Raw genomic sequence first — 43,782 nt, forward strand, 5'->3', positions numbered from 1 at the left:
GGAAAGAAAAATCTACTTATTAATCAAGCTAAAAAAGCTAAAATTTTGACTTAAAAACCAAAATTATGAAATTTTTAAACTACTTTTTTAGTTTAAAACACTAACAAAAATCACAAAAAAAAACAACTACTGTTTAAACTCAATGCAAATAGAAAACTCGTTTTTACTTACATCGAGCCTAAAAAAATATATGAAGTTTTGAAAGAACAATAATTAAAAGCCATAAATTTGTAGATTTCTAAACGGTCAAATTTAAGGTATTCCATCATATTTAAAAATATAATGGAAAATTCACATTTTCTGATTTTTTTATGACAAAAACATAACTAATTCCTCCTTAATTCAATATCAAAATTTATTAATTTATTCTTAAGTGAGACTTATTATAACCTAAAATTTTTTTAAACCAAGCATTTTTTTTTTTTTTTTTTACAAAATCTTTATTTTAAAATAATAAAAATTAAGATTTTAGGTCAAAAAACACGGGTGTAGCGGTATTTTTGCATTCGCTAAAAAGTGAATTTTCGCCATCAAACTGGAAACTTAGGAAAATAGATAATTATTTTATTTCAGTTAATAAAAAAAGGCAAATGAGAATTTGCCTTTTTTTATAGAGATTTTTTTATTGAGATTTACGACGAGAGACTAAAATAATGAATTTCGCTTTTACGCAAAAATAAATGTAATTTACAAATAACAATAAAGAAAGGAGATTTTAAACATGCATGAAAAACATAAAATTATGAATTTTGTTTTTACACAAAAATAAATATAACTTATAAAATAAAATTTAGAAAGGAGGGCTAAACACGATTGATGACATAAAAAAATAATTTAATATATAAATTTAGAAGACAAAATATAAGAGCAAGAACAAAAAAGGAGGCAATAAAAATAAAGTATTTTTTAATGTATCATGGTTTAAAACAAACGAAAGTATATTGGCGGGCCAGACAGGATTTGAACCTGCGCGGGATTTCACTCCCCTAACGCGTTAGCAGTGCGTCCTCTTCAGCCTCTTGAGTACTGGCCCATTTTTCTATAATTATACCACAAAATATTATATAATAAAATAAAAAAATAAAAGGCAGAAAAATGAAAATTTTAGGTATTGAAACCTCTCATGATGATGCATCTGTTGCTCTTTTATGCGATGAAAAAGTTGAAATAATTTTAACAATTAGCCAAATTGAATTTCACCAAAAATTTGGTGGTACAATTCCAGAACTTGCTGCTCGCGAGCATTCGCGAAATTTGGCAATAATTTTAGAAAAATTATTGCAAAAAGGCGTTGATTTTTCCTCGATTGATGCTATTGCCTACACAAATAATCCCGGATTATTGGGGCCTTTGAAAATAGGATTTTTATTTGCTAGTGCGTTAAGTCTTTATTTTAATAAGCCTTTAATTCCAGTTAACCACCTTTTAGGACATTTTTGGTCGGCAAATATTGATGATGAAATTGTTTTTCCAGCACTTTCACTATTAATTTCTGGGGGTCATAGTCAATGAATTTTGGCTAAAAACGAGAGTGAACTCGAAATTATTGGCTCAACAGTTGATGATGCTCTGGGTGAAATTTATGATAAAATTGGCAGAAATTTAGGCTTAGGATTGCCAGGCGGGCCTAAAATTGACCAAATTTGACAACAAAATCGGGAAAATTTTGGTGAGTTAATTAATTTCAGTTTGCCAAAAAGGCTTACAAATCCGTTGGATTTTTCTTTTAGCGGACTAAAAACTCAAGTTATAAATTTTACTAACCAAATAAAGCAACAAAATGAACTTGATTTAAAAAATGTCCAAAAAATTGCTGTTTCTTTTCAAGAAACAATAATAAAATATTTAAAAAGACAGCTTGATTTTGTTTTAAATAACAATAAAAATATAAAAACCCTAACTTTAGTTGGCGGCGTTGCAGCTAATTCTGGAATCAGAGCATTATTTAAAGAATATGAAAAAAATTATAAAATTGTTATTCCAAAAAGGGAATTTTGCACTGATAATGGGGCTATGATAGCAAAAGCTGCACAAATTGAGCTAAAACTTAAATCGCAAAAACAAAAATTACAATCCCGATAGAAACAAATGCTCAAAAAAATAAAGCATAAAAAAAGAAATGACTATCTTGTTTTTTTAGTTTGTAACTTAAAACTACGTTTTCTTGCATCGTATTTTGGATTTCTTTGTAGCGATCAACTCTTTTTTCGCCTACTCAAACAGTCAAAATTCCAATCGCCGATAATAAATAAGGTAAAAATCAAGTATAAATTCTATTAGTAAAGTTAAAAATATCTAAATTTAAAGAGTTTGCTTCGTCAAAGAAACTTCTGAAAATTAATTTTGTTATTAAATCAGCCGAACCTACGCCACCTGGAGAAGGAGAGAGGTTGTTTGAAATTTGTAAGAGTGTAAATCCTGATATAAATTTGAGATAATCGTGAAAATTAATAGTACTTAGATCTAAACCTTGTTCTTTTAAAGTGATAATTAAAATTACAAAAGAGAAATTTATGAAAAAAACTGGGAATTTGTAAAATAAAAGTATTTTTGTAAGCAGTTTTTTATTAGACAAAACTTGCATAAAATGGTTTTTGAAATTATCAATTAGAAATTGAAAACGATATTCTAATCGTTGTCTATCCTCAATTTTTTTTAAAAAATTGAGATTTAAAAGTGAAACAAATAATTTAATCAACAAATATTGCAATTTTTTTCAAACAGAAATAATTATAATTATTAATAAAACTAAAACATTTAAAAAAATATTAGCAACAAGTCAAGCAAAGAAAATAATTTTTTCCCACGAATCTAGAATAAAAAGATCACGATAGTAAATAAAGCCAACTGGAATTAAAATCAAACTGACAAATAAATTAAAAACCTGATGAATTAGGGCATTATATGTCAGGGTTGCGCTGATATTTTTCAATGGATATTTCTTTTTTTGCAAATATCAATAATAACTTATTTCACCACCAAATGAAAAAGGCGTAGAAAATTGCATAAAAGTGGCAATAAAGCTGGCAACAAAAAGGTGTCTAAATCTCGTTTCTACCTTCTGATGTTTAAAAATTCGCCGTAATTGTAGGGTTGAGGTTAAATTTCAAAATAAAAAATGAGCAATTGCACCAATAAGAACTAATCTGTTTACCCGAGATTCGAAAAAAAATTGATAAAATTTAACAAAAATTTTTGTAGGCGAGCCGTCTGCAAAACTAGAGTTGTAAAAATTATAAAATAAAATAACTAAAATTACGACAATAGTTGTTATAAAAATCCCAAATTTAAGAAAATTTTTCGTTTTATTGTTTTTTGATGACACTAGATTTTTATTTGCAAGTTTAATTTTATCAATAAGAAGGTTTTCCAAAAAAACTGCTTCTTTTTCGGTGTGATTTTTTGATAAAAAATTTGTGTAGAGTGTTAATTCTTGTTTTGGTTTAAAGTAAATTAATGTGTAAAAATCGTTATTTTGTAAATTAACTTTTAATTTTATCGAATGTTTTCCTGAATCTGAATTTGAAATGTTGTATCCTTGTGGACGAAATTGAGCATCAGTTTCATTTACAAGCAAGTTTACAATTTTATCAAAAGTTGATGGAGTTGCCTTCATTCGGTACTTATATTGGAAAACAAAATTCAACTCATTTTTCATCTTTTGGATAATTTCAAATATATTTAAATTTTTTTGGGTGTAAAATTCAAAAATTTTGACATACCAAAGAATAGAAAATTGAGTGCTAATTCCATATTTAATTGAATTTTCAGAAACTTTAGGGACAAAATGAACGCTTTTTGATGTTATAACAACAACTTCATCACTAGTTTTTTCTCGAATTTTAAGTAATTCAGTTTCTGAATTCTCATTATATTCACAAAATTTTGCGATTTTAGCACCAAATTTCTGCTCAATAAACTCAGAAATGTAGTTATTAGCTTGATGACTTATCAAAAAATATTTGCCATTTTTTCAATTTCTTTCAAGAAAATCAAGTACTAACAACTGAAAATCATTATCTTTTATAATATTAAAGTTAAAATTTTTACGAACTGCGGCTATAATTTTGTTTTTTTTGACTCAGAAAATTACATTTGTCTTAAATTTAGCGCTTGTTGTGATCTTTTTTCAAATTATTGAATTATCACTAACTTGTCTTGTAATTTTTTCAATCGGAAAACTCTTTTTTATTGGTAAAAATTTACTTTTTTCAGTATCAAAATGATCTTTTAAAAAATTAGTTAAAAAAATCGACTCTGAATCATAAAACTGGTAGAAATTTTCTAATTTGTAAAAATTTAAATCAAAATAATTGTAAAATTTCAAAATATGATCTGAATTAATTTGAAATTTTGGGGTTAAATAAATTTCTGAATTTCTATAAAAAAATGGTTTTTGCTCAGTTTTGTTTATTTTTTTTTCTTCTTCCGGTGTTAAAAGTGTTAAGTTTTTTTTATAAAAGGTTAAAACTGTTAGATTTAAATTTTTATTTGACAAATTAACTTCAATATTTATGAAAAAATCAAAATCATTATTTATAAAATAATGACGCGCTAAACTTTGGGAGTACCCAAATTTTTCTTCAAAAATTAAAATTTTTTTGTTAGGATCAGAGGCTAAAGCATTGTAAAAAATTGATGCAAAAGCTATTCCAAAATTGTTGGAACTACTATTAATTAAAATTTTTTGATAGTTTTTTTCTTTAACAAGATCAGAAATAGTTGATGCTAAACTAAAAATATAGTTTTCATTTATTGAATTAGGTTTATTTCCAACAAAGCCGATAATTTTAGAATTACTTAATTCAAGAGGAGAATCATAATTAAAAAAAATCAACTTTTGGTCTTCTAGGTTAACATCGCGATTAATTGCTAAATATTTCATAAAATTTTATTCAGTTTCTCGTTGAGAAGAAAAAAGATCAAAATTTTCACTTTGGCCTGGATCTTCAATAATGTCTAATAAATCAAATTCTTTAAATTTAGGCAAATCCTTGGCCGATCTTAGTTTGAAATAGTCAAAAAACCTCGAAGTTACACCATAAAGTGTAGGATTTCCAGGGCTTGGAGCAGTCCCTAACTCCTCAATTATTCCTTTTGCTAACAGTGAGCCTACAATATAATCAGAATTAATTCCGCCACGAATTTGGGCAATAACGCTTCTTGTTACAGGTTGTTTATAAGCAATTATAGCGGCAACCTCGATTGCAGCATTACTTAGACGGTATTTTTTTTCATTTCCGACAAAGTCAATAATAAAAGGTTTTAAATCTTTTGCGGTAACAAATTTGAAAATATCAGCAAATTCAACAACAATTATACCCCTTTTTTGCCGGTTAAATTCGACTGAAAAATCTTTTAAAAGTTTGCGTGCCTCGTTAATTTTTGATAATTTAAGTGCGCTTTGAAGTTGCTGAGAAGAAACTCCTTTTTCGCCTTGAAGATACAAAATTGCCTCAATAATTCTAGTTTTCATCATAACCCCCACGGAAAATTGATATTTTTGAGAACTGTTGTTCCTGTTTTAAATGTAGAAGTTGTTTTTTTGCCATTTCGAGCATTGAAATCATGGTGATAACAAAATGCTTCATTGTCGGAAGTGAAAATAAGTATTCAAAATCAATTTCATTTTCATTTTTTAACAGATTTTTCAATCATAAACTTTGCTCATCAGCTGTCACTTGGACTTGTTGGGTTTTAATTTTAATAAGATTTTTAGCTTTTGTTCTGTCAAACATTAATTTTAACACTTTATATAAATTATGCACTGACGAGTGTCCATCAAGCTGACTTGGATCCGGAGGTCTGCGAAAATCACTATAATCTGAGGTATTTTTTTCAAAATAATCATTACGGTGCTCTTGCTGTTCTTTTAACATATTTGCAATATTTTTGATTTGTTGATAGTCATATAGTAAAGCTAAAAATTCAAGCCGATCTTTTTCATCTTCAGGTTTTAATTTTTCTTCTTTACTTGGTAAAAGCAAAATTTTTGATTTTAAATGAACCAAAGTAGAAGCAATAACTAAATATTCACCTGCAATTTGAATATTTTTTTCTTTTAAAATTTGAATTATTTTTACATATTGAGTTGCTAAATCAACAAGGTCAATATCTAAAATATTAATGTTTTTTGATTTTACTAAATCTAAAAGTAATTCTAAAGGTCCCGAAAAATTAGCTAGTTTTATATCGTAATCCATTATTTTCCACCTTTGTAGAAATCAATAATAGTTTTTTTTGTGGCTAAACTCAAGGATTTACTTGTTTGCGAAATAACAGCACCCGGTTTTATTGGCTTATGAATAAAAATTTCGATATTTTTAAATTTTTTAGTCTGATTTTTGTCTATATTTTTTTTAACTACCTTAATTGAAACAGGAATAATTGCAAGACCTGATTCTTTTATAGTTTCAAAAATTTCAATTGGAAAATTTAACTCTGTGTCGTGCAGGTTCTCTTTTGCAAAAATAACTCCATAAGCACGTTTTTCACGGATTGATTTTAAAAAATTTTGAAACTTTTTTAAATTTTCTTGCTCATTTTCAGCTAAAAACTGTGAGTCAAGTGAGCCAAAAATTCATTTATTTTTACGGGAATAACGCTTTTTTTCAAGAAAAAAACTAACAATTGGGTTAAAATCTTCTTCAGCTTTTGATGGGTTTTCAAGTGCTGAAAATAATGCAAAATGGTCAGAAAACTGATTTTGATTAGAAATTAAGATCGATGCATTTTTGGATAAATTTTCATAACCAAAAACTTTAATTTTTATGCCAAATAATTTTAAAATAAACTTTGAGTAACTTAAAACCAAATCGCTTCTATATTGAGGAGAAAGTTCGACTTTTTTTTTATAATATTTTTTCCAAACAGAGCGTATTTTACGTATTTTAAATAGTCAGATTATTGAAAAAATAGCAATTCGCAATTTTATTATCATTTCATTTTTGCTTTTTCTTTTTAAATTTAGTTAATTAAAATTTATAGAAATTTAATTATAATTATATAATTATACCAAAAAATCTAAAATTTTAATTAAAAACAGTTAAAATCTATTTTAATGGAAATTAAAAAAATAAAATGTTTTATTTTGATTGAAGAAAAAGTGATTTAGATGCAAATTCATATTTTTTTATAGTTTATATTGGGCTAATTTTAGGTCTTATAAGCGTTCTTGTGTTGTATTTTTTCCGTAAAAATTTGGAAACATGGTACGTTCACAAGAGCCAAATTCAATTTAAGGTTAGTTTATTTTATAGAGTAAAAAATTGGTTTGTTTTCATTGGTGTTTTGATTTGATTTTTTTCATATATTAGTCGAACAATTTTACTGGAAATTAATGATTATATCTATAAATGAGAATATCTGCCGCTACATTTGTGTCGACTTATTGTTTTAATTTGTGCCTCTTTAATGATTTTTAATAGGACAAATTGGGCAAAATACATGGTAATTCCCGGTTTTTTGGGCTCAATTTTAGCTTTATCTTTTCCACAAATTGGCTTTGATGCAGGAATTGTTATGGATGACATTGAATTTCAAGGAATAAAAGTTGACCAAAATGTTAGTGGATCTGAACTAATGAATTTGGCAAAAACTATGAATTTAGGTATAAATTGAGCGCCTGATAATTACTTTTTTTGAGAGTTTATTTTTAGCCATCTTTTAAGTTTGGTTTTACCATTTTTTTTAGCATTTATTAATGGTAAAAATTCAAAATTAGATATAAAAAGTTTCTGAAAATCGATATTATTTACTTTTTTAATGGCAAGTTTTACTTTTTTTCTAAGTTGAATAATTGAAAAAGTAATTGAAAACCAAGGCGATAATCGACTAAAAATAGCCTGAAACGGAAATTGATTTTATATGGGGAAAGATGGACAACCAACCATTGGCGAACTAGGAAAATGACCTTGAAATTTCCCATTTTTAACAATTATTTTTCTTTTTGCATTTTTTATTGTCTTTTTGACAAAAATGTCCCTTGAAAAAATAAATTTTTACTTTTTAATTGTTAATTCAAAAATTGAAATTAAGCTCAAACCTAAAAGTTGAAAACAGGTTTTAAGCCAAAATAACCTTAGCCAAAAGTGAATTAAATTATTAACAAAAAGCTAAAATTTTAACTTAAAAAGCAAAATTATGAAATTTTTAAACTGCTTTTTTAACTTAAAACACTGGCAAAAATCAATTTATGGATAAAACAACAAAAATCATAAAAAAAATACAACTACTATTTAAACTCAATGTAAATAGAAAACTCGTTTTTACTTACATTGAGCCTAAAAAAATATATGAAGTTTTGAAAGAACAATAACTAAAAGCCCTAAATTTATATAGATTTTTAAACGGTTAAATTTAAGGCATTCCATTATATTTAAAAACATAATGGAAAATTCGCGCTATCTAATTTTTTGTAGCAAAAAACATAACTAATTCCTCCCTTAATTCAATATCAAAATTTATTAATTATTCTTAGTGTGGTTCATTATAACATAATATTTTTCTTAGACCAAACATTTTTTTTTTTTTTTTTTGCAAAACGTTAATTTCAAAACTATAAAAATTAACGTTTTAGTGTCAAAAAACCCGAATTTACCGGTATTTTTGCATATTTAATTCACTAAAAAGTTAATTTTTGCCATCAAACTGTCAAATTCAGGAAAAGTAAGTTAAATTATTGACAAAAAATTAAAAAAACCTATAAATTTATAGGCTTTTTTGTTTTAGTTTCAGCAAAATTTAATTTTTCTTGAATCTGCGTCAATTATCTCAAAATTAATTAAAATTGAGTTTTGAGAAAATTCTTCAAGTTTGTTTGCTCATTCAATTACAACAAAATTTTGCTCAAAATAATCCTGAAATTCATCCAATTTTGACGAGAAATTATCAAGATCAATATGAACTAAATTCTCGTAGGCAAACATAAAATTAAATGACGGGGAAATAATTTTGTCTTTTATTCCAATTTTTCGTGCAAATTTTTTTGTAAAATCAGTTTTTCCTGAGCCATACGGGCCAACTAAATAGATAAATTGAATTTTTTTACTAATAATTAAATTAAAAATAATCTCCAAATCAGAGCAAGTTTTGGAGATTATTTGTTGGCAAAAGTGGTAATTTTTAGCTATATCTTCAGTGTTCATAAACTTTTAGCGTGAAGTTTTCATGAAAAAACTGAATGGATCACGAATGTCAAATTTGGACTTAGGTTCATAATTTGAATTAGTTCCAGCAGGAATTTTGTGGCCGACAATTATGTTTTCTTTAAGTCCTTCTAATTTGTCAGCTTGTGATGAAATGACTGAATGAACAAGAATTTTGGATGTTTCTTGATAACTTGCTGCGGCTAAAAATGAGTTTGAAAGTAACGGAATTTGTTTAGCACCTTTGACAATTATGTTTCCAAAAGCAGGATTTTTTCCTTCAGAAATTAGCTGACCATTAACATCTTGATAGTCACAAATATCAACAATTGATCCAATAAAGAAATTTGAGTCTCCACTGTCAGTAATTTGAATTTTTGACAACATTTGGCGAATAATAATTTCAATATATTTATCAGAAATAGTTATTCCTTGCATACGGTAAATTCTTTGAATTTCTTTTAGTAGATAATTTTGTAGTGTTCTAGCATCTGAAATTGCCAATAATTCCTTTAGAATAATTGGCCCTTCAACTAGTTTTTGGCCTGGAATAACTTTGTCGCCAACTTGAACTCGAAGTTTCTGATTTTGCTCAACACGGACCATATGTTCAGCTTTTTCACCTTGGGCATTTTTATAGTCAATTGTAATTAAAAGTCCTTTGCTTGTGGCGTTTTTTTCTGACAGATCAGAAATTTTGGTGATTGTTCCATAATAAGGTGAAATTTTTGCTGGACGTCCTCAAGGATGCTCGTGAGAGTCAATTAGTTCAATTAGGCGGGTAAATCCACCTGTAATGTCTTCAACGTTAGCAACCCCTCCGGTGTGGAAAGTTCTCATCGTTAATTGAGTTCCCGGTTCACCGATTGACTGAGCAGCAATAATTCCGACAGCTTCACCAATTGAAACTAAACGGTTTGTTGCCAAATCTTTTCCGTAACATTTTTTGCAGACACTATTTTTGATATGACAGGACAAAATTGAACGAATTTCGACTTTTTTAACACCAGCATTTGCAATTTGTTTTGCAATTTGGAGATTAACAAGTTGTCCGCCACTAGCAATTTTATTTCCTTTTGAATCATAGACATCTTTATTTAAAAAGCGACCTTCGATTCTTTCAATTAAAGGAACTATTATTGTATTAGTTTTAGTGTCAATTATATCTTTAACTACAAAGCCAAAATCTGAAAAACAGTCATCCGCTGCAACAACAATATTTTGGGCAACATCGACGAGTCTTCGGGTTAGGTAACCTGATTTTGCAGTGTTAAGCGCTGTATCGGTTAGACCTTTTCTAGCTCCGTGAGTTGAAGAGTAAAATTCAAATGAAGTTAGACCCTCAACAAATGATGACTTAACTGGAACTTCAACAATTGAACGAACAACACGTTCATTTTCAGCATCGACCTTCAAGGCTTTAACGTTGTTAGCCATCAAACCACGCATTCCGGCAAGTTGAACGAAGTTAGAAATATTACCTCTAGCTCCAGATTTCATCATCATTACCAGCGAGTTGTGAGCTTCATTTACGATTGACTCATTAAGGTCGTCTTGAATTTCGTTCTTAATTTGGGTTCATTTTGCAATCGCTAGAACATATCTTTCATCATCAGTGATTAGACCTTGATTGAAAAAATTATTGAGTTGACTAATATATTTTTCACCTTCAGCGATAAAGTTGTGTTTTTTAGGTGCGACTTTAATGTCACTAATTGCAATTGAGGTTCCTGAAATTGTTGAATAGTGAAATCCAAGATCTTTAATTTTATCAAGAATTGAAGAAACCATGTTGTTGTACTTAAACCAAATTTTTTCTAGAAGGTCAACTTTTTCGTGATCTTCAAAAACACGGTAAATTTCGGCTCTTCCGGCTTGTTGTTGACGTTTAAATAACTGACTAAACTCAAAAATTGTAAATTCAGAAAGTTTTGCAAGGTGAGAAATTGGTAATTTTTCCCCTTTGTAATCACGAAGTTTTTCGTAAATTAAAATGCAGTCATGGTAATTTTCAAAGTCTAACTGGTCAATAACATTGGCAATATCTTCTTTTGCAAGAACTCCGTCATATGTGTCAAAAATTTGTCGAACAATTTTTGCAATTGCCTTTTTATTTAAAGGTTCATTAATTTCTAAATTTTGAATGTACTGACGGAAATTTGTACCATAAGGCAAGACATATTTTTTAATTTGCCTAGGATAATTTAGTTCTAATTCATCAACATTGTGGTCAAAAATAAATGGGAAATTTTCAGGGAAAATATTATTTAAAATAAATTTACCAACTGTTGAAATTATGTGCCCACGTGAATTTTTTCCAACCAAAGGTTTGACTGACTCAAAAGGTAAAACAACTCTTGCATGAAGCTCTACAGATCGAAATTCATAGGCTTTTAGCATTTCATCATAGGATGAAAAGAATGAACCTTCACCTTTTGCGCCAGCTTTTTCTTGAGATAAATAATAAAGTCCAAGCACCATGTCTTGCGAAGGATTAACGATTGGCTCACCATCTTTTGGACCTAAAATGTTTTTATCAGCAAACATTAGTTCTCTAGTTTCACGAACAGCTTCAGGTGAAATTGGAATGTGTACGGCCATTTGGTCACCGTCAAAGTCAGCGTTAAACCCGGCAGTAACTAAGGGATGAAGTTGGATTGCTTTTGCTCGAACTAAAACTGGTTCAAAAGCTTGAATTGAAAGTCGGTGCAAGGTTGGGGCACGGTTAAGAATTATCGGTCTAGTTTTAATAACCTTTGCAACATGAGGTCAAATAATTGGATTTTCTTCTTCAATCATTTTACGGGCTGACTTAATTGAGCCAACTTTTTTTTCTTGAATTAAATTACGGATAATTCAAGGTTCAAAAAGAACAGCGGCCATTTTTCGAGGCAGACCAGCTTGGTGCATTTTTAGTTTTGGACCAACAACAATAACAGAACGACCTGAATAGTCAACACGTTTTCCAAGTAAGTTTTGACGAAATCTTCCTTTTTTTCCGGTAAGTGAATCAGAAATTGACTTCAAGGGACGGTTTTCTTTTGTTGTTACTTGGTTAGTTGTTTTTTTCTGATTGTCAATTAAGGCATCAATTGCTTCTTGAAGCATTCTCATCTCATTTTGAATGATAATTACGGGTGCTTCGGCTTCTTTTCATCTTTTTAGACGGTTGTTTCGAATTATAATTCGACGATAAAGTTCATTGCAATCACTTGTTGAATGACGAGAACCATCAAGTTGAACCAGCGGTCTTAAATCGGCCGGAATTACCGGAAGATTTTTAATAATCATTGATTTAGGATCTTGACCTGAATTAATAAAAGCGTTAATTACTTGCAATCTTTTATAGAGTTTATCGCGTTTTTGGTTTTTTATAACAACTTTTTTGTTTTGGTGAGATTGTTTTTGTAAAACTGCAAGTTCAGCTTCAACTTGTTTTTTTTCAGCTTGTAAGTCTAATTTATCAAGCAAATACTCAATTGCTTCAGTTCCGGTTGCAATTCGGGCATCTGAAAATTCTTGAATTACTTCATTAAGCTCATAATAATCTATCCCGTATTCACGACCTATTTTGCTTGAGGCAAGATCAGTTAATTCTGAAAGAGCTTCGGCAACCGCTTCATATTCATCAGTGCCAGGTTGATAAGTTTCAAGAATTTCTACAAGTGCATTTTTGTAAATTAAACCAGCTTCGGAAATGTCGATTATTTTATTTTTTTGCAATGATTTTAGACCACCAGTTTCAAGAACGATGTGTGATTTGTAATAAATAAGTTGTTCTAAGGCTGTTTTTGAAATATTGGAAGTTAATTTATCGCCTTCATAAACTTTTAGTCCTAAAAGTTTTGCAACAATCGAGTGGTCGATTTTGAAAAATCAAAAGTGCAAAATCGGTGTATTAAGCGCAATATGACCCATTGCATAACGACGGGACAATTTGGACATTATTTGTGATTTTGAAATTTGACACTCTTTTGTGGCAATACATAGTTGATTTTCGTTAGCTTTACGGTATTTTCGCCCACAAATTGAACATTTAAAATCAACAAGTGGACCAAAAATTAACTCATCAAAAAGTCCACCTCTTTCAGGTTTGAAAGTTTTATAATTTATTGTCTCAGGACGGGTTACTTCACCGCGAGATCAGTCAAGGACATCTTGAGGGGTTGCAAGTGCAAGGGAAATTTTTTCGATTGAATTTTCGTAAATTTTTGCATACTGGCGAGAAACCTTTGTGTTCATTTTTTAAATTCTCCTTTAAAAATAGGCATAATTAGCTTTTAGTTAAAAAAGTAAATTATTCCCTCAATTAGTCAAAATCGATGTTTTCTTCATCAAAGTCATACTGATCGTCGCTATAATCAATTTGACGACGTCCTTCACCGGGAAATTCATCATTATATTCGTCAATAATTTCAGATGGAATTTCGGCAAATTCAAGATTATTTGTTGTCTCAACTTCTGGTTCATCAAATAGATCTCGTTTGTGAACTTCTAATTTAATTAAAAGTCCACGAAGTTCGTAAGCCAAAACATTGAATGACTCAGGTGTTCCTGGCCGCGGAATTTGTCCACCGGAAATTATATTATTATAAAGTAAATTTCGACCTTGAATATTATCAGATTTATAGGTTAAAAGTTCTGATAAAACAGAGGCAGCTCCAAATGATTCAAGAGCTCAAGTTTCCATTTCCCCGAATCTTTGTCCACCGTTTTGTGATTTTCCACCTAAGGGCTGTTGAGTTGTTAAAGAATAAGGACCAATTGATCTTGCATGCATTTTATCATCAACCATGTGTTGCAATTTAAGCATGTACATGTAGCCAACTGAAACTGGATTTTCAAAAGGTTGACCTGTAATTCCGTCAATTAATTTAAATTTTCCTGACTGAGGAATGTTAGCTTCTTTGAATAAATCTTGAATGGTGTCAATTTTGATACCATCAAAAACTGGGGTAACAAATTTTGTATCAAGTTTTTTGGCCGCCATACCAAGATGAAGTTCTAAAACTTGACCGATATTCATACGTGATGGCACACCTTGGGGATTTAAAACAATGTCAATTGGTGTTCCGTCCTCTAAAAATGGCATGTCTTCAACTGGAAGAACAACAGAAACAACACCTTTATTTCCGTGGCGCCCAGCCATTTTGTCGCCCACTTTGATTTTTCTTTTTTGGGCGATCAAAATTTTGACCAGCATTCCAACACCTTCTTCGAGATTATCGCCTTGATCTCGTGAAAGAATTTGGACATCAATTACAGTTCCACCTTCACCGTTTTTTACTCGAAGTGAAGTATCTTTTTGTGCTAATGCTTTTTTACCTCAAATTGCAGCCATTAATTTTTCTTCGGCTGTTGGGTTGTCTTCTCCTTTTGGCGAAGTTCTTCCGACTAAAATATCTCCAGTATCAACCTCTGAACCAACAATTACAATCCCGTTTGCATCAAGATGAGCGCGTGATCTGGCCGAAGCATTTGGCACTTCAGCGGTTAGAATGTCATTTCCTGCCTTAGATGAACGAAACTTTATTGTCTGTTCTTGAATGTGAATTGAAGTAAAAACGTCGTCTTTTACGAGCTTTTCACTAATAATGATCGCATCTTCGTAGTTGTATCCATATCAAGTACTAAAAGCAACAAGCACATTTTTACCAAGGGCAAGTTCACCATTTTCGGTTGATGGACCATCACAAATTAGTTGACCTTTTTTAACAAAGTCACCGACTTTTACAGTTGGTTTTTGTAAAATTAATGTTTCTTGGTTTGATTTTTCAAAAGCCCGTAAAAAATAGGTTTTTGTCGAATTTTCGGAATTAACAACGATTTTTTTTGCATCAACAAAAATAACTTTTCCATCTTCAAGGGCGCGAATATTTGTTGCTGAAAAACGGGCAATATCTGCTTCAATTCCTGTTGCAACTAGTGGTGCCTCTGGTTTAATTAATGGAACGGCTTGACGTTGCATGTTTGAACCCATAAGCGCACGGTTAGCATCATTATTTTCCAAGAAAGGAATTGCTGAAGCCGAAATTGATGTCATTTGCATTGAAGAAACGTCGATATAATCGACTTGATTTGCATCAAGAACAAGATATGTCTGATTTTTACGAACAGTTAATTTGTCAGCAATAATTTTGTTATTTTCATCAATTTCGATTGAAGACTGAGCAAAACTAAGACCAAATTCTTCGGCTGCAGTGAGTCAATGAACTTTGCTAAAATCAACAACACGGTTTGTGACTTTATAATAAGGAGTCATTATAAAACCGTATTTATTTGTGCGTGAAAAAACTGAAAAGTTAAGAATTAGACCGATATTTTGCCCTTCAGGAGTCTCAACAGGACAAATACGACCATAATGAGTTGCATGAACATCCCGAACCTCAAATTGGGCGGTATCACGATTTAAACCACCTGGACCAAGTGAAGTTACCCGTCTTTTGTTGGCTGTTTCTCCTAAAGGATTAATTTGATCCATAAATTGTGATAACTTTGAGGAGTTAAAGAAATTTTTAAACTGATTATAAATTGGTTTGTTGTTGATAATTGACTTTACAGTTAATTGAGACAAATCAGATTTTGAAGAAATTCTCTCCTTACTGTTTTTTTCAATTTTAGTAAGGGCAATTAAAAACTGATTTTGTAAAAGTTCACCAACACTAACGATTCTTTTATTAATTAATGAATCAGGATCGTCATTTTTCCCTAAATTGTGTAGTAAATTAAAGTAATATGAAACAATCGCGATTATATCTGATAAAACTAAAGTAGTTTCGGTCAAACTTGGATCTGTTGCAATTACGCTTACAGGTTCAGTTTCTTGAATCATCGCTTTTTTGTTTGGTCAAACTTTTACAATTGCAACATAAATTCTCTCACCTAGACGTTCATTACGGCTAATTTGTAATTGACGAGCATAAATAGTTGAATCTACACCTTCAATTGTGGAAAGTTCAAACTCAGAATTATTAAATTTTTCCTGAATTTCAATAGCAATTGAACGACTAATGTAAAGTCCTTTTTGGTATAAAATTTCGCCTTCTTTATTTACTAAATCTTCTGCAAGATAAGTCTGAGAGATTCGATCAATTAAATTCAATTTTGAATTTAACATGTAACGACCTGTTGCTGAAAGATTATAACGTCTTTCATTGAAAATAATTGACGGAATTAGGTTTTTTAGACCATCTTCAGTAACACGGTCATCTTTACGAATAATGCGATAAATTGACTCAAGATTTTCGTCAATTGAGTCGATTTTGTGACGGCGAATTGATTCTTGTAATTCTGGTGAATTTCCAAAATATTTACGAATTGTTTCGTTTGTAAAACCAAGACTTTTTAAAAACGCCATTAAAGGGATGTTTTTATGTTTGTCAACACGAAACTTAACTGTGTCAACTTGGTTTCCAGTAACTTTGTGGAAAATTTCCATTCATGAACCAAGTTGCGGAATAATTTCGACCTTGTTAAAAAGGTCATCCGCTTGACGATTTCGAACATTTTCACGAAAACAAACACCTGGAGAACGAATTAATTGTGAAACAATAACTTTTTCAAAGCCATTTATAATAAAAGTTCCGCCTTGGGTCATAAATGGAAATTCAGAAAGTAAAATTTCTTGCTCTTCCATTTCACCATCTTCAACTTGAATTTTAACTAGAGTAACATAAACTCTAGCAGCATAAGTTTTACCTTTAATTTTAGCTTCACGGATTGCTAAATATTCATTTTCAGGTTTTTCAACTCTAATTGAATCAGGACGAAATTTAATTTCCAATTTACCGTTTGAGGAAACAATTGGAAAAATTTTATCAAATGCTTGTGCAATTCCAGTGCTTAAAAACCAGTCAAAAGATTCACGCAAGGAATCTAAGAAATCTGGTGTTTCTAGTGTATTATTTGTCTTTCCGTAAAAACGGCGCTGGGTTCCTATGCCATAAGATTTTAATTTAAATAATTGGTTCATGACTCACCCCTTTTTCCCCTTTTTTGTTTAGGTTATATATTATATTTAAAAAGCAAAAAAATCAAAGCGTTTTTATACTTAATTTCAAAAAAATTAATAAAATATTAAAAAAATATTTTATTTTAGTAAAGTAAAAATAACAAAAAAGGCGTTTAGAACACCATTTTTGCTTTTTAAAATTAATTTTTTGAAATATTAATCAATAGAAACTTCAGCTCCGGCTTCTACTAATTTAGCTTTGTATTCCTCAGCTTCTTCAGGTTTTATTGCTTCTTTTATGACAGAAGGTGCTGCATCAACAAGTTTTTTAGCATCCATCAAACTTAATCCAAGCATATCTTTAATAACTTTTATAACAGCAACTTTTTGTTGTCCGGCTGCTTTTAAAGTTAATTTAACTTCTGATTTTACTTCAGCGGCAGCTTCTGGAGCAGCTGCAACAGCAACAGCAGAAGGATCTACCCCAAATTCTTCTTTAAGAGCATCAACAAATTCCATTACTTCTTTAATTGTCATTTCTTTCAATGACTCGATGAATTGTTCTTTAGTAATTTTAGCCATTTTTTTCCTTTTTTATGCGGTTATTTTTTGTTCATCTATTAATAATTTAAGTCCAAAAGCCAATTGTTTCAGTGGGCTTTGAAGAGAAGAAGCAAGCATTGTAATTGCTTCAGTGTAATTTGGAAGTGAAGCAATAGCGGTATTTTCCTGCGCTGTAACAACACTTTTTTCATAAATCCCACCTTTTAATATTAATAAAGGTTGATCTTTTGCGACTTTTGTAATAATTTTAGCGGGTGCAATTGGGTCTTCTAGACCAAAAGCAAATAAATTTGGTCCCACTAATTCTGATTTTAGATTAGAAAAACCGAGTTCATCTGCTGCAATTTTGAAAAGTCGATTTTTATAAATTCTAGTGAAAACACCTGATTTCTTTAGCTCATGACGCAAACTTTCTAGTTCTGCAACTGAAAGTCCGCGATATTCAGCAATTGCTAAAGAAGAAGATTTCTCGAGCAAATCTCTAATTTCAGTAATTATTTCTGCCTTTTTTTGGCGAAAAGCGTTCAAATCTAGACTCCTTTCTGTTTTAGGAGCAATACTTTGAAAATACATTCAAACAACAAATTAAGTCATTCTGACAGTTATTATCTCTATGTATTGCCTTTAAAATTATACCAGAAAGAAAAAAATTTCCAAGTAAATTAGTAAAAAAAATTAATAATGGGATTTTTGACTTTAAAACAGCCACTATTTCAAACTAATACCAAACACTAAAGCCGCCATAAAAACGTTTTAATGTTTGGTATTGATTTCTTAAATAAGCGTAATTTCTAATTTTTTAAACTATTAATGTGACTTATGCAATTTTTGGAGCGGCATTGTCTAGTGATTCTTTTTTCTCGTTGTGGGCAAAAACTAAGAACATTACCATTGAAAATACATCAAACAATGGTAAGAAAAAGCCAACAATTGCAGTAACTTTAATTACTGAAAGTTTTTGTAATTTTGCTGAATTTTGCTCTATGCCCATAAAAATTTTGTTAGGGAAACTTACTTTTACGATATAAGTAATCGTTAAAACTCGGTTTACAAGAGTAACAAAAATTCAAACAATCATAGTTGCTAAAAATTCAGAACCAACAATAATTGATTCGCGATTTGAAAATACTTTTCTTAAGGCAGGGATGGCAAATAAGAAAAATAAAGTAACGCCTAATATAAATTTAATAAGGCGTGTTGCTAGTGACAAAAAAACTAAATTTTTCAAATTATCCATAGGTTTTCTTGTTTTACTAATTGTCATAATATAATAAATTATAGTCTATTCTTGTTTAAAACCTACAAATTTATTTTTAAATTTTGAGTTCCTGGTGTTCTGTAATTTAGACTTTAAAAACAATGTAAATTTTGAGTCGCGAACGTTTGATGGTACAAATAAAACATAAAATAAAAATTTAAAAAGTGCAATTTTTTAAATTTTTCGATATAAAAGTACATTTTTTTAGTAAATTTCCCCTTATTTTATAAGTAATGTTATAATTAATTATATAATTCACAAAATAAAAACAATTTCTTGAGGTGGTATAGCTTATGTCAAAAAATAGTAAAAGAAATTTTTGAACTTTTTTCTCCCTTGGAACTTGGTTTTGAATTCAAAGCTCAATTTTAGTTGTTGTCGGTGGGTATTTGATTTATATTTATGATGTTCAAAATCAACAACAGTTGGCAAAAATAAGTGAATATCAATTTTGAAATGATAAAAATAATGTCTTAACATTTGAAGGTGACTATCCTCCTTTTTTTATAGATAACATTCATAAATTAACTGATGAAGAATTAAAAACAAAAATAGACTCTAAAAACTCATTGAGTTTCAATGATTTTAGAGATGAGTATGTATTTATTGATGAAGATGATCTTAATAAAAAAGAGTTTTTGTTTAAAAGCAAAAGCAAGAAAAGTGAAAATAATAAGCAATTAGATAACAGTTATTTAATTAAAAATACACAAGATCTTGTTGACTTAATTATACCTAATAAGCAAAAATTATTCTCAACATCTCAAAAAGATGTTGTTGGATTTCTTGATGAAAAAGAGATTAATGATCTAAGTAAAACAATTGGTTTATCAAATAAAGATGCAATTATTTTGAATAATTATGTTAGTGAACTTTTTGGTTCTTGAGGTGACCGAAGAGCAAAAGGTCTAAATCTTGTTGATTTTAATTTTAATGAAAATACAAAAACAATAGAACTAAAATGGAAATTCGAAGACTACCGCAAAAGATCTGCAATTGTTCAAGCAATTGGTTACTATGATTGGTTTAAAAGTTATGTTCTTTTAATTGACAAAAATAAAATTGATAGTCTTGATAATATAAAGTTTACATCTACCTTTTCTTAAAATTTTGGATAAGTTTTTTAAATCTTCAACTTTTTAACATGGAGATTTTGATAAAAAAGCTCTAGTATTTGCAACTTTGCTTTATTAGATTGGACTTTTGGTGTTGCTTAGTTGGACATATTTTGCTGCTTTGTGTTTCAGTCCTGATAGTCTCAATTTACTCCAGAAATTTATAATTACAACTAATAATTGGACCAGCAAAATATCTATTTATTTAATTAAAATATCTAAATTTTATTCTTGTTCTGCCAGTTCATATAATCTGTCTTAATTAAAAAAACCACCATAATATGATAAAAATTGGCGGTTTTTTAATGATTTTGTCCAAACTCAAATTAAGCTGTTGTTATTTGATTATGCAATGAGTTAAATTCCTCTAATGTTTTGATTTTTATGTACTCTATCTTTTTAATATCAGTATTTCCAATATCTATTTTTTCAAATTTTTGGAGATCATTTATTATAAATTTATATGGTTCAACGGCAAAATTAGGAAACAAGTCTTTATAATTAAAGGTATAAATTTTAATTGTATCTTTGTCTATCTTTCAATATAAAATCTGATCGTCAAAAATAATTTTTGGATCTTGTTTTTTAAGTATGAATTTATTAAATTCTTCAGAATTGTTATCCTTATAAGTGAACAAATTTGAAGGGTGAAAAGCATCGCCCCAATGCCAGCTTTTTAATTGTAAATTATTAGTAATGAATTTTTTTGTTTGATCTAATGTAGAAAAAATTTGGTCTTCATCAGTACTTTGGTTTGATGGATTTAACTCCTGCATAGCATATAAACGAGTGAGTTGAAAAGGGTTTTTATTAAAAATTTCTTGCTTTTTTAAAAGAAATTTTCTAAACTCATTTGATTCTTTATGGCGAATAATTTTATTGTAAAGCACAAGATCTTCAATATTTTTAATATGAATATCTAAACTACGGTCAAAAACATGTTTGCTTGACTTATCGATAATTTTATAAAAAATATCAAAATCTGTAGTTGTTGTATTTGGACGCTCAGAGGGTCTAGGAACAATTACTATTGGTTTCTTTATTCCTGTTATTACTTTTGGTCTCCTTACTCTTTGTGGACCGGTGTATCTGTACTCTATTCCTGAGTGAAAAAAATTCTTAAATTTTGAGTCAAAAGAAATAATACTTGTTTTTCCATCATTTTGGTTATTTTGGAAAATATGATTAGGGTTTAATGATACTATTTTTGATTTTGAATTAAACCATGAGTCATCAACAATATCATCAGGACGTATAAAAATAATAACTGATTTTTTCTCAAAAAAATTAGGTGTTGACAAAATTCTTTTACTTAGTTTTTCAATTTTTAACTTTGAAATAAAGGATAAGAAATCATTTTTATTATCTAAGACAACGAAATTATCTGCAATTTTCTTGTCTTTTAGTTGTCTTTGATCCCAAATAACATCAAATTCCATTGTGTCTTCGTTTTTGGCACTCTCAGAATAAAAGAAGCCTGACAATCTTCTTAAAGCGATATTGACATCTAAATCATCAAATAAATAGTCTTCAAATAGGGGGTATTTTTGAATTAATAAATCCAATTTTTGGGGCTGTTTTTTCAAAATGTTATGTCAATATGGGTTGTTGAGTCATAAAAGTTTATTAAGGTCAGTTATTTTTTTAGTGTCTGAAATACTAAAAAATTTATTATTATTATTATTATTATTATTATTAAGAAGCAAAGCAAACAAAACCGCGGTAGCGGCACCTAAGTTAGTTAATATAAATCCTAATAGAAAAATTTTTTTATATTTTTTTAAATCCATGCTATCCTTGTATTTTTTTATATATATTATTAAATTCTTCGAGTGAATTTACTATTTTTAACTCAACATTTTTAATATTTATATCGCCAAAATTAATTTTTTCAAACATGAGTAAATTTTTAAAATTTAAATTTTCAATGTTTTTTAAGGTTTCTGGAAAAATTGATTTGTAATTTAAAGAATACAGCGTAATTTTGCCTGAGTTTTTGTCAACTTCTGAATAAAAAACTTCATCAAGAAAAATTTCATCTACATTTTGAGACTTGAGAATGAATTTATTAAATTTTTCAGGTTCATGAATATTTTTGCCAGGAATAAATAAATTGGAGAGGTGAAATGCTTCTTCTCATTCAAGGTTTTTAGATAAATTTTTATTATAAATAAATTGCTTTACATCGCCAAAATTTGAAAAAATTTCTGTTTTGGGTTCATTTTTTGAATATTGTTCATTTTTGGACCCGTATAATGTGGTTATCTTCAAATTATTATGGGCTAAAATTTTCTCTTTTTTGTTCATTACATCTAAAAAAGTCTCAAATTCTGGCGATGTTTTATCTAGCGAGTTATAAAAATATAAATCCTGAATTTTATTTAATTTTATAGTTGATAATTCGTTTGTTTTTTGAAAATTGTCTTTTGGATAAAATTTAAAATAAACCTCAAATCAATCATCTGATTCTGGAATTCCCCTCCTATTTTTACTTACATCTTCATAATTAAAAAGTTTTTCTGGTAGTGAAATAATAAAATTATGATTTTTATAAGTCAAAAATTTAATGGGGAACAAATTAGTGGGCAAATAGTTTTCATTTATAAGTAACGGGTTAGCTAATCTTTTCCCGGCAATGTATGTAAAAAATAAATTTTTAGCAAAAAATTCATTATCGTTTTCGTATTTTAAAAAGGGTTCTTTGAGATCGGATTCTTTAAAAAATTCCTTATACTGATTAAGACCATCGATAATAAAAAATTTTTTAGTAAATATTTTTTCGTAATCAACAAAACGTCAATTTGCTGTTAATTTTTGGAAGTTATCACCTTCAGTAGTAGCTTTGTCATACTCTTTGGAGAAAAAGGTGGACAATTTATCGAATTCTTTGTCGTTGTAAGTTTTAAAATTGTCACTTTCAAAATATAGATATTTTTTGATTATTTCTTGAATTTTTTCATGGTTGTTCAAAAAAATCGGTATTCAGTCACTATTTTTAAGCCAAATAGTCTTTTTTTTATCAATCCGTACTAAATCACTATAGGAAAAAATGTTAGATTTTAAAGCTTCAGTATCCTTTAAGCTTATAGTGAACAAATTATTATTGGGAGAAATTTTAGATTTTAAATTTTCATTATCGTTTATGTTTATAGTGAATAAATTATTTTTTTTAGGGGGTGAAATTTTTGCTTCAAAATTGTTATTTTTATTTTGAAGCGCAAAAATTATAGCTAGAAAAATCCACGGTAAAACAATTAAAGGTGCTAAAAATAAATATTTTCTCTTATTGAATGACATGTGAAACCGCCAAATCATCATCTATTGAATCTTCAAACAAAGAGGATTTATTTTTTTAAACAACTAACCGATAAATTCCTGTTTTTTCAGCTGTATATCTTATTAATTCTGCATTTGATTTTTTTGAATTTCCAGAGTTTAATTTAATGTGTTGTCAAAATCCTCCCTCTTTTCTTTTCAAAATTAAATTTTAGTGGTTAAATAATGTATTTTTCTTAAGATGCAAAGAAGCAAAAGAATAAGCTGGTTAAGAATAAATATCTATATTTTCACTAAAAACTGAACTATGAATGGGAAATAAACTATCTATAATATAAATTATAGCAATTTTAAATGGCTTTTAGCAGAAAAACTAAAATTAAAATACAAAATTATAGTTTTAATAGAAAAACTTAGATTTATGATAAATAAATATAAAAACACTTTTACAACAAAAATTTTTGCAAAAGTGTTTTATTTATATCTTGAGTTTCCCAGTTTGATGGTAAAAATTTAGTTTTTAGCCAAATAAATAGGTAAAAATACCCGTAAATCCTTGTTTTTTGACCTAAAGTCTTAATTTTTATAGTTTCGAAATTAACCCTTTGCAAAAAAAAAAAAAAATGCTTGGATTAAAATAAAGTTATGTTATAATTAGCATCACTTAAGAATAATTAATAAATTTAGAAATCAGAATTAAGGGGGAATTAATTATGTTTTTATCATAAAAAAATCAGAAAATGCGAATTTTCTATTATATTTTTTAATATAATGGAATGCCTTAAATTTGACCGTTTAGAAATCTACAAATTTATGGCTTTTAATTATTGTTCTTTCAAAACTTCATATATTTCTTTAGGCTCGATGTAAGTAAAAACGAGTTTTCTATTTACATTGAGTTTAAATAGTAGTTATATTTTTTCTTTCATTATGGTTAGATTTAAAATTTAGTATTTTTGCTTTGATAGTTATTTTTCGTGTGTTTGCCAAAAAGTTAAAAAAGCACCCAAAAACTAAACCAGGACACTTTTTTAAGATTATCTCATCAAACTGTGAAACTCAGGAATAACAATTATTTATGTATTTTAGCAAGTTGTTCTACAGTATTTTCACTTGCTAAAAGACATTTTGCAAAAAATATTAAGTTTCTTGCTTCTAAATTTAGTTTATTATTCTTTATTGTTTGTGAAATTCTATCTTTTTAAATCAAATAACAGAGAATAACAACTAAAAAATATAAAATTTTGGATTAATTTAAAGTTAAATTCTTACTTTTTGTAGTTTTTGTACTTTTAAGAGTGCTTTTAGCACTTTTTGTAGTTTTTGTACTTTTAGCAGTCTTTGCAATTTTTGTACTTTTTCCGCTTTTTGTGCTTTTTGCAGTTTTTGTGCCTTTTGCGTTTTTTGTACTTTTTGCGCTTTTAAGAGCGCTTTTCTTGTTCAAACTTGCTTTTGTCAAATTAATTTTTTTTGGACTAGTTGTTTTTTCTTTATTATTATCTGGATTTAGAAATGTTTCAATATCTAAACCTAATAATTCCATAATTCGTAATTCGTCCATTGCATCAAGCAAAGCATTATGTGTTTCAATATAACTTTGATCTTTGGTTAACATTCTATATATATTTTGTGCGTTTCATCCACTTTTTAAATCGCCCTTTTTAGTTAGTTCTGCATTTAATGGGATATGTTTGTTAAATTGCTTGCTTTTAGCGAATATAGAAATATCGTTATGCTCGAATGATTTGTGCAATTCAGGCAAATGTCTAAAATCAAATTTTGTATATGAAAACCAATTTTTTACTTTATAAGATTTCAAGAAATGAATTAGTTGAGCAATCATTTCTTGGTGTGTTTTAACAACATTAATTTCTTCTCTAAATTCAACGGGAAGAGGAACTCAAATGTTATGAGCATACATTCCGCCTACTTTTCAATTGTTTTTTATTATTCAATATTGTTTATCAAATCATTGAAAATCAGCACTATCAGCAATTACAACTCCAACAGAAAAAACTTCATTTTCATAGTTTGTTTCTACATCAATTACAGCAATGTTTTTATTCATGTCAGTAATTTTTTGTTCTTTAATTGCTTCCATCTGATTCCTCAAATTCTTTTTGACTTTTAGGTTTATAAGCTCCTTTTGAAATTGTTTGTGCAAGTTTTTCGCTAAATTCTTCCCGATTTTTGATTCTAATTTCGTGCATTTCGTTATTTCGAATATTTCACAATATACCTTTTTCCTTTTTTAAGGCCAACATATATGAAGCAGTTTGTAAAAAATGAGCAGTTGTTAAATCGCTAACAAATTTAAGTTCATAAACTATATCATTTTTGATAACATCAGCAATTCCCTGAGCTTTTAATGTGAGATTATTATCGCTAAAGTCCATTCAACATTCTTGTTGAATTATCTCGTCTTTTTCAAGCACTTTTGATAATCTTTTATGCATTTGATCAACAGCATTATCATCAACAAAATCGGGCTGCGTTTGTTTAATGTATCTTTCTTGTTGTGTTTTCAAATAAACAAAAAAGAGTGTTAAATCTTTTATTGAATTTCTTTCTTTGATGTAATTTTCATACTCAAGTATTAACTTTTTTTGCATGTTTGGTGAATCTCAATATCTAGTTGCGATAAAAAACTCAATTTCTTTATCTAAATCCCAATCATCGAAATAAGATGCTTCAAGATAGATCCCTATACATGGTGTAAGATCAATTAAATCATCGTGTGTTTGTACTTTTATTTCGGTTGTATCTTCAGTTTTAATTTTTTTTACTTCAAGCATTTTTAACATATCTTGAAGATCAATATCAAACTTGTGATCAAACATTTCAGACATTAAAAATAAATCACTGTCTCTTTTTGTAAAATTTTTGTATTGTTTGATGATTTCTTCATTTAATAATGGGACTGACTCCTTTGGATTTAAAAAGATGATTTTTTCTTTCCCCCTACTTGCCGCTACACAAAATATGTTTTTTACAATTTCATAATTTGCAGTAATTTTATCTAAGCGGTTTTCTCAATAATTTATGGTAAAATTAAAAATAACACAAATAGGTTTTTCCAATCCTTTTGAGCTATCATATGTTGTAAAAATAGCTGAATTTTTTTTGGGAGACAAATTTGCATCTTTTTCTCTTATAGAAGCAAAAACGGTTTTTTTATTAAAAATATCACTATGATTTTCTTCAAGATAGTTTAATACTTCTGCCATTTCTTCACTAAATCCGGGTCCTAAACATAAGATATCAGCAGGTTTTTGTGTAGCCAAAAATTCCTTAATTTCTTCTAGTTCCATATATTGGATTTGACAATTTTCGTTGACTCCATTAATTGTTTTATCTCAAATTCTGCCCAGCATATTAGCATGTTCTTTTGGCATTCTAAAGGAAAATGTTAAGCTAATTTTCTTATATGATTCTAAAAATTTATTAATAAAATCAGTAACATTTAATTTTGTATTATCGTAAATTTTCTGACTCATATCTCCAACAGCAACAATTTGTATATTAGGATTTTCTTGTTTTATTCTTTCCAATAACTGAGATATTTCTTCAGTAATATCTTGATATTCATCAATTAGTAGAACATCATAAGTGCCAACAGAAATATTATTTCTTAAAAATATTCTAATTGAATCTGCGGAGGAAGAATTAATACCATTTCTTCACAAAAGTCCGTATGCAAATCCGTGATAATTTTGTACCTTAACATTTTTGTTTTTAATTTTGTTTTTAGCTTCAATTTTCAATAGCTTATTGTAAGTTAAGTATAAAATTTTTTTATCAATAGGAAATTTGTCACAGAGAACCTGAATTACTGATGTTTTTCCACTTCCAATACAAGCATCAACTAGGATATTTTCACCTTTTAATGCTAAATTAACAACATTTTGTTGTTCTTCTGTAAGTTTTTCTGCAATATTTTTTGCTTTTTGTTTTTCTTTTTTTCTAGTCATAATTCCCTTAGTTATTGAATCTAATTATAAATAATATCAATTTAAGTTTTTTTATAGAATAAAACAATAGAAAAACCGTGTCTAGTTTTTTCTATTGTTTTTCATTCTAGCAACCCTATAAATTTTAGGGCTGTTTGTAAAAATTATCCTAAGAAAATTATAGCATAAATTTTTAACAATTAAAACTGACAATAAATGATTTTTATATTATTTTTAACTATTTTAGTCGCCAACCTGAGTTTGGTAGTTTGATGGCAAAAATTCACTTTTTTAGTGAATATAAATATGCAAAAATACCGGTAAATCAGTATTTTTTGACGCTAAAACCTTAATTTTTATAGTTTTGAAATTAACCCTTTGTAAAAAAATGTTTGGACTAAAATAAAATTATGTTATAATAATTCACACTAGGAATGAATTAATAAATTTTAATATTGAATTAGGGAGGAATTAAGGATGTTTTTGTCATAAAAAAATCAGACAGCTCGAATTTTCCATTATGTTTTTAAACATGATGGAATGCCTTAAATTTACCCGTTTAGAAATCTTCAAATTTATGGCTTTTAATTATTGTTCTTTCAAAACTTCATATATTTTTTTAGGCTCAATGTAAGTAAAAACGAGTTTTCTATTTACATTAAGTTTAAATAGTAGTTGTATTTTTATCCATAAATTGATTTTTGTTAGTGTTTTAAAGTAGGTAATTAACTTTTGCCAAAAAAGTTAAAAAGCACGAAAAACTAAACCGGACAATTTTTTAAGATTATCTTATCAGACTAGGAAACTCGGGTTTAACAATTAAAATTGTGAATAAATGCTTTTTTTATATTATTTTTAACTAATTTCAGTCGCCAAAAACATCAACTTTTTGCGAGTCATCAAAACCATTTGGGAAGAGATAAGTTTTAATTCCTTTATCTTTATAAAGTTGTTGCATTGCTTGAAAATATGATTTTCGTTGATGTTTTGAACCATAAATTAGGTCATATTTTGGTAAATTATAACTTCCATAATAACCTTTATAGTCATTACCATATGATCTTAAATTTAAACTAACAGCAGTTGAAGCCCGCGGATCAGTTGCAAAAACTAATGAATATAGTTTATTATCTTTATATATTCCAGTTCCTGACATTCCTCCTCCGCCGGTGAAATTATCAAGTAAAGTACCTAAACCTCAAAATAAATAAGGAGTATGACTAAATTCATTTTTTGATGAATCAAATTTAGTAATTTTAATAAAACCGTTACTTACATAAGGCATTGCAATGAAAATATCAGTGAGACCAGGCTTATTCATAAATGAACGATAAGATCTTGATCAAGAAAGATCACCACCATTTTGTAATTGTTGGTTAGTTGGATCTTGATTAAAATAGAGAGCATTATCTTTATTTACATAAGGACTAACGCTATGTTTTCTTGTTTCTCAAGCATTTTTATTTTTAAATTCATTTAAAGTTTGACTTGTCTCTGCTTCTGTGAGTGGAAAACCTAGACCATAAAATTGATTTGCTGGTAGTTTTTCATATTGTTCATCTTTTAAAAAGTCAGCATCAGAGGTAATTGCTGTTGATTTGTCGTTAGTTTTTTGGTCTTGATGTTCATCATACCAGTCTTTTGTGATTGTTTTTGCTTGCTCTTCGTTGTCAAAGGTGACTTCCATAATTGCAAAATCAAGCAATTCTTCCATATTTTTGTATTTTTCTTGATTTGTAAAGTCGCCTAGTTTTTTGTCAAAAACATTAGAGCCAAAGACAATTGTTCTAACATTTAGTTCAGCATCTTTTGGAATTTCTTGGTTATTGTTAAGTTTTTCATCATTTACAGCAAAATTATTTGAAGTATCAAGTGTTTTTCCGGCATTATGAATGTTTGAATTTTTTGTTCGCACGGTAAGATTGACTGTATCATAGTAATTTTGGTAGCGAGGTTCGCCGGTTGTTGGCATTATATTATTTAGACTAACAGAATCTTTAATTTTTGTAAAAACCAAACTTCATGTATTATATTGACGGTTATGAGTGTTATAAGCATCATCATCACGGCCATAAATTTTACCTTCATGATAATCATTTGCAACTTGAAGTCGATTTAAAACGTGCGCATTTGTAATAAAATACCAAGTTAAGGGATATTTATTACCATCTTCTTTTTTATAGTCAATAATATTTAGGGTTCCTCTGTGCAAATTATTGAAATGAACTATTTCATTAGGTGGCAAATAATCAGGCTCACCCTCTTTTCCGTTGTGAGTTCTTAAAAATTGACCATTTCTAAAAGCAACAGAAATTGCACTTTTTGTCAATTTTTTATATTCTTGGTTTGGCAAAATCCGTGGCAAGCCAACTCTTCCAGGTCCACCTCTTAAAACTTGTCCAGTCTGGGGATCAAGGTGAATTGCGGGTGATGTATCGCCTTTGTGATGCTCGGGAATATCAATCCCTGTTATTTGTCCAGAACTGTCATATTTTGGCAAGACAAAAGTTCGCTGCGAAGCATTATCATATAAAGGTTGATTTGCATGCTTGGCTTTTTGATCTAAAGCTGATTTTAAATTTGAAGAGACTTTTTTAGTATTTCCAAGCGGATAATCACTAAGTCCATCAGGGTCATCAAGTCCAAGAACTTTAGCTCCGCCGCCACCGTATTTTTCAAGGTAATATCTTCATTCATTATCAGGAAAATCGTATTTATATTGATCTTCAACAGTTCGTTTTCCATCTTTTACAATTGCCCAATTTTGTCCTTTTGGGGCAACAGTATTTAGTTGTTCATAATATTTATTAACGCGATCTTCGGGGATTTCTGGTTGGTTTTGCTGTGGCAGTTCTCTTGTTTTTTCAACTGGTTTTAGAATATCTAAAAAAGATCCAATTATTAATTTAGTTAAATTATCAGTTTGGTAGCCAGTTTTTTCAAGTTGAAAATCCAAAGTTTTTTTAGCACTATCTCAGTCAATTTGTTTTTTTTCTAAATCTTCATTTTGAAACAATTGAGACAGTGAAGTCTTAACTTCATCAAGAGTTTTTGCAAGATTTTGGTAAGAAGTCTGTGACGCACTAGATTCAAAAGTTGAATAAGCGGCATTTATTTTGTCTTCAAAACTTTTTTGGGTGTTTTGATCAAATTTGGGCTGGTTAGTTTCAGTACTTGATTGACTACCACCCCCTGGCTTTGGAGCGGTTTTTGGTTGCTCGGCTTTAATTTCATTGTTAGTTGTACATGAGTAAAAAACAAAACTACTTAAACCAAGTCCAAAAAGTAAGAAAAGTGCTTTGTTTTTTACTAAAAAATTATTTTTTTTCATATTTCACCACCAAAAAAATTAAATTAGACAAGCCCAGAAGAACTTGAGCTGTTTTGACTACCAACAAGAACCTGAGCTGTTCCAATTGTTGAGCCAATTTTACTTCTTGCTTCTTCAGTTTCTACAAAAATTTGACTTATATTATTTCCTGATCCATTTGCAACACTAATGAATTTTCTCAGTTGTTCAACTGAATCGCCTGTTGGTGATCCAGAAATATAAACAGGGTAAGAATTAATTTGTTGTCCGTTAATTTTTACATCAACTCTTGGACTACTTCCAGGTACAGATTCAGAAAATCTTTCAGTAAATTGGGCACCATCAAGATCAGAAAATTTAAAGTTTAGACTATTTGCACCATTAGAATTTGAACCTTTGATTATGAATCTTGTGAACTTTAATTTTCTAAAGCCAGTATAATTTTCCTGAGCAAAAGGATCATCTTCCCAATTTTTAACTTTTTCGTTAAAAGTTTTATCAAAATCAGCAAATTTTATCCCTTTAAAAGTATTTACATCTGTTTCTGAAAAATCAAGTGTGGTTGGCCAGCCACCTTTTCCACCAAAATTTCCTTGGAAAACTCGCTGATTAATTTTTGAGTCAAAAACTATTGAGAGACCCTCGTTAATTTTGTCAACAGTGTCACCTTTTTCTCATCTTAGACCTGAAAAAACTATTGAACCACCAATTTTACCTTGAGATTGATCAAAAGTTGCCTGATTATTATAGTCAAAACTAATAAAATCAACATTTTTTAGGCCATTAGGATTAATACTTCATTCATCACTTACTGAATTAATTTCTGTATAAATTGACAGTTCTTTTAATTTTTTACTTTCAAGACCGCGTAAGGACTTAGTTGCATTTATATTATTTAAAAATACTGAAACTGTATTAATTTGACTAGGAATAGCTTCAAGAATGCTTGAAGCATTTTGAAGCGAATTAGCTTCGCCAATATTTTTTATCCTTATAGCTTGAACTTTGCCGTCCTTTTGTGAAATTTTTGACATAATTTCTTGAAATTTTTCAAAGGCATTATTATCATTAGCATCAAGCTGAATTAATTTTAAAGGTTGACGATTTTTATCTTCATTTTCTGAATTAGGTTTATATTCATAAACCTTAATTGAATTAGTAAAACTACCAATTTCTGAGGAAAAAGTTGAACTTACATCTGATTTTGTCCAACCGGGAAATTCACCATTAGAAATATTCCACGGACTTAAAGAATACCAACTTGGAGTGTTAAAAGTACGACTTGCGTTATGTTTTTTTAGTCTATTTAAAGTTGGATTTTTACTTTCATCTTCATATTCTCAAGCATTAATCGTATCAAGTGAAGGAACCAAACCTTGTCTAAGTGATTTTAGTTCTTCCAAAGTAAGGGAAGTTTTTTCTGGAAGGTTTTTTAAATATTCTAAATATTGTTTTTCACGATTTAAATTATATCTAGGAAGATCAATTCTTCTTTGGTAGGCTTCTTTTCAGAGGTCACGTCCTGCGTCAGTTTTAGGAATTTTGCCGCGAATATGATCTTTATCAAAATCTTCTTTATAAGAACGCTCGATTTCATTAACTTCGGCTTGCAAGTTTGCAACTCGAGATTCAATAGTTTTAATTTCGTTAGCAAGACCTTTTCTGTATCTTTCAAGGGCGTACTGAATTCTTGACTGAGAAACTCCAGGGGTTGGGTTTTGACGAGTTGCTGGAACTGGCGATGAATTTTGAACAATTACTGGTGATCTAGTTTGAGTATTTGGGGTTGAAACCTCTGCAGGTTTCCTAGGAGAGAGAGCGACGTGGCGTTGAAGGTCTTTGAACCGGAGTTTCTATTTTGGTTATAACTACCGGCTGTTTTATTTTTGTTTCAACTTTAGGGGTTTCTTGTTTAATTACCTCTTTGGGTGTTTCTTCTTTTGGTTTAACTAAATCCACTTTAGGTTGGTTATTTTCTTGAGGTTTAAAATCAGAATTCACGACCGGTGAGACATAAGTTAAATCATTTGGATTATTTTTAATTACAATTGAAGGGGACGAAGAACTATAGTGAATTTCATTACTGGAGCTAATAAAATTATTAGCTAAGGAACTAGCAAAAGAACCACCAACTAAAACCATAGCGGATGCGGCTAAAATTATTATTTTTTTTCTTCTTGGAATATAAATTTGCATATTTCCTCCTTATTACTTTTCATATAGGATATATTAATTATACAAATTTTTTATTTTTTAAAAATAAAAAATATACTACAAATTTTAAATTTGTTAGTTTATGTAGTTTTAATCGCCTTTTTATTATTAATTTAATTATTTTTGCCAAAAACAGTCAAATTAATAATTTTCTCTATATTTTTTTGAATTTAAGAAACGCCTCTTGCTGATATTTTAAAATGGAAAATTTTTAAAAAGGGGGACTTAGTATAAATTAATGTGCCAACCTCTTTTTTAAAATGTGATTTTTTATAGAAAGTTCAAATATATATTAAAAATTTTAAACCATTAATAATTTTTTTCAAGTAAAAAATGAATATTTTGTACAAAAAGAACGTTCAAAAGTTTTAAATTTTCTGAATTTTGGTAGTTTTGTTTCTGGTTGTTTAGTCATTTTAAGCATTTTTAAAAAAGATTTTTCTGAGTTTGCTTGTGGTCTAAATATTTAAAATAGGTATGATTTTTTCTTTGATATCTTAATAAAACAGCAAAAAAATTGTAATTAACTTTTGCAAAAAAAATTAAAAAAACTAACACTTTTGGTGTTAGTCTCCTCCTAAACTCTGACAAAAAAGTCAACACCTTAGTGTTAACTTTTTTTGCCCTGGTTTATTTTGGCTGGGTTTTTTTAAAATTTGCTATAAATTTATACACTTTTTGTAAAATTTACGATTTCTATAGTCTTTGAATTTATTTTAAGTTTTTATTACGCGTTATAATATAAAGTAATTTTTGAAGAAAGATTATTTATGAAAAAAATAACTATTTTTGAAGCTTTTGCTGGTCTAGGATCACAATTGCGCGCGCTCAAATTGGTAGGAAAAACTCTAAATTTTGAAGTTGAATCATTAGGAATTATTGAGTGATATATTCACGCTATTATTTCTTATCAAATTATTAATTATAAAGTCTTACCACCAGATACAAAAACACCAATAGAAGTAATTATTGATCAACTTTCTTCATTAAGGGTTTCAATAGATAGTAAAAATTTAGTGTCTAAAAATTATTTTCAAAAAATGAAGGAAGATAAATTGCGTAAAATTTATCCTTATTTTTTAAAAATGCTCAATAACCCGTCTCTCTCTCTCTCTCTCTAAGAATAATAAAAATAATTATTATTTTTGATATTCAGATATTAGTCAAGTTAATCAAATACCTAAAAATATAGATATTTTTACTTATTCTTTCCCTTGCCAAGACTTATCGACACAAGGATTACAAAAAGGCCTTAATCCTTCAACAAGAAGCGGGCTACTTTGGCAAATTAAAAGAATTTTAGAAAATAATTTAGATAATTTACCTAAAGTTTTGTTGATGGAAAATGTAAAAAATTTAGCTAGCCAAAAATTTCGTGGTGAATTTAATAATTGAATTAATTTTTTAAAAACTTTAGGCTACAAAAGTAAATGAAAAATTTTAAACTCTACTGATTTTGGATCATGTCAAAATAGACAAAGAGTTTTTATGGTTTCTTGGTTGACTAATAAAAAATTTGAGTGACCAACCCCAATAAAACATAACAATAATTTAAAGAAGATTTTAGATTTTACTCATCTACCAAATGAAGAAAATCTAGCTAACAAAATTTTTAAATATCAACTAACAAGCCCTAGAATAACAAACTCAAGTATTAAGAAAAGGGAAATTATTAATTTTACTAAATTTAATTCTGAAAACTATATTTATTATCCTGACTTTTTCGGACCAACACTTACAGCATCAGGGGCTAACTCTAGACTTAAATTTTTGATTAAAGAAAACTACATAAGAGAAATAAATTTTTATGAGTCCTTTAAATATATGGGTTTTACAGCGGGTGATGCTCATAAAATTTATAAAACAAATTTAGTTCAACCAAAATCTATAATATTTTTAGCTGGTAATTCAATATCTATTGAAGTTCTAAAAGCACTTTTTGAAAAAATTGTTTTGCTTTTAGAAAAGGAGTAATAGATGAGTGTAACTTTAAGATGGAATAAATTAAAAATTAGAAGCAAACACTTTTCAGAAAACAAAGATAAACCACAATTTAAAGGGGAAATATTTTTTGTTTATGATATTGAAAGTTTAGTAATTCATCATTTTTATATTGAAATTAATAGTTGTGTCATGTCTAAATTAGTAACTCAAAGACTTAGAAAATTCCATGAACGAGAGCATATTAATAGAACAAGGTGTTGTTATTATGAAAAAAGGGAAGAGTTTTTTAATAGTCTTAAGCAAAAAGTTGTTCAAAAAGATAGAAAATCTAGAACTTATAATCAAGATGATTTACAAATCTTAAATAATGATGAAATTGTACACTTAAATCAACTATTAAGAACACCAAATTTTTTAACCACAATTAAAAGTTTATCCACATTTATCTATGGTACCAATCCAACTGGAGAATTATTGAAACCTGAAAATGCTCCTATTATTTTAGATGATGAGGCAAATTTTGATAAAAATACCAGTTATTTTGCACTCTTTTTCACACATTATTCTGATTTTAAAAATAATAAAAAAAATAATAAAAATGAATATGATGGTATTTATAAGAATATTTATAAGGATAATGATTTATTAGATGATAAAAATTATTTTGATAGATTTAAAGAAGCTCCTAATAATTCAAAACTTTACAATGTTTATCAATTATTTGTAAAACTCACTAGCAATAAATTAAATATAGAAAGTGGCAAAAAAGTTTTAGCAGATATTAAAAAGCATTTATCATTACATGAAATTAATTATTTAGTAAAAAAAGAAAGAACAAAAATGAAAAATATTAAGATAGATTCTATTAATATTCTTAATTTGGATAAACAAATTCCTTTAGACAAGGCACATATTTTCCCAGTTGAAAGAATTAAAGATAAAATAGTAAAACTAGTAAATATGGAAAGCCAAGAGCTTGACAGTCGTCAAGTAAAAGACTTTCTTAAAAAAATCACAGAAGCTCATAATTTAATAGCTTTAGATAAAACGTCACATAGTCAGTTTGATACAAATAAATTTACATGAGATTCCGATAATGGAAAATTGGTGATTAACTGTTGCAACTCAGCACAACCATGCAAGCATATATCTAATAAAATTACCGATCTTCCAAAAGAAAAAATTACTCGTGATATTTTAGATAATCTCTATTTAAGAAATTCTATAGTAAAGAATAAACCCGGACAAAGAAAATTAACACTATAAACCAGGACACTTTTTCAAGATTGTATTATCAAACCGGGAAACTTGGAAAAAAGAAAAATGCAAAATTAACACAAACAGTCAATTTTGCATGTATATAAAACAATTTAATAAGAAATTGGCAAAAAAGTTTGATAGGTCTTTGAAAAATAAATCTGTACTAACCCGTTTTTTCCGTTTTTCATTGTGGTAAATAATTTTTTATTACTGATTCGAGTGTTTTAAGACGATTAATGTTTTTATTAAAAACAATATTTTTTTCTTTTGGAACTACCAAAATTTGAAAAGCAAGTTTATTAAATTTTGATGACGGGAAAAAACGCGAAAAGGCATTAAAACTATAATTTGAATGGCTAATAGGTTCTAAAAAAATATTGTTATTTTCTTCGTTTGTAATGATTATTTTCTCAAATTCTACTGTTGTTGATTTATTATCAGAATTTAAATAATAAGATTGTGGAGAACCATAGACAAATTTTTCTCATGTTTCATATATAAAAATATTTGAATTTTTAAAGATATCATCTAGCTTTTTCCCACTAAATACTTTTGTTTCAAAATCGTTTATAAATTCATTTTCATCTATCTTTAAACTTGAGTCCAATTTTGAAATACGATTAATTATTTTATCTTTAAATTCTTCTAAATTTTTAATTATCGCATGTTTATTTTCAAAAAAATTATTGACTCAAGGGTCGAGTTTTTCAGCAACTTTTTCATACGGCTGCTTTAATTTAAAAAATTGAATTTTGTTTTTCTTTTGGATAGACTTAATTTCATCGAAAATATCATAAAATGCTTTATTTTTTAAATAATTAGAAAGTACATACCTTTTTTCAAGATCATGATAAATTTTTCTAGTTTTAGTTACTAAAGTTTCTGAGTCAGCTTTATTAAAATCATAGTGAAAATAAATTTTTTTATCTTTGGGGTATAAAACAACGGTAAAATATGGACTAAACACTGGCACAATCCCCAAATTCGTATACTGATTATAATGAATATCATCTGCACAAAAAGGAGTCATGTTTATATAACGGTCGGCTTTATCATCAAAATAATAATGTCTGGACGATAACAGACTTTTTCCGCCAAAATGCTCCATAATTAAAATATTATTATTCTTAAGCGATTCTTCTATTGTTGTACCATTTAGAAATTTTTCTTCAAATTCTTTTTTTATTGAAGCAGCGCTAACAAAACGATCTATATTGGCCTCTTTTGTAATTTCTTTGGATTTGTCAACTATCTTTTTTTGAAATTCTTCAAGAGTATAAATATCAATTGAGTTTTTATTACCAAGGAAATAATTTCGAGTTTTATTTTGGGCTACATTGCTATCTTTTTTTTCTTTTTGCAAGGAATAGAAAAAATTTAATGGCGAAAATGTCGCCCTTTTTACATTATTTTCTTCATAATGTTTTTCTAATAGATTTAAAAAATAATCTCCACTATATTTATGATTATCTTCATCTAGGCTTGGCTTAGGTTTAGTAGAAATCAAATTAAAAAATGGGCCACATGAACTCAAAAAAAATGGCAAAGTTAATGAACTTATAACTATAAATTTACTAAAAAAATGTTTAATTTTCATTGTACACCAAATAAGAAGCAACTAATCTGTCATCCTCCGAGTTTTCAAAAACAGAAGATCTATAATTTTTAACATAAATACGATAATAGGCAGATTCGTTTGACTTAAAATCTATTAATTCATCGTTGCTCAGGATGCTATTAGATCTTGCAACATCAACTCAATCGCCATTTGAATTTAATTTTTGTAAGTAAAGATCATAATCTGAAACAAAAGTACCACCTTGTCGTTTTTTTGTTGCCCCTAACGGTAATCAATCGTGGCTAACATTTCTGCTAATTGCCGGTAAAAATCACCATCAGCCAGATATATTTTGGCCTATTTCGTTATTTTTTAGCAAACCAGCGTTAAAGTTTCAAGACAAAGAGGCTTTAATTGTCTCATTTGAATTAACTCAAAACCTATTGCCAGTAAAAATAACTTTGCCCTCATTTTCTTTATTGCCGAAAATAAAACTTTGATTATCTACTGCTTTTTTCATTTTTTCAAAATCGGGGGTTCCTGCCCCATATTTTTCATAATAACCACTATCTTTTTTATCCAAATCAATATGATTTGGACTTATTGCAGAAACAGAAAGAAGGGATTTTATTGCCGGAACTCTAAAATCATCACGAACAAAAAGTATTTCTCTTAAAAGTGTTGATATTAGTCCGGTTACAATAGGGGCAGCATAACTAGTTCCACTTACATATTTTTTGCTTTGGCCGGATTGATTTTTATCATCAAGAACATTATAAATCTGACTTGGAGCTACTACTAAGGGTTTAGCAAATTGCAAATATTCATCACCAATTTTAAAATTAGAATAAGGTGCTATTTCATTTTTTGCTATATTCAAATTACTAGAATTATCTTCAAGTGCTCCAACCACTATTGAATTTAGTGACAAGCTTCTATCATCAATTCACGGATTATCCTTAGATTTATTTTTGCCAAATTCATCCTCGTCAATTTTATCAGCGCCATTACCTGCGGCAAAGACATGAATTACGCCGTATTTTCTTGCTAAAAAATCAAGTAAATACGCATTTTCGTTGTAGTCTTTAAAATCAACAAACTTATTTCCATAACTGTGATTTATTACCCTTACATCTTTAGTAGCCATTCATTCAATTGCTTTATGTCATTCAGCATCTGTTTTAAATATTGATAAATACAAATCCGACTTTTTATCAACACCTGCTTTTCCGCCTAAAATTAATGAAACTAGCGTTGAATGATATGGTTTTTCGGCTTGCTTGGGTCTATTTGAGACTAGATCGTTTATATTTAATTGATTTTCATTAAAATATATATTAAAATTTTGGTCAAATTTGTCTAAAAATTCTATAGCACCAACCTTTGAGGTGGCTTTATCTTGATTTTCATTGTCTTTTGCTGGTTGTTTTTGAAAATTTACTATTGAAATATTTTTATTTAACGACTCGCTAAAAAGTGAATGATAATTATCATTATTATTTAACGGATTATTATCACCGAGCGTTTCAACATGTCCTGTTTGTTTGTCTTTTTCTTCATTTTTATAAACAATAAATCGACTGATAGTAGAATTTTTTAAGGAATTTTTGACAAAAAATTCTCGATCATTTTCAGTATCAAAATAAAACCAGACAATTGGCAACATTTGGCTATATTTTGCTTCTTTATATTTTAAGTTTAACTTCTTAATTTTTTCTAAAAAATCAATATTAAAAGAAGTTATTTTTTTAGGTTCAGTATCTAAAAAGTCAGGGTTTAATAATAATTTTAATTCAAAATTATTATCTAGATTTTCAACCTTTGACGATTTATTTAATTTTTTAATAAAAGGCTCTCTTACATCGATTTTACTACTAAAGTTTGTAGAATATCAATATTGCTTATTATTATTTCAATTTATAAAGAGCGAACTGTATATTAATGGAATTGAAGTAAAACCAAACAAATATAAGGTAAACTTTTTTAACTTTTTAAATTTTTTAACCACAAAAACCAAACCTTATTATGTATTAATTCAATTTTATTTTCTATCTAACTTATATCAGTTAAGAAATTTCTAAGTCATCTTTTTATTCTTAATTAATTATATCAAAAAATAGTTCTGATTCAATAAAAGTTGTTATAAAAACTAAATAAAAATTAGGAGAAAAAAATCAGCCAACTAGTTTTTTGTCAAGATTTTGAGTGCAGTACTTTTGTTAATTTTTCTACGGGAGTGTTCGTAATTTTGTGATCTAAATATTTAAAATAGGTATGATTTTTACTTTGATATTTTAGTGAATCAGTAAAAAAATTGTAATTAACTTTTGCCAAAAAAGTTAAACAAGTGCCTAAAACTGGAGACTTTTTTAAGATTGTATTATCAAACTGGGAAACTCAGGAAAAAAGAGACTAGATTTATATTTCTAGTTGTCATAAAATTTCTATCAACTAAATCCCTCATAAGTACTAAATGCTAGTTTATATAGTGCTATAAGTGTATCATTATCTATATTTTTTAACTCTTCAAAAACTGTGTCTTTTTGAACTTTAAGTGATTTATTATTAGAAATGATTTTTTCAATTGTTATTGGTAGCTGCTCACATATTAATTTAAAAGTATTTTTATCTCCAGTAACAATTTCATAAAACTTATCTATTGATATTCTTCTTAATTTTTCATTAGAAGATTGTTTCACTTTATCAAGACTAATAACCCACGGAATATTTTGAGATTTTTCAGCAATAACTTCTACTAATGCACAAATGCTTCTATCTCTATCTTTTGCATTTAATAAATGATTTTGCATCTTCATAAATGTTTTTGCCGATGATGAATTATTCATTGTATTATGCTTATTTTTCAGTTCAACATAATATGTTATATCATCGCTAGTAAAAATCACGTCCCATCCTTGATCTGGAACTTCACAATTTTTAATATTCTTAAACATATTTTGATGAAAATATCCAATTATATTATTGTTAGTTTTATCTCTTTGTCTGTGAATTTCCAATTTTATTATCTCTTCAAAACTTTTATCAAAAACATTTTTATCAAAAAGTAATTTTATTGGATCAATTAAATTACTATTGAATTTTTTTAAATTTATACTCTCAAGCGTTTCATTATACTGCTTCAAAGTATTAGTTATAAGCTTTTCAAAATCTTCTTGTGAAATAAAATCTAACTTATAAATTTCCATATCTAATTTCCTCTAACTTCTCCAATATTTTTAAGCCTACTTCTTTAGCTAAATTACAAGGAACTGCATTTCCTACTTGCTTGTATTGTGAACCCATTGGTCCTGTAAATATCCATTCATCTGGAAAAGATTGTATTCTAGCATTTTCTCTAACAGTAAATGGTCTAGTCTCTGTTGGATGACATCTATCCGTTTGTTTCATTTGAGGTGTAGTTAAAACTGTCAGTGAGGGCTCGTCTAAACTCAACCTCCTTAGTATCCCTGTTCTTCCGCCACCCATATACCAACAAGACTTCATATAGTCTTTAGCTATGTTTTCAGGAATATCTCTTCAATACCCACCTGGAGGAACTAATGAAAAAATATCTTCTTTTGTTTTTGAATACTTAGCGCCTAGACTACTAGGAACATCTTGTAAAATATCCGATAATACTGGTTTATATTCATATTTCAAAGGATAGACAAATTCTTTATCATTAACTAAATCATTTCTTATGCCAACGACAATTAATCGTTCTCTTTTCTGAGCAACACCATAATCTCAGGCATTTAATACCTCATAGAATATTTTATATCCCTCTTGCTCAAAAATATTGATAATTGTCTTGAATGTTCTCCCCTTATCGTGAGATAAAAGTCCCTTTACATTTTCGAACAAAAGCATTTTAGGTTGCAATTTATTTAAAAAAACTGCATAGTGATAAAACATTGTACCCCTAACATCATCAAGTCCTAATCTTTTACCAGCATAACTAAAACTTTGGCAAGGCGCTCCACCAGATAATAAATCTAATTCTCCTTTTTTTATGTTAAATTCTTTTTCTAAATCTTTCTTAGCAACAATCTCTATATCTTCACAAATAACATTCCATTTTGGTCTGTTAACTTTTAGTGTATTAGCAGCATATTTGTCATATTCAACTAATCCGATGTGCTTAAATCCTGCCTGCTCTAAGCCTAAGGCGAGTCCTCCTGCACCCGCAAAAAGTTCAATACTTGTATATGCGCTCTTCATTAATAGATCCCCCTGGATGGCTCATACGATTGTTCATGCACACCCTCTTACCTTTTTATCTTGTTTAATTATAACAAAAAACTTGAATTTCCTCAAGTCCCTAAATAGTAAGTATCGACTTTAATTTTCTAATTATGCAGGCGTAAAATCAATAACTTAAGTATAATAAAATGACTATATAAGTCTAACAGATATTGCTAAGTATAAAAATAGTGAAAAACCAAATGTAGTTGTTGCAAATTGGATGAGAAATTATAATACAGTAGAATATTTAGGAATATGGGAACAGTTAAATAATCTTGAATTTAACCCCCTCGAATTCAAGGGGTTTTTACTTAATAGTAAGTTCAAGTGCAACACAAATTAAGGCAAAAAATAATTGTGTGGCAGAAATTTTTTTTCTATTATTTTTTTAAAATAAAAAAGAAAAAAGCTCCAAATTAGACAGGAACTTCATATTAATTATAGCGTTAAAAAATATAACTATATAACAAAAAGTGATAGACAAGCATTTATAAATAGATAATGTTTTAAGTATTTTCACAAATTTAAATTAAATATATTAGATACATTGAAATAAAAAGGTGGAAATCCACTTAAATTTTTCAAACTATTACTAAACATAAGTCTGTTTATGTTAAAATTATTTTGAAATAAAAAGGTGGAAATCCACTTAAATTTTTCAAGCGAGGTAGCAAAATGATAATAAAGCGCGATTTTTATCTAAACCAAATAATTGAAAAAAAAGAGAATGGCAGAATCAAGATTATTACCGGAATAAGAAGGTGCGGAAAATCATATTTATTATTCAATTTTTATCGTGATTACCTACTTAGCAACGGAACTAAAGAAAATCAAATTATAACAATTGCTCTTGACCAAATTGATAATATTGAATACCGAAATCCATTTAGATTAAATGAATATATTAAGAAAAAAACAAAAAATATAAACAAAATGTACTACATTTTCATTGACGAAATTCAATTATCTGAAAATGTATCAAATCCCTATATTGAAAGTAATGAAAAAAATATAACCTTTGTAGATGTGCTTTTAAGTCTTATGAAACATAGTAACTTAGACATTTATATCACTGGCAGCAACTCTAAAATGCTTTCATCAGATTTATTAACTCAATTCAGAGACCGCGGAGACCAAGTACATGTAAATCCTTTATCTTTTGCTGAAGTTTATGAATTATTTAATGACAAATCAGAAGCTTTTGAACATTATTTTGTATATGGTGGTATGCCACATATTTATAAATTGCAAAATGATGAACAAAAAAGTCATTATTTAAAGCAGTTATTCAAGCAAACATATATTAAAGACATTCTTGAGCGCAACCAAATATATAATGAGCAACAAATACTTGAAATCCTGCTTGACTTTACATCTTCAAATATTGGTTCTTTAACCAATCCCTCTAAGCTTGCAAATCGTTTTTTGTCAGAAAAACAAATACACATATCATCAAATACAATTTTTAAGTATCTTAAATTTTTTGAAGAATCTTATATTATTCAACGGGCTTATCGCTACGATGTAAAGGGTTCTAAATATTTTTCAACCCCACTTAAATATTATTTTTCAGATATTGGTCTAAGAAATACAAGATTAAATTTTCGCCAAATAGAAAACACACATATAATGGAAAATATAATCTACAACGATTTACTTCGAAGAGGATACAATATTGACATTGGTGTTGTAGAACATGAATTTAAAAATGGCTCAACAAGAAAAAAAATTCAGCTTGAAATAGATTTTGTTATTAATAAAGGCCACAAAAGATACTATATTCAATCAGCATTTAATATTGACAATTTAGAAAAAAAAGAACAAGAAATAACCTCGCTTAAAAAAATAAATGATTCATTTAAAAAAATAGTTATAGTAAGAAACAAAATAATTCCAAAACACGATGAAAATGGTATTTTATACATTGGTTTAGAAGATTTTTTACTTAATGAATCAATAATAGACTTATAATTTTTAAATAACAACTTATT

The 43,782-nt window shown here is 28.3% G+C and carries 29 protein-coding genes and 1 tRNA gene; 8 read left to right on the top strand and 22 right to left on the bottom strand.

Going from position 1 to position 43,782, the window contains the following annotated elements:
• Positions 1 to 942: 942 nt before the first annotated feature.
• Positions 943 to 1,033, bottom strand: a tRNA-Ser gene (locus MOSC01_RS0100970).
• 62 nt (positions 1,034 to 1,095) lie between these two features.
• Between MOSC01_RS0100970 and tsaD the strand changes: the two genes are divergently transcribed.
• Positions 1,096 to 2,082, top strand: a complete 987-nt coding sequence (gene tsaD, locus MOSC01_RS0100975) for a tRNA (adenosine(37)-N6)-threonylcarbamoyltransferase complex transferase subunit TsaD (RefSeq protein WP_010320962.1) — start codon at positions 1,096 to 1,098, stop codon at positions 2,080 to 2,082.
• On the opposite strand, the gene MOSC01_RS0100980 is transcribed toward tsaD, so the two are convergent.
• The 4 genes from MOSC01_RS0100980 to MOSC01_RS04095 are packed head-to-tail and all read right to left on the bottom strand — an operon-like array spanning position 2,048 to position 6,940.
• Positions 2,048 to 4,885, bottom strand: a complete 2,838-nt coding sequence (locus MOSC01_RS0100980; protein WP_010320963.1) for a lysylphosphatidylglycerol synthase transmembrane domain-containing protein — start codon at positions 4,883 to 4,885, stop codon at positions 2,048 to 2,050. The two genes, tsaD and MOSC01_RS0100980, sit on opposite strands and share 35 nt — an antisense overlap.
• 6 nt (positions 4,886 to 4,891) lie before the next feature.
• The gene (gene scpB / locus MOSC01_RS0100985; RefSeq protein WP_010320964.1) at positions 4,892 to 5,476 is read right to left on the bottom strand and encodes an SMC-Scp complex subunit ScpB; all 585 of its coding nucleotides are present in this window, start codon (positions 5,474 to 5,476) and stop codon (positions 4,892 to 4,894) included.
• Positions 5,466 to 6,203 (bottom strand): segregation/condensation protein A, encoded by a 738-nt coding sequence (locus MOSC01_RS0100990; protein ID WP_010320965.1) that lies wholly within the window; start codon positions 6,201 to 6,203, stop codon positions 5,466 to 5,468. The genes scpB and MOSC01_RS0100990 overlap by 11 nt, the downstream gene beginning before the upstream one ends.
• Complete coding sequence (locus tag MOSC01_RS04095) at positions 6,203 to 6,940, bottom strand: 1-acyl-sn-glycerol-3-phosphate acyltransferase (RefSeq protein ID WP_010320966.1); 738 nt, start codon at positions 6,938 to 6,940, stop codon at positions 6,203 to 6,205. The genes MOSC01_RS0100990 and MOSC01_RS04095 overlap by 1 nt, the downstream gene beginning before the upstream one ends.
• A 140-nt stretch (positions 6,941 to 7,080) precedes the next feature.
• Between MOSC01_RS04095 and MOSC01_RS0101005 the strand changes: the two genes are divergently transcribed.
• On the top strand, positions 7,081 to 8,118 hold the full coding sequence (locus tag MOSC01_RS0101005; RefSeq protein WP_010320967.1) for a YwaF family protein: 1,038 nt from the start codon (positions 7,081 to 7,083) through the stop codon (positions 8,116 to 8,118).
• A 608-nt stretch (positions 8,119 to 8,726) separates the two neighbouring features.
• Here the strand turns inward: MOSC01_RS0101005 and tsaE are convergent.
• The 6 genes from tsaE to MOSC01_RS0101035 form a co-directional block, all read right to left on the bottom strand.
• Positions 8,727 to 9,146, bottom strand: a complete 420-nt coding sequence (gene tsaE, locus MOSC01_RS0101010; protein WP_010320968.1) for a tRNA (adenosine(37)-N6)-threonylcarbamoyltransferase complex ATPase subunit type 1 TsaE — start codon at positions 9,144 to 9,146, stop codon at positions 8,727 to 8,729.
• 6 nt (positions 9,147 to 9,152) lie between these two features.
• A complete protein-coding gene (locus tag MOSC01_RS0101015) occupies positions 9,153 to 13,388 on the bottom strand; it encodes a DNA-directed RNA polymerase subunit beta' (protein WP_010320969.1) in 4,236 nt (1,411 codons plus the stop codon).
• 67 nt (positions 13,389 to 13,455) lie between these two features.
• On the bottom strand, positions 13,456 to 17,118 hold the full coding sequence (locus tag MOSC01_RS0101020) for a DNA-directed RNA polymerase subunit beta (protein ID WP_010320970.1): 3,663 nt from the start codon (positions 17,116 to 17,118) through the stop codon (positions 13,456 to 13,458).
• A 195-nt stretch (positions 17,119 to 17,313) separates the two neighbouring features.
• Positions 17,314 to 17,679, bottom strand: coding sequence for a 50S ribosomal protein L7/L12 (rplL, locus tag MOSC01_RS0101025; RefSeq protein ID WP_010320971.1), 366 nt, complete (start codon positions 17,677 to 17,679; stop codon positions 17,314 to 17,316).
• Between the two features lie 12 nt (positions 17,680 to 17,691).
• Positions 17,692 to 18,189, bottom strand: coding sequence for a 50S ribosomal protein L10 (gene rplJ / locus MOSC01_RS0101030; protein ID WP_010320972.1), 498 nt, complete (start codon positions 18,187 to 18,189; stop codon positions 17,692 to 17,694).
• A gap of 289 nt (positions 18,190 to 18,478) precedes the next feature.
• Complete coding sequence (locus MOSC01_RS0101035) at positions 18,479 to 18,898, bottom strand: hypothetical protein (protein WP_010320973.1); 420 nt, start codon at positions 18,896 to 18,898, stop codon at positions 18,479 to 18,481.
• Between the two features lie 314 nt (positions 18,899 to 19,212).
• Here MOSC01_RS0101035 and MOSC01_RS0101040 point away from each other — a divergent pair, with 314 nt between their 5' ends.
• Complete coding sequence (locus MOSC01_RS0101040) at positions 19,213 to 20,025, top strand: hypothetical protein (RefSeq protein ID WP_010320974.1); 813 nt, start codon at positions 19,213 to 19,215, stop codon at positions 20,023 to 20,025.
• A 335-nt stretch (positions 20,026 to 20,360) separates the two neighbouring features.
• On the opposite strand, the gene MOSC01_RS0101045 is transcribed toward MOSC01_RS0101040, so the two are convergent.
• The 7 genes from MOSC01_RS0101045 to MOSC01_RS04835 form a co-directional block, all read right to left on the bottom strand.
• Positions 20,361 to 21,824, bottom strand: a complete 1,464-nt coding sequence (locus MOSC01_RS0101045) for a hypothetical protein (protein ID WP_010320975.1) — start codon at positions 21,822 to 21,824, stop codon at positions 20,361 to 20,363.
• A 1-nt stretch (position 21,825) separates the two neighbouring features.
• Positions 21,826 to 23,331: a hypothetical protein gene (locus tag MOSC01_RS04830; protein WP_010320976.1), complete on the bottom strand. Its 1,506-nt coding sequence runs from the start codon at positions 23,329 to 23,331 to the stop codon at positions 21,826 to 21,828.
• Positions 23,332 to 24,559: 1,228 nt separating this feature from the next.
• Positions 24,560 to 25,411: a hypothetical protein gene (locus MOSC01_RS0101055; protein ID WP_010320977.1), complete on the bottom strand. Its 852-nt coding sequence runs from the start codon at positions 25,409 to 25,411 to the stop codon at positions 24,560 to 24,562.
• Positions 25,398 to 27,281: an AAA family ATPase gene (locus MOSC01_RS0101060; protein ID WP_010320978.1), complete on the bottom strand. Its 1,884-nt coding sequence runs from the start codon at positions 27,279 to 27,281 to the stop codon at positions 25,398 to 25,400. Before MOSC01_RS0101060 ends, MOSC01_RS0101055 begins: the two co-directional genes overlap by 14 nt.
• Before the next feature lie 838 nt (positions 27,282 to 28,119).
• A complete protein-coding gene (gene mip / locus MOSC01_RS0101065; RefSeq protein WP_010320979.1) occupies positions 28,120 to 30,591 on the bottom strand; it encodes an Ig-specific serine endopeptidase MIP in 2,472 nt (823 codons plus the stop codon).
• A gap of 23 nt (positions 30,592 to 30,614) precedes the next feature.
• Positions 30,615 to 32,327 carry a putative immunoglobulin-blocking virulence protein gene (locus MOSC01_RS04100; protein ID WP_237700250.1) on the bottom strand — a complete coding sequence of 571 codons (1,713 nt, stop codon included), beginning with the start codon at positions 32,325 to 32,327 and terminating at the stop codon, positions 30,615 to 30,617.
• A 49-nt stretch (positions 32,328 to 32,376) separates the two neighbouring features.
• Positions 32,377 to 32,766, bottom strand: a complete 390-nt coding sequence (locus tag MOSC01_RS04835; RefSeq protein WP_237700248.1) for a hypothetical protein — start codon at positions 32,764 to 32,766, stop codon at positions 32,377 to 32,379.
• A 788-nt stretch (positions 32,767 to 33,554) separates the two neighbouring features.
• Between MOSC01_RS04835 and dcm_N the strand changes: the two genes are divergently transcribed.
• The 3 genes from dcm_N to MOSC01_RS0101095 all read left to right on the top strand — a co-directional run bounded on the left by dcm_N (position 33,555) and on the right by MOSC01_RS0101095 (position 35,994).
• Positions 33,555 to 33,905 carry a DNA (cytosine-5-)-methyltransferase N-terminal subunit gene (gene dcm_N / locus MOSC01_RS04785; protein ID WP_010320981.1) on the top strand — a complete coding sequence of 117 codons (351 nt, stop codon included), beginning with the start codon at positions 33,555 to 33,557 and terminating at the stop codon, positions 33,903 to 33,905.
• 73 nt (positions 33,906 to 33,978) lie between these two features.
• A complete protein-coding gene (dcm, locus tag MOSC01_RS0101090; protein WP_237700251.1) occupies positions 33,979 to 34,758 on the top strand; it encodes a DNA (cytosine-5-)-methyltransferase in 780 nt (259 codons plus the stop codon).
• Positions 34,759 to 34,761: 3 nt separating this feature from the next.
• On the top strand, positions 34,762 to 35,994 hold the full coding sequence (locus MOSC01_RS0101095) for an MAG4270 family putative restriction endonuclease (RefSeq protein WP_010320983.1): 1,233 nt from the start codon (positions 34,762 to 34,764) through the stop codon (positions 35,992 to 35,994).
• Positions 35,995 to 36,151: 157 nt separating this feature from the next.
• Here the strand turns inward: MOSC01_RS0101095 and MOSC01_RS0101100 are convergent, their stop codons facing one another.
• The 4 genes from MOSC01_RS0101100 to MOSC01_RS0101115 form a co-directional block, all read right to left on the bottom strand.
• On the bottom strand, positions 36,152 to 37,585 hold the full coding sequence (locus MOSC01_RS0101100) for a hypothetical protein (protein ID WP_010320984.1): 1,434 nt from the start codon (positions 37,583 to 37,585) through the stop codon (positions 36,152 to 36,154).
• The gene (locus MOSC01_RS0101105) at positions 37,575 to 39,512 is read right to left on the bottom strand and encodes a S8 family serine peptidase (protein WP_237700249.1); all 1,938 of its coding nucleotides are present in this window, start codon (positions 39,510 to 39,512) and stop codon (positions 37,575 to 37,577) included. Before MOSC01_RS0101105 ends, MOSC01_RS0101100 begins: the two co-directional genes overlap by 11 nt.
• A gap of 478 nt (positions 39,513 to 39,990) precedes the next feature.
• Complete coding sequence (locus MOSC01_RS0101110; protein ID WP_010320986.1) at positions 39,991 to 40,752, bottom strand: Eco47II family restriction endonuclease; 762 nt, start codon at positions 40,750 to 40,752, stop codon at positions 39,991 to 39,993.
• Positions 40,739 to 41,767 (bottom strand): DNA cytosine methyltransferase, encoded by a 1,029-nt coding sequence (locus MOSC01_RS0101115; protein WP_010320987.1) that lies wholly within the window; start codon positions 41,765 to 41,767, stop codon positions 40,739 to 40,741. The genes MOSC01_RS0101110 and MOSC01_RS0101115 overlap by 14 nt, the downstream gene beginning before the upstream one ends.
• A gap of 178 nt (positions 41,768 to 41,945) precedes the next feature.
• Here MOSC01_RS0101115 and MOSC01_RS04520 point away from each other — a divergent pair, with 178 nt between their 5' ends.
• Entirely contained in the window at positions 41,946 to 42,134 is a 189-nt protein-coding gene (locus MOSC01_RS04520; protein WP_202795918.1) for a KilA-N domain-containing protein, read from the top strand.
• 332 nt (positions 42,135 to 42,466) lie between these two features.
• Positions 42,467 to 43,762, top strand: a complete 1,296-nt coding sequence (locus MOSC01_RS0101120; RefSeq protein WP_010320988.1) for an ATP-binding protein — start codon at positions 42,467 to 42,469, stop codon at positions 43,760 to 43,762.
• The last annotated feature ends 20 nt before the right edge of the window (positions 43,763 to 43,782 follow it).

It is taken from the genome of Mesomycoplasma ovipneumoniae SC01 (genome assembly GCF_000218525.1).
Taxonomy (GTDB): Bacteria; Bacillota_I; Bacilli_A; order Mycoplasmatales; family Metamycoplasmataceae; genus Mesomycoplasma; species Mesomycoplasma ovipneumoniae_A.